Source organism: Streptomyces sp. NPDC055013, from assembly GCF_053608645.1.
The window spans coordinates 115,343-173,013 of the sequence record NZ_JBSGVW010000008.1 but is presented as its reverse complement, the minus strand read 5'-3'; the positions used below and the strand labels follow the sequence as shown (position 1 = coordinate 173,013).

General features: G+C 69.7%; 45 protein-coding genes and 3 pseudogenes (2 of these 48 running past the window's edge). 18 read left to right on the top strand and 30 right to left on the bottom strand.

Features of this window, described 5'->3' with window-relative positions; all coding sequences use genetic code 11:
* Positions 1 to 875 carry the 5' portion of an MFS transporter gene (locus tag ACWGDB_RS13285; protein ID WP_453822512.1) on the bottom strand. Its footprint begins 712 nt before the window's first position, so 875 of the gene's 1,587 nt are visible here — the first part of the coding sequence; its start codon is at positions 873 to 875; its stop codon lies off the left edge, out of view.
* A gap of 193 nt (positions 876 to 1,068) precedes the next feature.
* On the opposite strand from ACWGDB_RS13285, the gene panB reads away from it, so the two are divergent.
* Complete coding sequence (gene panB / locus ACWGDB_RS13280; protein ID WP_383596180.1) at positions 1,069 to 1,944, top strand: 3-methyl-2-oxobutanoate hydroxymethyltransferase; 876 nt, start codon at positions 1,069 to 1,071, stop codon at positions 1,942 to 1,944.
* A 99-nt stretch (positions 1,945 to 2,043) separates the two neighbouring features.
* On the opposite strand, the gene ACWGDB_RS13275 is transcribed toward panB, so the two are convergent.
* The 3 genes from ACWGDB_RS13275 to ACWGDB_RS13265 form a co-directional block, all read right to left on the bottom strand.
* The gene (locus tag ACWGDB_RS13275) at positions 2,044 to 3,987 is read right to left on the bottom strand and encodes a S53 family peptidase (RefSeq protein WP_453822511.1); all 1,944 of its coding nucleotides are present in this window, start codon (positions 3,985 to 3,987) and stop codon (positions 2,044 to 2,046) included.
* Between the two features lie 130 nt (positions 3,988 to 4,117).
* A complete protein-coding gene (locus ACWGDB_RS13270; protein ID WP_453822510.1) occupies positions 4,118 to 4,741 on the bottom strand; it encodes a DUF305 domain-containing protein in 624 nt (207 codons plus the stop codon).
* Positions 4,738 to 5,409, bottom strand: coding sequence for a DUF3105 domain-containing protein (locus tag ACWGDB_RS13265; protein WP_453822509.1), 672 nt, complete (start codon positions 5,407 to 5,409; stop codon positions 4,738 to 4,740). The genes ACWGDB_RS13270 and ACWGDB_RS13265 overlap by 4 nt, the downstream gene beginning before the upstream one ends.
* Before the next feature lie 187 nt (positions 5,410 to 5,596).
* On the opposite strand from ACWGDB_RS13265, the gene ACWGDB_RS13260 reads away from it, so the two are divergent.
* Positions 5,597 to 6,031 carry an Rrf2 family transcriptional regulator gene (locus ACWGDB_RS13260; RefSeq protein WP_453822508.1) on the top strand — a complete coding sequence of 145 codons (435 nt, stop codon included), beginning with the start codon at positions 5,597 to 5,599 and terminating at the stop codon, positions 6,029 to 6,031.
* Positions 6,032 to 6,044: 13 nt separating this feature from the next.
* Here ACWGDB_RS13260 and ACWGDB_RS13255 read toward each other — a convergent pair whose 3' ends face one another.
* On the bottom strand, positions 6,045 to 7,259 hold the full coding sequence (locus tag ACWGDB_RS13255) for a globin domain-containing protein (RefSeq protein ID WP_453822507.1): 1,215 nt from the start codon (positions 7,257 to 7,259) through the stop codon (positions 6,045 to 6,047).
* A 330-nt stretch (positions 7,260 to 7,589) separates the two neighbouring features.
* Here ACWGDB_RS13255 and ACWGDB_RS13250 point away from each other — a divergent pair, with 330 nt between their 5' ends.
* The 3 genes and pseudogenes from ACWGDB_RS13250 to ACWGDB_RS13240 all read left to right on the top strand — a co-directional run.
* Positions 7,590 to 8,951: a glutamine synthetase family protein gene (locus ACWGDB_RS13250; protein ID WP_328428208.1), complete on the top strand. Its 1,362-nt coding sequence runs from the start codon at positions 7,590 to 7,592 to the stop codon at positions 8,949 to 8,951.
* Between the two features lie 521 nt (positions 8,952 to 9,472).
* A pseudogene (locus ACWGDB_RS13245) lies at positions 9,473 to 10,122 on the top strand (transposase); the annotation flags it as partial.
* A gap of 18 nt (positions 10,123 to 10,140) precedes the next feature.
* A pseudogene (locus tag ACWGDB_RS13240) lies at positions 10,141 to 11,511 on the top strand (pentapeptide repeat-containing protein); the annotation flags it as partial.
* A 33-nt stretch (positions 11,512 to 11,544) separates the two neighbouring features.
* Here ACWGDB_RS13240 and ACWGDB_RS13235 read toward each other — a convergent pair.
* From ACWGDB_RS13235 to ACWGDB_RS13215, 5 genes and pseudogenes are all read right to left on the bottom strand, one after another.
* Positions 11,545 to 11,823 (bottom strand): annotated as a pseudogene (locus ACWGDB_RS13235) (site-specific integrase); the annotation flags it as partial.
* Between the two features lie 160 nt (positions 11,824 to 11,983).
* On the bottom strand, positions 11,984 to 12,382 hold the full coding sequence (locus ACWGDB_RS13230; RefSeq protein ID WP_453822611.1) for a CAP domain-containing protein: 399 nt from the start codon (positions 12,380 to 12,382) through the stop codon (positions 11,984 to 11,986).
* Positions 12,383 to 13,383: 1,001 nt separating this feature from the next.
* Entirely contained in the window at positions 13,384 to 13,746 is a 363-nt protein-coding gene (locus ACWGDB_RS13225) for a hypothetical protein (RefSeq protein ID WP_453822506.1), read from the bottom strand.
* Between the two features lie 380 nt (positions 13,747 to 14,126).
* Entirely contained in the window at positions 14,127 to 14,579 is a 453-nt protein-coding gene (locus tag ACWGDB_RS13220) for a VOC family protein (RefSeq protein ID WP_453822505.1), read from the bottom strand.
* Positions 14,558 to 15,103 carry a pyridoxamine 5'-phosphate oxidase family protein gene (locus tag ACWGDB_RS13215; protein ID WP_453822504.1) on the bottom strand — a complete coding sequence of 182 codons (546 nt, stop codon included), beginning with the start codon at positions 15,101 to 15,103 and terminating at the stop codon, positions 14,558 to 14,560. Before ACWGDB_RS13215 ends, ACWGDB_RS13220 begins: the two co-directional genes overlap by 22 nt.
* A gap of 172 nt (positions 15,104 to 15,275) precedes the next feature.
* Between ACWGDB_RS13215 and ACWGDB_RS13210 the strand changes: the two genes are divergently transcribed.
* Entirely contained in the window at positions 15,276 to 18,275 is a 3,000-nt protein-coding gene (locus ACWGDB_RS13210) for a bifunctional [glutamine synthetase] adenylyltransferase/[glutamine synthetase]-adenylyl-L-tyrosine phosphorylase (protein WP_453822503.1), read from the top strand.
* 74 nt (positions 18,276 to 18,349) lie between these two features.
* On the opposite strand, the gene ACWGDB_RS13205 is transcribed toward ACWGDB_RS13210, so the two are convergent.
* Positions 18,350 to 19,321, bottom strand: a complete 972-nt coding sequence (locus ACWGDB_RS13205) for a phosphatase PAP2 family protein (RefSeq protein ID WP_453822502.1) — start codon at positions 19,319 to 19,321, stop codon at positions 18,350 to 18,352.
* A gap of 143 nt (positions 19,322 to 19,464) precedes the next feature.
* Positions 19,465 to 20,499, bottom strand: coding sequence for a LacI family DNA-binding transcriptional regulator (locus tag ACWGDB_RS13200; protein WP_453822501.1), 1,035 nt, complete (start codon positions 20,497 to 20,499; stop codon positions 19,465 to 19,467).
* Between the two features lie 381 nt (positions 20,500 to 20,880).
* Here ACWGDB_RS13200 and ACWGDB_RS13195 point away from each other — a divergent pair, with 381 nt between their 5' ends.
* The 5 genes from ACWGDB_RS13195 (at position 20,881) to ACWGDB_RS13175 (ending at position 27,721) form a co-directional block, all read left to right on the top strand.
* Complete coding sequence (locus ACWGDB_RS13195; protein ID WP_383596213.1) at positions 20,881 to 22,149, top strand: extracellular solute-binding protein; 1,269 nt, start codon at positions 20,881 to 20,883, stop codon at positions 22,147 to 22,149.
* Between the two features lie 110 nt (positions 22,150 to 22,259).
* Positions 22,260 to 23,264 (top strand): carbohydrate ABC transporter permease, encoded by a 1,005-nt coding sequence (locus ACWGDB_RS13190; protein WP_453822500.1) that lies wholly within the window; start codon positions 22,260 to 22,262, stop codon positions 23,262 to 23,264.
* Positions 23,265 to 23,277: 13 nt separating this feature from the next.
* Positions 23,278 to 24,186, top strand: coding sequence for a sugar ABC transporter permease (locus tag ACWGDB_RS13185; protein ID WP_453822499.1), 909 nt, complete (start codon positions 23,278 to 23,280; stop codon positions 24,184 to 24,186).
* 198 nt (positions 24,187 to 24,384) lie between these two features.
* A complete protein-coding gene (locus ACWGDB_RS13180; protein WP_453822498.1) occupies positions 24,385 to 26,064 on the top strand; it encodes a glycoside hydrolase family 13 protein in 1,680 nt (559 codons plus the stop codon).
* 271 nt (positions 26,065 to 26,335) lie between these two features.
* Positions 26,336 to 27,721, top strand: a complete 1,386-nt coding sequence (locus ACWGDB_RS13175; protein ID WP_453822497.1) for an alpha-amylase — start codon at positions 26,336 to 26,338, stop codon at positions 27,719 to 27,721.
* Between the two features lie 30 nt (positions 27,722 to 27,751).
* Here ACWGDB_RS13175 and ACWGDB_RS13170 read toward each other — a convergent pair whose 3' ends face one another.
* Positions 27,752 to 28,075 carry a hypothetical protein gene (locus ACWGDB_RS13170; RefSeq protein WP_453822496.1) on the bottom strand — a complete coding sequence of 108 codons (324 nt, stop codon included), beginning with the start codon at positions 28,073 to 28,075 and terminating at the stop codon, positions 27,752 to 27,754.
* Between the two features lie 212 nt (positions 28,076 to 28,287).
* Here ACWGDB_RS13170 and pulA point away from each other — a divergent pair, with 212 nt between their 5' ends.
* From pulA to ACWGDB_RS13155, 3 genes are all read left to right on the top strand, one after another.
* Positions 28,288 to 33,696, top strand: coding sequence for a pullulanase-type alpha-1,6-glucosidase (gene pulA, locus ACWGDB_RS13165; RefSeq protein ID WP_453822495.1), 5,409 nt, complete (start codon positions 28,288 to 28,290; stop codon positions 33,694 to 33,696).
* Positions 33,697 to 33,769: 73 nt separating this feature from the next.
* Entirely contained in the window at positions 33,770 to 35,899 is a 2,130-nt protein-coding gene (locus ACWGDB_RS13160; RefSeq protein ID WP_453822494.1) for a SpoIIE family protein phosphatase, read from the top strand.
* A 27-nt stretch (positions 35,900 to 35,926) separates the two neighbouring features.
* Positions 35,927 to 36,283, top strand: a complete 357-nt coding sequence (locus ACWGDB_RS13155) for a 5-carboxymethyl-2-hydroxymuconate Delta-isomerase (RefSeq protein WP_369270611.1) — start codon at positions 35,927 to 35,929, stop codon at positions 36,281 to 36,283.
* Between the two features lie 30 nt (positions 36,284 to 36,313).
* Here ACWGDB_RS13155 and ACWGDB_RS13150 read toward each other — a convergent pair whose 3' ends face one another.
* From ACWGDB_RS13150 to ACWGDB_RS13130, 5 genes are all read right to left on the bottom strand, one after another.
* Positions 36,314 to 37,003, bottom strand: coding sequence for a TetR/AcrR family transcriptional regulator (locus ACWGDB_RS13150; protein WP_369270610.1), 690 nt, complete (start codon positions 37,001 to 37,003; stop codon positions 36,314 to 36,316).
* Positions 37,004 to 37,059: 56 nt separating this feature from the next.
* Positions 37,060 to 38,085 (bottom strand): PDR/VanB family oxidoreductase, encoded by a 1,026-nt coding sequence (locus ACWGDB_RS13145; RefSeq protein WP_453822493.1) that lies wholly within the window; start codon positions 38,083 to 38,085, stop codon positions 37,060 to 37,062.
* Positions 38,085 to 38,981, bottom strand: a complete 897-nt coding sequence (locus ACWGDB_RS13140) for a metal-dependent hydrolase (RefSeq protein ID WP_383624020.1) — start codon at positions 38,979 to 38,981, stop codon at positions 38,085 to 38,087. Before ACWGDB_RS13140 ends, ACWGDB_RS13145 begins: the two co-directional genes overlap by 1 nt.
* 105 nt (positions 38,982 to 39,086) lie before the next feature.
* The gene (locus tag ACWGDB_RS13135) at positions 39,087 to 41,012 is read right to left on the bottom strand and encodes a hypothetical protein (RefSeq protein ID WP_453822492.1); all 1,926 of its coding nucleotides are present in this window, start codon (positions 41,010 to 41,012) and stop codon (positions 39,087 to 39,089) included.
* A gap of 71 nt (positions 41,013 to 41,083) precedes the next feature.
* Positions 41,084 to 41,635, bottom strand: coding sequence for a tetratricopeptide repeat protein (locus ACWGDB_RS13130; protein ID WP_453822491.1), 552 nt, complete (start codon positions 41,633 to 41,635; stop codon positions 41,084 to 41,086).
* Positions 41,636 to 41,705: 70 nt separating this feature from the next.
* Between ACWGDB_RS13130 and ACWGDB_RS13125 the strand changes: the two genes are divergently transcribed.
* The gene (locus tag ACWGDB_RS13125) at positions 41,706 to 42,137 is read left to right on the top strand and encodes a hypothetical protein (RefSeq protein ID WP_453822490.1); all 432 of its coding nucleotides are present in this window, start codon (positions 41,706 to 41,708) and stop codon (positions 42,135 to 42,137) included.
* Positions 42,138 to 42,211: 74 nt separating this feature from the next.
* On the opposite strand, the gene ACWGDB_RS13120 is transcribed toward ACWGDB_RS13125, so the two are convergent.
* The 8 genes from ACWGDB_RS13120 to ACWGDB_RS13085 all read right to left on the bottom strand — a co-directional run bounded on the left by ACWGDB_RS13120 (position 42,212) and on the right by ACWGDB_RS13085 (position 50,589).
* On the bottom strand, positions 42,212 to 43,786 hold the full coding sequence (locus ACWGDB_RS13120; protein WP_453822489.1) for a DUF1996 domain-containing protein: 1,575 nt from the start codon (positions 43,784 to 43,786) through the stop codon (positions 42,212 to 42,214).
* A 204-nt stretch (positions 43,787 to 43,990) separates the two neighbouring features.
* Positions 43,991 to 44,644, bottom strand: a complete 654-nt coding sequence (locus ACWGDB_RS13115) for a LuxR C-terminal-related transcriptional regulator (RefSeq protein ID WP_453822488.1) — start codon at positions 44,642 to 44,644, stop codon at positions 43,991 to 43,993.
* On the bottom strand, positions 44,629 to 45,924 hold the full coding sequence (locus ACWGDB_RS13110; RefSeq protein WP_453822487.1) for a sensor histidine kinase: 1,296 nt from the start codon (positions 45,922 to 45,924) through the stop codon (positions 44,629 to 44,631). The genes ACWGDB_RS13115 and ACWGDB_RS13110 overlap by 16 nt, the downstream gene beginning before the upstream one ends.
* Positions 45,925 to 45,975: 51 nt before the next feature.
* On the bottom strand, positions 45,976 to 46,998 hold the full coding sequence (locus ACWGDB_RS13105) for an SDR family oxidoreductase (RefSeq protein ID WP_453822486.1): 1,023 nt from the start codon (positions 46,996 to 46,998) through the stop codon (positions 45,976 to 45,978).
* 83 nt (positions 46,999 to 47,081) lie between these two features.
* Entirely contained in the window at positions 47,082 to 47,627 is a 546-nt protein-coding gene (locus tag ACWGDB_RS13100) for a winged helix-turn-helix domain-containing protein (RefSeq protein WP_453822485.1), read from the bottom strand.
* A gap of 313 nt (positions 47,628 to 47,940) precedes the next feature.
* Positions 47,941 to 48,969 carry a glutamine synthetase gene (gene glnII / locus ACWGDB_RS13095; protein ID WP_453822484.1) on the bottom strand — a complete coding sequence of 343 codons (1,029 nt, stop codon included), beginning with the start codon at positions 48,967 to 48,969 and terminating at the stop codon, positions 47,941 to 47,943.
* 363 nt (positions 48,970 to 49,332) lie between these two features.
* Complete coding sequence (locus tag ACWGDB_RS13090) at positions 49,333 to 50,091, bottom strand: hypothetical protein (protein ID WP_453822483.1); 759 nt, start codon at positions 50,089 to 50,091, stop codon at positions 49,333 to 49,335.
* A 132-nt stretch (positions 50,092 to 50,223) separates the two neighbouring features.
* Positions 50,224 to 50,589 (bottom strand): ArsC/Spx/MgsR family protein, encoded by a 366-nt coding sequence (locus ACWGDB_RS13085; RefSeq protein ID WP_453822482.1) that lies wholly within the window; start codon positions 50,587 to 50,589, stop codon positions 50,224 to 50,226.
* A 218-nt stretch (positions 50,590 to 50,807) separates the two neighbouring features.
* Here ACWGDB_RS13085 and ACWGDB_RS13080 point away from each other — a divergent pair, with 218 nt between their 5' ends.
* Entirely contained in the window at positions 50,808 to 51,116 is a 309-nt protein-coding gene (locus tag ACWGDB_RS13080; protein ID WP_383596274.1) for a hypothetical protein, read from the top strand.
* 67 nt (positions 51,117 to 51,183) lie between these two features.
* Here the strand turns inward: ACWGDB_RS13080 and ACWGDB_RS13075 are convergent, their stop codons facing one another.
* The gene (locus ACWGDB_RS13075; protein ID WP_453822481.1) at positions 51,184 to 52,374 is read right to left on the bottom strand and encodes a winged helix DNA-binding domain-containing protein; all 1,191 of its coding nucleotides are present in this window, start codon (positions 52,372 to 52,374) and stop codon (positions 51,184 to 51,186) included.
* A 346-nt stretch (positions 52,375 to 52,720) separates the two neighbouring features.
* On the opposite strand from ACWGDB_RS13075, the gene ACWGDB_RS13070 reads away from it, so the two are divergent.
* Positions 52,721 to 54,058: a DUF2252 domain-containing protein gene (locus ACWGDB_RS13070; protein WP_453822610.1), complete on the top strand. Its 1,338-nt coding sequence runs from the start codon at positions 52,721 to 52,723 to the stop codon at positions 54,056 to 54,058.
* A gap of 28 nt (positions 54,059 to 54,086) precedes the next feature.
* Here ACWGDB_RS13070 and ACWGDB_RS13065 read toward each other — a convergent pair whose 3' ends face one another.
* Positions 54,087 to 55,724 carry an alpha/beta fold hydrolase gene (locus ACWGDB_RS13065; protein ID WP_453822480.1) on the bottom strand — a complete coding sequence of 546 codons (1,638 nt, stop codon included), beginning with the start codon at positions 55,722 to 55,724 and terminating at the stop codon, positions 54,087 to 54,089.
* Between the two features lie 253 nt (positions 55,725 to 55,977).
* Between ACWGDB_RS13065 and ACWGDB_RS13060 the strand changes: the two genes are divergently transcribed.
* A complete protein-coding gene (locus ACWGDB_RS13060; protein ID WP_427841391.1) occupies positions 55,978 to 56,274 on the top strand; it encodes a hypothetical protein in 297 nt (98 codons plus the stop codon).
* 42 nt (positions 56,275 to 56,316) lie between these two features.
* Here ACWGDB_RS13060 and pspAB read toward each other — a convergent pair whose 3' ends face one another.
* On the bottom strand, positions 56,317 to 56,901 hold the full coding sequence (gene pspAB, locus ACWGDB_RS13055) for a PspA-associated protein PspAB (protein WP_453822479.1): 585 nt from the start codon (positions 56,899 to 56,901) through the stop codon (positions 56,317 to 56,319).
* Between the two features lie 2 nt (positions 56,902 to 56,903).
* On the bottom strand, positions 56,904 to 57,671 hold the 3' portion of the coding sequence (htpX, locus tag ACWGDB_RS13050) for a zinc metalloprotease HtpX (protein ID WP_453822478.1). 150 nt of this gene lie beyond the right edge of the window; 768 of the gene's 918 nt are visible here — the last part of the coding sequence; its start codon lies off the right edge, out of view; its stop codon occupies positions 56,904 to 56,906.

The window sequence follows — 57,671 nt, the reverse complement described above, 5'->3', positions numbered from 1 at the left end:
AAGAAGACCAGCGCGATCACGCCGATCGCGGCCGAGAAGACCTTGTTGCGGAAGTACGTGACGTCGATGGACGGATGGTCGCTGCGCTTCTCGAACACGACGAACGCGGCGAGCACGGCGACGCCGGAGCCGATGGTCGCGAGCACCGTCGGGTTGGTGAAGTCGGCCAGCTGGCCGCCCTTGATGATGCCGTAGACGAGCAGGACGAGGCCGACGACGGAGAGCACGACGCCGACGGGGTCGATACGGCCGGGCTTCGGGTCCCGCGAGTCCGGGACCAGCCACAGCATCAGCGCGAGGGCGAGCAGCACGATCGGCACGTTGATGAGGAAGACGGACCCCCACCAGAAGTGGTCGAGCAGCACCCCGCCCGTGATGGGCCCGATGGCGATGGCGAGCCCGACACCGCCCGCCCAGATGCCGATGGCCTTGGGCTGCTCCTCGCGCTCGAAGACGTTCATCAGGACGGCGAGGGTGGCCGGCATGACGAAGGCGGCGCCGAGGCCCATCACCGCGCGGAATGTGATGAGCTCGCCGGGCGAGCCGGAGAACGCGGCGAGGGCGGAACCGATCCCGAACACGGCCAGCCCGCCGAGCAGGACCTTCTTGCGGCCGAGCCGGTCGCCGAGGATGCCCGCGCTGAACAGCAGACCGGCGAAGACGAGGGTGTAGGCGTTGATCGCCCACTCCAGCTCGCTCTGGGTGGCGCCGAGGCCCGTCGGGGCCGGGGTCGAGATGGTCTTGATGGCGACGTTCAGGATCGAGTTGTCCAGGACGACGATCAGCAGGCTCAGCATCAGCACGGCGAGGATCGCCCAACGGCGCCGGTGCACGGCTTCCGGTATGCGGGGGGCTGTGGCGGCGGGAGAAGTCATGCTGTCGACGCTACCTCCTTTACGATACGGAACCGTCTCGTATCTTAAACTCTTACCGAGTGCTTACGCGGGGCGGAACACCGGGGCGGAACTCACACGGGGAGGTCTGGCCGTCCCTGACACGAGGTGCCACCATGGAGGGGATCCGGGGACGCCGTGAGGGCGCCTCGAGATGACAGAAGGAGCCGTTGCAATGACGCAGCTTTCGGCTGCCCAGACGCCTCAGGCGAAGACCTCCGACGGCAGCAAGGCGCTGTACGGGGGGAAGGGCACACGCCGCATCACCGTTCGCGACATCGGCCTCGCCAAGGAGCGGGGCGAGAAGTGGCCCATGCTCACCGCCTACGACGCGATGACCGCGTCCGTCTTCGACGAGGCCGGCATCCCGGTCATGCTCGTCGGTGACTCCGCGGGCAACTGCCACCTCGGCTACGACACCACGGTGCCGGTGACGCTCGACGAGATGACCATGCTCTCGGCGGCCGTCGTACGCGGCACCTCCCGCGCCCTGATCGTCGGCGACCTCCCCTTCGGCTCGTACCAGGAGGGCCCGGTGCAGGCGCTGCGCTCGGCGACCCGGCTGGTCAAGGAGGCCGGCGTCGGGGCGGTCAAGCTGGAGGGCGGCGAGCGCTCGCACGAGCAGATCCGCCTGCTGGTCGAGTCCGGCATCCCGGTCATGGCCCACATCGGCCTGACCCCGCAGTCCGTCAACGCCATGGGCTACCGCGTCCAGGGCCGCGGCGAGGAGGCCGCCGCGCAACTCCTGCGCGACGCCAAGGCCGTCCAGGACGCGGGCGCGTTCGCGGTCGTCCTGGAGCTGGTGCCGGCCGAACTGGCCGCCGAGGTGACCCGGGTACTCCACATCCCGACCGTCGGCATCGGCGCCGGTGCCGAGACCGACGCCCAGGTCCTGGTCTGGACGGACATGCTCGGCCTGACCGGCGGCCGCGTCCCCAAGTTCGTCAAGCAGTACGCCGACCTCCGCGAGGTCATGGGCAACGCGGCGAAGGCGTTCGCGGACGACGTGGTCGGCGGAACGTTCCCGCTGGAGGAGCACTCGGTCCACTGAGCCCTGCCGGGCCCAGGCCACCCCTGAACCACTGCGGCACCAAAGCGCCCCGCCGATCTTCCCCCGTCGGCGGGGCGCCTCTTTGTGCCCTGCCACCGATCAGCGACGCCGGTACGACTCCACATAGCCGCCCGCAGGCGTCCCCACGCCCGTCACCTCGTCGTAGCCCTTCACGGCCTTCAGGGAGCTGTCCTTGCCGAGGCTGCGTACGGACGTGGTCAGGCCGTCGGTGGCGTCGTAGCCGTTGACGTAGTCGACGCGGGCGAGGGCGAGGCCGGAGCCCGTCGGGTCGTCGGTGACGTCGTGGTACGCCTTCGAGCCGTACCGGGCGTAGATCGCCGGGTTGGCGAAACCGAGCGGCCTGCCGCCGCGGGCCTCCTGCGCGAGGGCCTGGACGGCCGCGATCACCGGCGCCGCGAGCGAGGTGCCGCCGAGGCGGTACTCGTCGTAGGCCTGCGTCGTGCCGTCCGGCATGGTCTGCGTCTGGCCCACCAGGAACCCGGTGTTGGGGTCGGCGATCGCCGCGATGTCCGGCACGACCCGGTTGCCGTCGGCACCGTTGGCCTCGGCGAGCGCGTCCGGCACGACACCCTTCTGGTAGTACGGCTCGGCCACCGTCCGGCTCGTGCCGCCGCCCGCGCCCGAGTTGAACGCGCCCGGGAAGCCGGTCCAGCTCCCGCCGTCCGTCGACAGGAGCGCCTTCTCGGTGCCCCAGCCGGTCTCCCACAGGTACTTGTCGCCCTTGCCGACCGCCAGCGAGGTGCCGCCGACCGCCGTCACCCACGCCGAACTCGCCGGGATGTCCACCTGCTTGGTGCCGCTGCTCGCGACCTCGTCGCCGTCGTCGCCGGAGGAGTAGTAGAAGCCGATGCCCTCGACCGCGCCGAACTGGAAGACCTGGTCGTAGGCGGCCGCGAGGTCCGGGGTCTGCGCGTCCTCGGTCTCGCCCCAGGAGTTGGAGACGAGGTCGGCCAGGTGGTTGTCGACGATCTTGCTGAGCGAGTCCAGGAGGTCCTCGTCGTAGCAGGACGCGGCACCCACGTAGGTGACCTGCGCGCCGGGCGCGACCGCGTGCACGGCCTCGACGTCCAGGGTCTCCTCGCCGTACCAGCCGGCCGCCCCGCACTCCTCGGTCCGCGTGTACCGCGCGGGCAGGACCTGGCGCAACTGGCCGCTCTTCCAGGCCGCGTCCCCGTTGCGCTTCGCGTAGGTGCCCGCGTCGTAGGCGATCGTCGGCGAGGCGTACGCGTCGGTGATGGCGATGCGTACGCCCTTGCCGGTGCGCTTGCCCGCGCCGTACGCGGCGCGCAGCTGTTTGCCGGTGTAGCCCTTGACGGCGTACGGGATCTTCGTGCCGTACGCGTCCGGCAGCGTGGTCGCCGCCTTCGAGCCGTGGTACGTCGAGAACGGCCCGGCGTTGCGGAACACCGTCTCCGGCGGCGGGAGTCGGTCCTGGTGGCCCGCCAGGTGCGGCGCGTCGTCCAGACCGGTGACCGTCAGGACGGCACCCTTGAGGCTGTCCGGCACGGACGCGGTCGCCGTGGGAGCGCGGTAGGTCTTCGCGCCCTCGGTGTAGTTGTGCAGCTGGGTGCCGAACGCCTTCTCCGCGGCGGCCACCTCACCGGTGACGGCCACGTAGTGCTGCGTGACCCCCGTGACCTTCAGGCCGGCGGACGTCAACCAGCTCCGGACGGCGTCCACTTGGGCTTTCGTCGCGCCGAAGCGGGCCTGCGCCTGCCCGGCGCTCAGGTACTTGCCGTAGGACGCCGAGGCCGGGTCCGACACGGCCTTCGCGTACGCGGCGAGGCCGGCCGCGTCGCGGCCCGCGAGGTAGACGCGCGCGGAGACCTGCGCGCTGTCCGAGGTCGCGCCCTTGTCCGCCCGGGCCGTGGCCCAGGCGGGCTTGGTGCCGGCGAGCCGGTCACGGCCCGGGGCGTCGGCGGCGTGCGCCGCCGGTATGCCGAGTGCCAGCGCGCCGGTGAGGAGAGGCAGTGTCGCCGCCAGACTCACTGAGGCGCGCAGCGCGGCACGTCGAGATCTCATGGAACCCCCTGTGCGATTCGTGTGCGAGTGGATCACCCGACGGTGGCCACTTAAGCGACGAACCGTTCACGCCAGGGAAATGCGCGGCTCAAGAAGGTCCCAACCAACGCAATGACAAAGCCAATTCAGGCTAGGGGCGAGGCTTCGCGCCTCGCTCCCGCAGCATGTCCGCCATCAGGTCGATCTCCGACTGCTGCCCGTTCACCATGGTCTGCGCGAGCCGCTTCTCCACGCCGACCGAGCACTTGTCGACACAGCCCTCGGCCATGTGGATGCCGCCCTTGTGATGGGCCGTCATCAACTGCAGGAAGAAGATCTCCGCCTGCTTGCCGCTGAGCTCCTGAAGCTTCTTCATCTCCGTGTTCGTGGCCATGCCCGGCATCAGCGCGCCGTCCTCGCCCGCGGGCATGTCACCCATGCCCATCCAGGTCATCGGCGCGTCCGACGACACCTTCGGCAGCTCCCACAGGTCCAGCCAGCCCAGCAGCATCCCGCGCTGGTTGGCCTGGGTCTGCGCGATGTCGTACGCGAGCCGCCGGATCTCCTCGTCCTTCGTACGGTCGCGCACGATGTACGACATCTCGACGGCCTGCTGGTGGTGCACCGCCATGTCCCGCGCGAACCCGGCGTCCGCCGAGTCGACGCCCGGCGTCCCGCCCGAATCGCCGTCCTCGGCGACCGCGTAGGTGAGCGCGCCGACCGCGACGAGCACGGCCGCCGCGGTCCCGGCGATCCAGCCGACGTGCTCCCTCACTCCGGCAGACCGCCCGTGCACGCCGCGCCCGGCTCGGGCGTCTGCTCGCCCTGGACGTACTTCTCGAAGAACTTGGCGACGTTCGGGTCGCTCGCGCTCGTCACCGTGCGCTGGTGCCCCCACGCGCTGAGCATGATCGGGTCCTGCTGCTTCTCGTCCGGGCTCATCAGCGTGTACGGCGTCTGCTTGACCTTGGCCGTCAGCGCCTCGACGTCGGCCTTGGCGGCCTTGGACGTGTACGTCACCCAGACCGCACCGTGCTCCAGCGAGTGCACGGCGTTCTCCTTGCGGAGTTCCTTGTCGTAGACGTCGCCGTTGCAATTCATCCAGGCCCGGTGGTGGTCGCCGCCGACCGGGGGCTCCATCGGGTACCCGACACTGGTCTCGACGTGGGTGCTCGACAGCTTCTTGTCCCAGGTCTTCACGCCGTCCTTGCCGGTGACGAACTTCCCGGGGGTCTTGTCGGCCGGCCGCTGCGCCTCGTCCTTGTCGGCGTCGGACTGCGACCGGACGAGGATGACACCGGCGGCCACGAGACCCACGACGACCACCACGCTGGCCGTGATCGTCAGGATGCGGTTACGGCGCTCACGGGCACGCTCGGCACGCCGCATCTCCTCTATTCGCGCCTTGCGAGCCGCGTTGCTCTTGTTCTTGGCGGAGCCCATGAGGTGTTGTCCTTCTGGGGAAAGGGACGGTCGGGTCCGCTGATCGTAATGGGGAAGGTGTGACATCTCGTAGAGAGGATGTGGAGAGGACAGAGGAAAGGCCGGATCGGGATGATCCCGCCGGCCGGCCGAAGGTCGCTGCCCGAATATTTTGAACCGTGGATGCGCATTATCTACGCTGCCGTACATGCGGCTGTTGCGCTCCACCGACCTGGCACTACGGCTCCTCATGCGGCTCGCCGTCATGGAGGGCGGCACGCCGACGACCCGCGAGGTCGCGGCGGACATGGAGGTGCCCTACACGCACGCGGCCAAGGTCGTCGCCGAGTTGCAGCACCTGGGCCTGGTGGACGCCCGCCGGGGCCGCGGTGGCGGACTGTCGCTCAGCGACAGGGGCCGTACCGCCTCGGTCGGCGCGGTCGTGCGTGCCTTCGAGGGGGACGGCGACGTCGTCGAGTGCGAGGGCGACAGTCCCTGCCCGCTCCATTCCGGGTGCCGGCTGCGCGGCGCGCTGCGGCGGGCCCAGGAGGCCTTCTTCGCCTCGCTGGACCCGCTGACGCTGGCCGACGTGACCGCGGACCCCACCGGGCCGCTGCTGCTCCAGATCGGCCGCACGCCCTGAGGCCGGCCCGGCTTCAGCTCTCCCGCGCGAGCCAGAGGTCCGGGCCGAACACCTCGTAGTGGATGTCGGCCGGTGCCACGCCCTTCCCGATCAGCTGTGCCCGCACCGCCCGCATGAAGGGCAGCGGACCGCACAGGTACGCGTGCGTGCCCTGCGGTACGGCGATGCCGGTGAGGTCGACCCTCCCGGTGCGGTGGGAGACGCCGGCGCCGTCCTCGTCGCGGTGGGCGGCCTCCTCGTACCAGAAGTGGACCGCCGCGTCCGGCAGCTTCCCGGCGTAGGCCTCATGGTCGGCGCGCAGGGCGTGCTCGGCGGGGGAGCGGTCGCCGTGCGCGACGATCACGGGGCCCTGGTGACCGGTGTCCGCGAGCTGCCCGAGCATGGCGACGATCGGGGTCACGCCGATGCCGGCGGAGGCGAGGAACAGCGGTGCGGCCGTGTCGTTCCCGGCCAGGACGAGATCGCCGTACGGCGCCGACACGCGCAGCCTGTCGCCGACGCGCACGCGCGCGTGGAGGTGGTTCGAGACCTCGCCGTCGGGAGCCGTGCCGCCGCCGCGCACCCGCTTCACGCTGATCTGGCGCAGCGGTGAGCCGGGCGCTGCCGAGAGGCTGTACTGGCGTATCTGCCGTGCCCCGTCCGGCAGCTCGACCTGGACGGAGACGTACTGCCCGGCCCGGAAGTCCGCCGCCGGGCCGCCATCGGCGGGCCGCAGCCGGAAGGTGGCCACGTCGGCGGTCTCCGCCACGCGGGCGACGACCTCCCACTCCCGCCATTCGCTGCCGCCGCGCTCCTCGTACAGCCGCTTCTCGATCGCGATCAGCGCGTTCGCCATCAGCCAGTAGACCTCGTCCCAGGCGGCCGCGACCTCGGGCGTGACGGCCTCGCCGAGCACGTCGGCGATGGCGGCGAACAGGTGCTCGTGCACGAGGGCGTACTGCTCCGCCGTTACGCCCAGGGAGGCGTGCTTGTGGGCGATGCGGGCCAGCATCGCGTCGGGCCGCTCGTCGGGGTGGTCCACGAGGTACGTCGCGAACGCGGCGATCGACCCGGCGAGGGCCTGGCGCTGGGTGCCGGCCGCCTGGTTGCCGCGGTTGAACAGGTCGCGCAGCAGCTCGGGGCGGGCCGCGAACAGCCCGGCGTAGAAGCGTTCGGTGATCTCGCCGATGGCGCCGCCGACGACGGGGAGGGTGGCACGCACGGTGGCGACGGACTGCTCGGACAGCATCGGTTCTCCTCGGGCTCGACCGGGCGGCGCAGGGGCGGCCGCCCGCCCTCATTAAAACTTGCATCCAAGATGCAAATTAAAGCGGGGTGGGTCCTGTGGGGCCCGGCATTACGGATGTCGGTCCGAGCAGGCACTATGGGCTGCAGAGCAGTTCACCGGGCATCGCGGCGGGACACCTGGCGTTTGCCGGGCGTTCGATCGGAGGTCGCTGCGGCGATCAAGGTGCGCAACGCGCCTGAAACGGTGTTGTGGTGTGATGCTCAGGTGCCCGACCGCCTCCCGCTGCACCGGAGACAGGCGGCCTGACCAGCAAGGATGGGGAAGCGCAAGATGGACAAGCAGCAGGAGTTCGTGCTCCGGACGTTGGAGGAGCGCGACATCCGGTTCGTACGCCTGTGGTTCACGGACGTGCTGGGCTTCCTCAAGTCAGTGGCCGTGGCCCCCGCCGAGCTGGAGCAGGCCTTCGACGAGGGCATCGGCTTCGACGGCTCCGCGATCGAGGGTTTCGCCCGTGTGTACGAGTCCGACATGATCGCCAAGCCGGACCCGTCGACCTTCCAGATCCTGCCCTGGCGCGCCGAGGCCCCCGGCACCGCCCGCATGTTCTGCGACATCCTGATGCCGGACGGCTCCCCGTCCTTCGCGGACCCGCGCTACGTCCTCAAGCGCGCCCTTGCCCGCACCTCCGACCTGGGGTTCACCTTCTACACGCACCCCGAGATCGAGTTCTTCCTGCTGAAGCACAAGCCCCTGGACGGCTCCCGGCCCACTCCGGCCGACGAGTCCGGCTACTTCGACCACACCCCGCAGAACATCGGCATGGACTTCCGCCGTCAGGCGATCACCATGCTGGAGTCGATGGGCATCTCCGTGGAGTTCTCCCACCACGAGGGCGCGCCGGGCCAGCAGGAGATCGACCTGCGCTACGCCGACGCGCTGTCCACGGCGGACAACATCATGACGTTCCGCCTGGTCATGAAGCAGGTGGCGCTGGAGCAGGGCGTCCAGGCGACCTTCATGCCGAAGCCGTTCTCCGAGCACCCGGGCAGCGGCATGCACACGCACCTGTCCCTGTTCGAGGGCGACCGCAACGCGTTCTACGAGTCGGGCGCCGAGTACCAGCTCTCCAAGGTCGGCCGCTCCTTCATCGCGGGCCTGCTGCGGCACGCGGCGGAGATCTCCGCGGTCACCAACCAATGGGTGAACTCCTACAAGCGCATCTGGGGCGGCTCCGAGCGCACCGCGGGCGCCGGCGGCGAGGCCCCGTCGTACATCTGCTGGGGCCACAACAACCGCTCGGCCCTGGTCCGCGTCCCGATGTACAAGCCCGGCAAGACGGGCTCGGCGCGGGTCGAGGTCCGCTCCCTGGACTCCGGCGCCAACCCGTACCTGGCGTACGCCCTCCTGCTGGCCGCCGGCCTCAAGGGCATCGAGGAGGGCTACGAACTCCCGCCCGGCGCCGAGGACGACGTCTGGGCCCTCTCCAACGCCGAGCGCCGCGCCATGGGCATCGAGCCCCTGCCCCAGAACCTGGGCGAGGCCCTGTCCCTCATGGAACGCAGCGACCTCGTCGCCGAGACGCTGGGGGAGCACGTCTTCGACTTCTTCCTGCGCAACAAGCGGCAGGAGTGGGAGGAGTACCGGTCCGAGGTGACGGCGTTCGAGCTGCGGAAGAATCTGCCGGTGCTGTAGGGGCAGGTCAGAGCTAGTTTTCCTTCGACGTAACCAGTGGGGTTGACGGTGACTGGCCGTCAGCCCCATTGCGCTTTGTGGGGTTTGGGCCGTCTGTGGGCCGTCGGAAGGGTCCTCAATGGCCTGTGCGACTCACTGCGCACGCCCGCAGTGAACTTTCGCTGCATCGATCAAGGCCCGCGCACGGCGCGGGCGCGCGCCGCCTCTGCGGCACAGCCTGCCTCCTGTCTGCGCCCCGGCTGGCCGCGCCAAGCGGCGCGCTCGGCGGCTGCGGGCATTCGGTGGGAGACACCCTCTGTGGCTGGGGCGGTCGGCTCCAGGGCTTTAGGCAGCCACTTTGGCGCGAGCCTCGAAGATCATGGTCCCAACGTCGTGCTTTACCGGGCAGGTCCACAGACTGCCCGACGCGCCGGAAGCTTACGGGGCCATGATCACTTGCCCCAAAGCAGCTCCCGGCCAAAGTCGCTCCGTAAGTTGTTTGGCGGTCCGGAAGAGTGGGGTGTGGCTCTAAAGTCGCTTGCCCCCGGTGGCTCCGGTGGAGTGGCCAGACCCGCCTGACACGCTGGCTCACCGCCCGAGGCGTACGCCACCCCGAAACAGTCGCCGCCACCGCACTGACAGCCGCACACGCCCAGCACATCCAACTGCCCGGCCAGGACACCGCCGCAGGCATCACCGCAGACCTCGCCGCACAGATACTGGCCCTGGACGAACGCCTCAAGCAGCTCGACCAACAGATCAGCGACGCCTTCCACACCCACCCACAGGCCGACATCATCGAGTCGATGCCCGGCATCGGCCCCATCCTGGGCGCCGAATTCCTCGTCGCTGCAGGCGACCTGGTCGCCTACCCCGACGCCGGCCACCTCGTCTCAGCGGCAGGCCTTGTCCCCGTCGCCAAAGACTCCGGACGCCGCACCGGCAACCTCCACCGGCCCCAGCGCTACAACCGCCGCCTGCGATGCGTCTTCTACCTCTCCGCGCAGACCAGCATCATCCGCGACGGCCCCAACCGCACCTACTACCTCAAGAACGAGCCCAGGGCCACAAACACATCCCCGCCGTCATCGCCCTCGCCCGCCGTCGCGTCGACGTCCTGTGGGCCCTCCTACGCGACAACCGCCCCTTCACCACCGCGCCACCACCAGCAGGTGCAGCCACAGCAGCCTGACTCGGTCAAGACGACCAGATGGGCCACCTACCTGTCATCAGTGCTCAAGGCCGTGCTTGTGGAGTGCCGCACTCGCCCGGAAGCGGATGCGCCCGCAGCGATCGTGCTCTTCCTCGGACGCGTCCGGAGGACAGCAGCAATGGCTGGACAGCCACCGAAGGTCGTCAGGATCGAGCCAGAGGGGTACGCGCCCCTTCTCCTGTTCACTCTTCGAGTCAGTCGGTTCGACGGCAGTCATACAGGGAGCTTAGCCGGGCCTTCGCGGGCCCATTCGGGCGAAGACGAGTGCCGTCCGACCCGCAGAGCGGGCTTGACTCGGCCATTAAGACTCCGCCGACCTTCGTACACCCTGCTGGCTGCCTTGGGTTCCTTGTACCTCAATTGTTCCTCAGGGTTGCACAGTCGAGCGGTTGGGTCCTCGCTCGTCGAGGCATGCTGCGAGGCATGAGGGCATGGGTGAAACCTGTGGGTATCGGTCTCGCGGCTGCCGCGGTCGTGCTGGGATATGGGCTCCTCCTTTGGAAGGGGCCCTGGTGGTTTGATAGCAGCCACCTGCGGCAGAAGGATCTACAGCCCGCAGACGGTGTTGTCATCACAGGTTTCCGAACGACCCTCGTAGCACTGGGCGCAGGGATGATCGCTGGACTCGGGCTTTACTACACCCACCGCAGCCATAAGCACACAGAGAGACTCTTTGAACAGTCGGAGAAACTGTTCGAGCACACGCGAAAGAAGGATCGAGAGCAAGCACAGCTCACCCGCGAGGGTCAAGTAACTGACAGGTACGTAGAGGCGATCAAGCTCCTGTCTTCGGAGAATATGACGGTGAGAATTGGTGGGATTTTCTCGCTCGAACGCATCGCAAGGGACTCGAAGGACGATAAGCCTACGGTTGTGGAGCTGCTAACGGCCCATATCCGCGAGAACACCAGAGACGCTCCACGTTCCCCTAAAGATGTCCATGTGACCGCAGACGTTCAGGCTGCCCTCACCGTGCTTGGAAGGCGGTCGGTCGATCTAGACGACTCCAAGCTGGACTTCTATCACTGTGGATTGACTGATGCTCGTCTGCATGGTGACTACCGGGGGGCCATGTTCGACTACAGCAACTTGACCGGGACCGGATTCTCAGGCGCACTGCTCGACGGTGCGGACCTGTCTTTCTGCAAGGCAGAAAGAGCGGCTTTCACCCGCTGCACCGCCCGTGGCGCCCACTTCGTGAATGCGGTTTATCGAAACGGCTGGTTCCTTGCAGCCAATCTAACGAATGGCGACTTTTACGGCTGCGACCTGAGTGGATCCGATTTCGGGCGAAGGTATGCAGAAGACGGGAACCCTCCACTACCCCCCGCAGTTCTGAAAAATGCGAGGTTCACTCGCGCAAAACTCAGCGGAACTAACCTCCGCGGCGTCGACTTGCACGCGCGCCACGCGGTCCGGCAAAGGCACGTCGCGGACCTTGTTCCGCTTCGGTGGGGCGAATACGAGCCCTTCCTTCGTCACCTTCACCTGGTTCACAATGTGCAGCCATCCGGAGTCGAAGGCGATCTCATCGACCGGAAGCCCGAAGATCTCCCCTTGCCGGAGTCCGCATCCGCCTCCGAGGTCGACGGTCGCGCGACAGCGCTCCGGCAGCGCTGCCCGTACGGCGAAGACCCGCTCTGCACTCCACGGCACAACGCGACCAGTTCCCGCCTTTGGCGCAAGACTCAGTGGACGCCACGCTGGAGCGGATCATCGCATCAGCCACCGAGATGGTCGACGGCTGCGACGCGGCCGGCATCCTCGTCCTGCACGACAGCAAGGTGGAAACATGATCTGCACCAGGCCGCGAGCGCCACGAAAACGATGAGGCACGTAGTCAAGGCTGGAAGACCTGCGTGAAGTAGTAGAAAGTCTTGCCGTCGGGCTGTGTGGGAGCCACCGCTATACCCACGCCCGTGTAGCGGTGAGCACAGTTTTTCATCTGCGCGTCATGGTCAGCGCTCTTCCGCCATGCATCGAAAGCCTGCTGTGGGCTTGGTGGTGGGTGGTTACCACTGATCCAGGCGCGGTAGACGTTCTCGACGCCGGTGGACCCCGTAGCCCTCGTGATTCGATCTCCATAAAGGCTACCGTCGGACCCGTAATGACCCGGATAGCCATCCGGGGATTTCTTGTCCCATAAAGTGGGATTATCGCGCAAGTCCACGCTATGGGCACGGGCTACGGCCACGAGTCGCGGATCGACCTCCACGCGAGGGCAGCCCCCCGCCCTCATTGAGTATTCCCTGACTAGCTCCCAGGTTTGGCGCTCCTGAGTATCCATCGAATCCCAAGGGCCGGGAACCTGATAGTCCACCTTGTAATCCCAGCTGCCCGTTGCGTCGTGCTCACCACCGACTGGACATCGGACCTTGGTCGGAAAGCCGTTGAAGAACAGTGCGTAACATTTTCTACAGAAACGCCAATCGGCCTGATCTCCATACTGGCGACCACCTGGCCTCAAGGTCCGATTAGGGCCATGATTTAGGCCGTAATCCCAGCTGCCCGTTCCGTCGTGTCCACCGCCAGCTGCGCACCGGCTGTTCAGAAAGCCGTTGAAGAACAATGCGTAACATTTTCTGCAGAAGCGCCAGTTCACTTGGATCGATCCTGACCCGGGTGCTGCAACGAGGAGATTATAGTTGTAGCTACCGTATACTTTGTGCGACCCGCCCGCTGCACATGGGGCTCGGTTTATAAACCCGTCGAATACTAGCGACTGACACTTTGCGCAGTAGCGCCAATCGAGCTGTCCCATGACTGACCGGTATCCCTTCAGTGCGCCGGAAAATTTGTGCCCGCGAGGTAGTTGTCACGGCTGTCCCCTTCCTCGGTGCCCAACATGGCGAGGCTCGCTCCGGTGGACAGCGGGAGACAGGAATACCGGACACAGATCTCCAGTATCACCCCTCCGTATGGAGCGTGCACCCGCAGCCGGATTGCTAGCGAGGAGCACCCAGAACCTTGAGGTCGCACGTGCACGGGCAGCGCCGCTCGGCGTCACGGAACTGCTCCACTGGCGCCGCGACTTTGCATTAGACGCCAGCACCGTTGGTCCGACGGTCATAAGTGGAGCACTATTCGACTATGGCCACTGCCGGCGGCACGGATGCCCACGGGTGAAGAGCGGGTATGCGGATGGAGGCCCAGACCCCTGGCTGCCCGTTTCGCCGCTAAGAGCTCGTAACACGATCTTGTTTGCACGGCGGTCTAGGCAATCCATCCGTTGGTGGGGAGTCAACGCGGAGGGCTCGGACGTCGCCCGTAGTAGGGCCTGACGGTGCCGGCAAGCTTGCGCTGGATTGACCGCAGCGTCCTGATCGTGGCTTCGTCGGTGAACCCGGTGGTCGTTGACCAATCGACGCCCGAGCCAGCAGGATCGCTGGCAAAGACGATCTCTGTTGCCAGGAGAGTTCGTGCCCAGTCAACTGCCTTGAGTGGTGCATCTTCACCGAGTGCAAGATTCAGCACACGGCACTGGTCGAGCAGATCTGGAGCATCTGCGAACCCCATGCCGATGGCGAGGGGATCACTGCACCGAGCTGGCCCGCCCCATTCAAGAAGGGAACGCCGAAGCAGTTCGACCTCGTGCTCGGTCAAGAGTTCGCTTGCTCGCACCATATGTTCCGGCAACAGCTCCGCCCTCCCGTCTGAGCCGAAGAATTATCACGCTACCTGTTCTTGAGGCGCCTCCAGCAGATGAGGCCGCAGGGCTTGGGCCGTCTCTGGGCCGTCGAAGGCCGGCCCAGGGCAACCGATGACGACCAACGACGACTCCTCGGGCGCCCGCCAGGGCTGCGCGGACGTCGACCACGGGAGGTCGCTTCTGGGCCCCGTCACTTCCTGCCAAACCCGCGGCTGGTGGGGGAGGATTCCGGGTCCGTGGTGCCGGCGTGCGCGCGGCGGAATACTCTGCCGGTGCTCTTGGGCTGCCCCCGGGGCGGGGGGTGTTGTACACCCCCCCGCGCCCTCTCACGGCGTTACTGCCCGCGCAAGTTCACCTGTTCCGTCAGCAGCTGATGCAACGGCTTCGTAGCCCTCTGGCGGTACTCCTGGATGGACCAGCCGTTGCCGTCGGGGTCCTTGAAGTACATGAAGGTGGCGCCGTCGTCGGGGGTGTACTGGACCGGCTCGGAGACCTCGAGGCCGCGTTCGACCAGTTCCGCGTGGGCGGCCTTGATGTCGGCCACGCAGAGCTGGAGGCCCTGGTAGGAGCCGGGCTCGGGTACGGTCTCGCCCTTGGTCATGTCCCAGATGCTGTCGCCAAGCGCGATCGAACAGCCGGAGCCCGGAGGCGTCAGTTGGACGATGCGCATGCCCGGCATGACCTCCTGGTCGATGTCGACGTGGAAGCCGACCTTGTCCCGGTAGAAGTCGCGGGCCCGGTCGATGTCGCTGACAGGCAGCGGGATCACTTCGAGCGTGAAGTCCATTGCTGTTCCTCCTGGGTGAAACGCCAACGAGTCTGGCTGAACGGCTCACCCTTACCGAAGCCGAAAACCGTGCTCGGCGCCACCGAGTAGACGTAGGCGTGTCCCGCGCCGTGCCGGAAGCAGCCGTCCGCGACGTCGAAGTGCCAGAAGGTGTCGTACTTCGTCTCCCACGCCGCGGCCAGCTCGCGGAGCCGGGCCTCGTCGGTGATCCGTACCGCCTCGCCCTCGACCACCAGGTCGTAGCCCTTGTCCCAGATGTTCGTGCCGGTCGTCAGGACGAGGTGCGGGTTGGCCGCCAGATTCCGCGCCTTGCGCTCCTCCGGGCCCGTGCAGAAGTGCAGCGCCCCCTGGGACCAGACCGCCGGCAGCGGGGTCACATGCGGCCGCCCGTCCGGCCGTACCGTGGAGATCCAGAACAGCTCGGCCTCGGCCAGCAGCTTCTCCGCCTCGGGCCACGGGACCGCCGTGGCCGTCTCGTCGCTGTAGCGCGCATCCAGCCGGGTCTGCGGTTGTTTCTCGGTCATCGGACGGCCTCCAGATGTGTCGCCGGAATATGTCGCCGGACGTGTCCCTCGACAAGGAAGACCCCACGGACCCCCCGAACTCATCGGCGCCACCGTCGGACTCTCCGGCTAGGCTCGACCGGGTACGACCTTGATCGGGCGCGCACGACCCCGATCGGACGGGAGGGCGAGCATGACGGCGCCGGGGCGCAGGAGCAGTACCTTCACGCGGCTGCTGCGGCACGGTTTCACCGACCCGTCCGCCGCCGAGCGCCTCCTGGACAGCGACCAGCTCGCGCCGGTCAGGAACGACCCGGTCCTGCTGGAGGCCCTCGGCGCCACCGCCGACCCCGACCTCGCCCTGCACGGCCTCGTCCGGCTGCTCGAGGCACAGCCCGGCCCCACCGCCCAGCGGGAGCTGGTGGACACGCTGATAGCGGCCAAGCCCCTGCGCGACCGGCTGCTCGGCGTGCTCGGCGCCTCCGCCGCGCTGGCCGATCACCTCGCCAAGCACGCCGGTGACTGGCAGGAACTCGCCATGTACGAGCCGCGGGATCTCCACCCCGGCGTGGAGGAGTTCGAGCGCGGGCTCGCCGGGGCCACCGACCCGGTGTCCCTGCGCGTCGCCTACCGGCGCTGTCTGCTGTCCATCGCCGCCCGTGACGTGTGCGGCACCACCGACCTGGCCCAGACGGCCGCCGAGCTCGCCGACCTCGCCACCGCGACCCTGCGCGCCGCGCTCGCCATCGCCCGCACCGCCGCACCGGAGGACGCCGCTCTGTGCCGGCTCGCGGTGATCGCGATGGGCAAGTGCGGGGGCCACGAGCTGAACTACGTCTCCGACGTCGACGTCATCTTCGTCGGCGAGATCGCGGACGGCGCCGACGAGGCCAAGGCCCTGCGCTCGGCCACCAAGATCGCCTCGCACATGATGCGCATCTGCTCGGAGACCACCGTCGAGGGCTCCATCTGGCCGGTCGACGCCAATCTGCGCCCCGAGGGCAGGAACGGCCCCCTGGTACGCACCCTCAGCAGCCATCTCGCCTACTACCAGCGCTGGGCCAAGACCTGGGAGTTCCAGGCGCTGCTCAAGGCCCGCCCGGTGGCGGGCGACATCGAGCTCGGTGAGGCGTACGTCGCCGCGCTGGAGCCCCTGGTCTGGAAGGTCGCCGAGCGGGAGAACTTCGTCGTCGACGTGCAGAAGATGCGGCGCCGGGTCGTGGAGAACATCCCCGTCGCCGAGCTCGACCGGCAGCTCAAGCTGGGGCCGGGAGGCCTGCGGGACGTCGAGTTCGCCGTGCAGCTGCTGCAGTTGGTGCACGGACGCGACGACGCGTCGCTGCGCAGCGGCACCACGCTCGACGCCTTGCAGGCCCTCGCCGCGGGCGGTTACGTCGGCCGTGCCGACGCCGCACAGCTCGACGCCGCCTACCGCTTCCTGCGCTCCATGGAGCACCGCATCCAGCTCTACCGGCTGCGCCGGACGCACCTGGTGCCCGAGGACGACGCCGACCTGCGCCGCATCGGCCGCTCCCTCGGCCTGCGCGCCGACCCGGTCGCCGAGCTGAACCGCGAGTGGAAACGGCACGCGAGCGTCGTACGGCGTCTGCACGAGAAGCTCTTCTACCGGCCGCTCCTCGACGCGGTCGCCCAACTCGCCCCCGGCGAGGCCCGGTTGAGTGCCGGGGCCGCGCGCGAGCGGCTGGTCGCGCTCGGGTACGCCGATCCGGCGTCCGCCCTGCGCCATCTGGAGGCGCTGGCCTCCGGCGTCAGCCGCAAGGCGGCGATCCAACGCACCCTGCTGCCCGTCCTGTTGGGCTGGTTCGCCGACTCGGCCGATCCGGACGCGGGCCTGCTGAACTTCCGCAAGGTGTCGGACGCGCTCGGCAAGACGCCTTGGTATCTCCGGCTGTTGAGGGACGAGGGCGCCGCCGCCGAGAACCTCGCCCGGGTACTGTCGGCCGGCCGGCTCGCCCCCGATCTGCTGCTGCGGGCGCCCGAGGCCGTCGCGCTGCTCGGGAACGGGGACGGCGGCAGCGGGCTGGAGCCCCGCTCGCGTGGGCATCTGGAGCAGGAGATCATCGCCGCGGTGAGGCGTGCCGACGGTGACGCCCAGGCGGTCACGGCGGCCCGTGGGGTGCGCCGCCGGGAGCTGTTCCGTACGGCCGCCGCGGACATCGTCGACTCCTACGGCACCGAGACGAAGCCGGCCGAGGCCGACCAGGGGGCCCTTGTGGACCGGGTCGGGGCGGCGGTGTCGAGCCTCACGGCAGCGACGCTGGCCGGGACGCTGCGGGCGGTGGTGCGGGCCGGTTGGGGCGACACCCTGCCCACCCGGTTCGCGATCATCGGGATGGGGCGCTTCGGCGGGCAGGAGCTGGGTTACGGCAGTGACGCGGACGTCCTGTTCGTGCACGAGCCGCAGGACGGCGTCGACGAGCACGAGGCCGCGGTCGCCGCGAACCGGGTCGTCGAGGAGATGCGGCGACTGCTGCAGATCCCGAGTGCGGACCCGCCGCTGCTGATCGACGCCGATCTGCGGCCCGAGGGCAAGTCCGGGCCACTGGTCCGGACGCTGAAGTCGTACGGGGCGTACTACCGCCGGTGGTCGCTGGTGTGGGAGTCGCAGGCGCTGCTGCGGGCCGAGGCGATGGCGGGGGACGTGGATCTGGGGCGCCGGTTCATCGAGATGATCGATCCGCTGCGGTATCCCGCGGGCGGGCTCGGTGAGGACGCCGTGCGGGAGATCCGGCGGCTGAAGGCGCGCATGGAGTCCGAGCGGCTGCCTCGCGGTGCCGACCCCAAGCTGCACACCAAGCTCGGGCCGGGTGGGCTCTCCGACGTCGAGTGGACGGTTCAGCTTCTTCAGATGCAGCACGGCTCGGCCGTGCCGGGGCTGCGGACGACCCGGACCCGCGAGGCTCTCGCCGCCGCTCGTGCCGCCGGGCTCATCTCGGACGAGGACGCGGCGACCCTGGATGAGGCCTGGGTGCTGGCGACCCGGGTGCGCAATGCCGTGATGCTGGTGCGGGGGCGGGCCGGCGACACGTTTCCGTCGGACGCGCGGGAGCTGGCCGCTGTGGGGCGCTACCTGGGGTACGAGCTCGGTCACGTGGGGGACATGCTCGACGCCTACCGGCGTACGGCCCGGCGGGCTCGGGGTGTGGTGGACGAGCTGTTCTACGGGGGGTGACGGGTTCCTCCGGCGGTTGGGCCGGAGGGTGCCTGCGGCGGCCTGCGCGGCTCCGGTGAGGGTGCGCGTGGCGCCTAACGGTGTGATGGGGGTCGGGGCCGTGCCGGGGGGTGTCCGTCCTCGGTCGGGCGGCTCGGTTCCTCGGAAGGCTGCTCGGCGTTGACGCCCGCCGCTGCGGGCGGACACCCCCCGGCACGGCCCCTCGCCGCCGTACGCGGGTGCGAATGCGTCACTCGCCTGGGAAGCGCGTGCGGCAGCTTTCCGTACCAGAGGCGGGCCACCGTGTAGCCGAACGCCAGGCAGACGAGGCCTCCTACCGCGTCCAGCCAGAAGTGGTTGGCCGTGGCGACGATCACCAGCAGGGTTGCCGTGGGGTAGAGGAGGCCCAGGACGCGGACCCAGGGGATGCGCGCCAGGGCGAAGATCGTCAGTCCGCTCCAGACGGACCAGCCGATGTGCATGGACGGCATGGCGGCGTACTGGTTCGACATGTTCTTCAGGTCGCCCGAGGCCATCGAACCCCAGGTGTCGTGGACCAGCACCGTGTCGATGAAGCCGGTGTCGGTCATCAACCGTGGGGGAGCGAGCGGATACAGGTAGTAACCGACCAGGGCCACGCCTGTGGTGGCGAACAGGACCAGGCGGGTGGCCGCGTAGCGGCCGGGGTGGCTGCGGTAGAGCCAGATCAGGACGCCGAGGGTGATGATGAAGTGCAGCGTCGCGTAGTAGTAGTTCATGCCGACGATGAGCCAAGTCACCGAGTTCACGGCGTGGTTGATCGACTCCTCGACCGCGATGCCGAGTTGGTGCTCCAGCTTCCAGAGCCAGTCGGCGTTGTGCAGGGCCTCGGTCCGCTGTTCCGGGACCGCGTTGCGGATCAGTGAGTACGTCCAGTAGCTCACCGCGATCAGCAGGATCTCGAACCAGAGGCGTGGGCGGCGCGGAGTGCGCAGGCGGCGCAGGGGCCCCCGCCCCGTCTCTTCCGCGACGGGGGGCAGAACGGCCGCTTCCCGGCCTTCCAGTGTCGTCACGGTGGTGTCACCCATGGGCACAGAGTCTGCCAGAAAAGAGTTCCCCGACCGATCATCCCCTGGTTGGGTTGAGGACGCACGTTCTACGGCCGGCGTACAGCTCCATACTCCTACCAACGCAGGGGAGGGATGGGTCTATTCTCCGCCTCGCGGACGACTTACGGACGAACCCTGTCACCGGGTGCCGAAGCCGTCGAACCCCGCACCACCAGCTCCGGCATGAACACGAACTCGCTGTGGGGGGCGGGAGTCCCGCCGATCTCCTCGAGGAGCGTGCGTACCGCGGCCTGGCCCATCGCCGGGACCGGCTTGCGGACCGTGGTGAGGGGCGGGTCGGTGAAGGCGATCAGGGGGGAGTCGTCGAAGCCGACGACCGAGATGTCCTTGGGGACGTCGAGGCCGAGTTGCCGGGCCGCCCGTATCGCGCCCAGCGCCATCATGTCGCTGGCGCAGACGATCGCGGTGCAGGCGCGGTCGATCAGCGCCGTGGCGGCGGCCTGGCCGCCCTCCAGGGTGTAGAGGGAGTGCTGGATCAGCTCGGTCTCGATGACGGCCGTCGGCAGGTTCAGCTGGTCCTGCATCGTGCGGACGAAGCCCTCGATCTTGCGCTGGACCGGCACGAAGCGCTTGGGGCCCAGGGCCAGGCCGATGCGGGTGTGGCCCAGCGAGGCGAGGTGGGTGACTGCCAGGTTCATCGCCGCGCGGTCGTCGGGGGAGATGAAAGGTGCCTGGACCTTCGGGGAGAAGCCGTCGACCAGGACGAAGGGGACACCCTGCGCGCGCAGGGTCTCGTAGCGCTGCATGTCGGCGGTGGTGTCGGCGTGGAGGCCGGAGACGTAGATGATGCCCGCCACTCCGCGGTCGACGAGCATCTCCGTCAGCTCGTCCTCCGTCGAGCCGCCCGGCGTCTGTGTGGCCAGCACCGGGGTGTAGCCCTGCCTGGTGAGGGCTTGGCCGATGACCTGGGCCAGGGCCGGGAATATCGGGTTCTCCAGCTCCGGGGTGATCAGGCCCACCAGGCCCTCGCTGCGCTGGCGCAGGCGTACGGGGCGTTCGTAGCCGAGCACGTCGAGTGCGGCCAGCACGGACTGGCGGGTGGTCGAAGCGACGCCCGGCTTCCCGTTGAGGACGCGGCTGACGGTCGCTTCGCTGACCCCCGCCTGAGCAGCGATGTCGGCAAGCCGTGTGGTCACGGCACTGGACTGTACCGGCCGTATGTCGCCTTGCACACCAATCGGACGCCGTGGGCGACCGGTTGGCCGTCGCGGCCCGCGCTGCTGCGTCATCGCGCTCCCTCGTGAAAGTGATGGCAAGAGCTTGCAGAGTCTTGCACAACCCGCCTCCGTGCCGCTCCACCGTTGAAAAGAAGCGTCTCATGGTGGTCGCCGAGCGGTCACGCCCGGATAACTTCGACGCTCCCTTGCACTTTTTTTCTGCAAGGTCTTTCGTAAGTCTTTCAACGCTGTTACGTTCACGTCGCCCGGCGGCCGCAACGGCGCAGTCGGCAAGACAGCAGAGGCAGGCAGACGGGGCCGCCTCCGCATCACACGGGCTTTCACCCTCAAGGAGATCTCATGCGGCGTGGCATAGCGGCCACCGCGCTGGTGGCGTCCCTCGCCCTCGCGGCGACGGCCTGCGGCGGAAGTGACAGCGGCGACAGCGCCGACGGGCCGGTCACCATCACCTGGTGGGACACCTCCAACGCCACCAACGAGGCACCGACGTACCAGGCCTTGGTCAAGGAGTTCGAGGCCGCCAACAAGGACGTCAAGGTCAAGTACGTCAACGTGCCGTTCGACCAGGCGCAGAACAAGTTCGACACCGCCGCCGGCTCCAAGGGCGCCCCGGACATCCTGCGCTCCGAGGTCGGCTGGACCCCCGCCTTCGCCAAGAAGGGCTTCTTCCTGCCGCTGGACGGCACCGAGGCCCTCGCCGACCAGGCCAAGTTCCAGCCCAGCCTGATCGAGCAGGCCAAGTACGAGGACAAGGTCTACGGCGTTCCGTTCACCACGGACACCCTCGCCTTCGTCTACAACAAGGACCTGTTCAAGAAGGCCGGCGTCGAGGCCCCCAAGACCTGGGACGACCTGAAGAAGGCCGCCGCCAAGATCAAGGACAAGACCGGCGTCGACGGCTACTGGGGCTCCACCCAGGCCTACTACGCCCAGACGTTCCTCTACGGCGAGGGCACCGACACCGTCGACGCCGACGCCAAGAAGATCACCGTCGCGGGCGCCGAGGCCAAGAAGGGCTACGGCACCTGGCTGAGCCTCTTCGACGGCAAGGGCCTGCACAAGGCCGACACCACCGCTGACGCCTACGCCCACATCCAGGAGGCGTTCGTCAACGGCAAGGTCGCCGCGATCATGCAGGGCCCCTGGGAGATCACCAACTTCTACAAGGGCTCCGCGTTCAAGGACAAGAGCAACCTCGGCATCGCCACCGTCCCGGCCGGCTCGTCCGGCAAGGCGGGCGCGCCGACCGGTGGCCACAACCTCTCCGTGTACGCCGGCTCCGACGAGGCCCACCAGAAGGCCGCGCTGAAGTTCGTGAACTTCATGACGTCGCAGAAGGCGCAGGAGACGATCGCGCTCAAGAACTCCACGCTGCCGGTCCGTGACGACGCCTACACCGCCGAGGTCAAGGCCGACCCGGGCATCGCCGGCTACCAGACCGTCCTCGCCTCCGCCCAGCCGCGTCCCGCGCTGCCCGAGTACAGCTCCCTGTGGGGTCCGCTGGACACCGAGCTGCTGAAGGTCGCCGGTGGCAAGGAGTCCCTCGACAAGGGTCTGAGCACCGCCGAGACCTCCATCGCCAAGCTGGTCCCGGACTTCAGCAAGTGACCCCGAGTGGCCGCCGGAACTTCCTGACCATGGGGGGAGAGTTCCGGCGGCCACCGGCCTGTGTGCCGTACACCCCCTGATCTGCCGAACTTCGAGAAGGTTGTCGAACCATGACAGTCGCCATCGACCGCGCGACCGGCAAGCGCCGCGGTGACCGCGCGCCGCGGCCCGGGCTGGGCCAGCGCCTGAAGCACGGCTACCAGAAGCACTGGTATGCCTACGCGATGATCGCCCCGGTGGTGATCGTCCTCGGCGTTCTCGTGCTGTATCCGCTGGTGTACGGCTTCTACCTCACGCTCACCGACGCCAACAGTCTCAACTCGGCCCGCACGATCGGCGCCAACGAGATCGCGGCCACCTACAAGTTCATCGGCTTCGACAACTACGCCGACATCCTGTGGGGCGAGACGGCCTACGACCGCTTCTGGTCGCACTTCATCTGGACGATCTTCTGGACGGCGGCCTGCGTCACCCTGCACTACACCATCGGCCTGGGCCTCGCCCTGCTGCTCAATCAGAAGCTGCGCGGCCGCACCCTGTACCGGCTGATCCTGATCCTGCCGTGGGCCGTGCCGACCTTCGTCACCGTCTTCGGCTGGCGGTTCATGCTCGCCGACGGCGGCATCATCAACTCGTTCCTGGAGACGCTCCACCTGCCGACGCCGCTGTGGCTGGAGGACACCTTCTGGCAGCGGTTCGCCGCGATCATGGTGAACACCTGGTGCGGTGTGCCGTTCATGATGCTCTCGCTGCTCGGCGGACTGCAGTCCATCGACTCCTCGCTCTACGAGGCCGCCGAGATGGACGGCGCGAGCAGGTGGCAGCAGTTCCGGTACGTCACCGTGCCGGGCCTGAGGTCCGTCAGCTCCACCGTCGTACTCCTCGGCATCATCTGGACCTTCAACCAGTTCGCCATCATCTTCCTGCTGTTCGGCGACACCGCCCCGGACGCGCAGATCCTCGTCACCTGGGCCTACTACCTCGGCTTCGGACAGCAGCCGCGCGACTTCGCGCAGTCGGCCGCCTACGGCATCCTGCTACTGGCCATCCTGATCGTCTTCACCTCCTTCTACCGCCGCTGGCTGAACCGCAATGACCCGCAGCTCGCGATCTGAGGCAGGAGTCCCCATGAGCACCACGACCGTCAAGACCACTGCTCCGGCGGACCAGCCCCCCAAGTCGCCGGCCGCACCGCGCGGGGTCCGCCGGGGCGAGAACAGCCGCAGGACGTCCGTCGTCTCCCACGGCATCCTGATCGTGGCGAGCCTGATCGCGCTGTTCCCCGTCGTCTGGCTGGTCTTCCTGTCCCTCGGCCCGGACAAGGACGACTACCTCCACCCCGGTGGCATCTGGGGGAAGATGACGCTGGACAACTACACGTTCGTCCTGCAGGAGACCAAGTTCTTCGACTGGCTGACAAGCACCCTGATCGTCACGCTGGGCACCACGCTCATCGGCGTGGTCATCGCCGCCACCACCGGCTACGCGGTCTCGCGGATGCGCTTCCCGGGCTACAAGAAGTTCATGTGGGTGCTGCTCGTGACCCAGATGTTCCCGGTGGCCGTCCTGATGGTGCCGATGTACCAGATCCTGTCCGGGCTCCAGCTCGTCGACAGCTACCTCGGTCTCATCCTCGTCTACTGCACGACGACGGTGCCGTACTGTGCCTGGCTGATGAAGGGCTACTTCGACACGATCCCGTTCGAGATCGACGAGGCCGGACGCGTCGACGGGTTGACCCCCTTCGGCACGTTCGCGCGGCTGATCCTTCCGCTCGCCAAGCCGGGCCTGGCGGTCGCCGCGTTCTACAGCTTCCTCACGGCCTTCGGCGAGGTCGCGTTCGCGTCGACGTTCATGCTGTCCGACACGAAGTACACGTTCGCGGTCGGGTTGCAGACCTTCGTCAGTGAGCACGACGCGCAGCGGAACCTCATGGCCGCGACGGCCGTGCTCATCGCCATACCTGTCTCGGCGTTCTTCTACTTCGTGCAGAAGAACCTGGTCACCGGGCTTACCGCGGGCGGCACCAAGGGGTGAGCCGTGCCGACAGTGCCCCGGCGGGCAGTCGGTTGTGTGCCGCGCCGTCGTGGCTGGTCGCGCAGTTCCCCGCACCCCTGAGGTCGAGCCCCCTGAAACCCGAGGCGGCCGCTGTGGCCATCCGACCCCGCTGTCATTGCGGCCGCCTCGTACCCATTCACCCCCATGACCCGAACCTCATTACGCAACAAGGACGCCATGAGCCAGCACCCCACCGCACCGGCCGAAAACTCCGCCGTCGTCACCGTCGCCAAGCGCCGCGACTGGTGGCGGGACGCGGTGATCTACCAGGTCTATCCGCGCAGCTTCGCCGACAGCAACGGTGACGGCATGGGCGACCTGGAAGGCGTACGCTCCCGACTCCCGTACCTGCGTGACCTCGGCGTGGACGCCGTGTGGCTGAGCCCCTTCTACGCCTCGCCGCAGGCCGACGCAGGCTACGACGTGGCCGACTACCGGGCCGTCGACCCGATGTTCGGCAACCTCCTCGACGCCGACGCGCTGATCCGGGACGCCCATGAGCTGGGTCTGCGGATCATCGTCGACCTGGTCCCCAACCACTCCTCCGACCAGCACGAGTGGTTCAAGCGTGCCGTCGCGGAGGGGCCGGGCTCCCCGCTGCGGGACCGCTACCACTTCCGCCCCGGCAAGGGCGCGGACGGCGCACTCCCGCCCAACGACTGGGAGTCGATCTTCGGCGGCCCGGCCTGGACCCGGGTCACCGAGCCGGACGGCACGCCCGGCGAGTGGTACCTGCACCTCTTCGCCCCCGAGCAGCCCGACTTCAACTGGGAGCACCCGGCGGTCGGGGACGAGTTCCGCTCCATCCTGCGCTTCTGGCTCGACATGGGCGTCGACGGTTTCCGTATCGACGTGGCCCACGGCCTGGTGAAGGCAGAGGGGCTGCCCGACCTCGGAAACCACGACCAGCTCAAGCTGCTGGGCAACGATGTCATGCCGTTCTTCGACCAGGACGGTGTGCATGCCGTCTACCGCCAGTGGCGCACGATCCTCGACGAGTACGCCGGCGAGCGTATTTTCGTGGCCGAGGCCTGGACCCCGACCGTCGAGCGCACCGCCAACTACGTGCGCCCGGACGAGCTCCACCAGGCCTTCAACTTCCAGTACCTGTCGACGGAGTGGGATGCCAAGGAGCTCCGCGAGGTCGTCGACCGCACCCTGGACGCGATGCGCCCGGTGGGCGCCCCGGCGACCTGGGTGCTGTCCAACCACGACGTCACCCGCCACGCCACCCGCTTCGCCAACCCGCCCGGCCTCGGCACCCAGATCCGCACGGCGGGCGACCGCGAACTGGGGTTGCGGCGAGCGCGGGCGGCCAGCCTGCTGATGCTCGCGCTGCCCGGTTCGGCATACGTCTACCAGGGCGAGGAGCTGGGCCTGCCGGACGTCGTCGACCTGCCTGACGAGGTGCGCCAGGACCCGGCGTACTTCCGTGGCGAGGGCCAGGACGGCTTCCGTGACGGCTGCCGGGTGCCGATCCCGTGGACGCGTAAGGGATCGTCGTACGGCTTCGGCACGGGTGGCAGCTGGCTGCCGCAGCCGAAGGGGTGGGGCGAGCTGAGCATCGAGGCGCAGACCGGTGACCCCGACTCCACCCTGGAGCTGTACCGCTCGGCGCTGGCTGTGCGCCGCGTGCAGCCCGACCTGGGCGCGGGGGACGCGGTGGAGTGGCTGAAGGCCCCCGAGGGGGTTCTCGCCTTCCGGCGCGGGGAGTTCGTCTGCGTCGCCAACACCGGCGAGGAGTCGGTGACGACCCCGGCGTACGGGCGCGTGCTGCTCGCGAGCGGCGAGATCAGCGAGACGGACGGCGAGGCGAAGGTGCCGGGCGACACGACGGTGTGGTGGACGACGGCCTGACGTCTCTCAAGTAGCAAGGGCCCGCTGCCGTTTCAGGCAGCGGGCCCTCTGCGTTTCCTCGGATGACGTCAGAAGCCGTCGCGCGGCGCAGGAGCGGGTGGGGGTGCCTCAACACCTGTTGAGCGTGAGGGAGTTGAGAAGGGCGCGTCAAGGTTGCGGATGAAAGTACTTGCTATGACTTTCAACTCTCTTGCTGTAAACCTTTCGTGGCGGTACGTTCACGCCGGCGCCCGGCAAAGACGCCTGGCCGTCATCGCAAGGAGTTACGCCTGTGATATCGAGATGGTCCGTCACCGCGACCGCGACCGTGCTCGCCGCCACTTCGGCGGCCCTGATGGCCCCCGTGACCCCCGCGTCCGCCTCCCCGCCCGGCTCCAAGGACGTCACCGCGGTGATGTTCGAGTGGAACTTCGCCTCGGTCGCCAAGGAGTGCACCAGCACCCTCGGCCCCGCCGGCTACGGCTACGTCCAGGTCTCCCCGCCCGCCGAGCACATCCAGGGCTCGCAGTGGTGGACGTCGTACCAGCCCGTCAGTTACAAGATCGCCGGCCGGCTCGGGGACCGGACCGCCTTCCAGAACATGGTGAACACCTGCCACTCGGCCGGGGTGAAGGTCGTCGCCGACACCGTCATCAACCACATGTCCGCGGGCAGCGGCACCGGCACCGGCGGGTCGTCGTACACGAAGTACAACTACCCCGGTCTGTACTCCTCCTTCGACTTCGACGACTGCACCGCGCAGATCACCAACTACGCGGACCGCGTGAACGTCCAGAACTGTGAACTCGTCGGCCTCGCCGACCTCGACACCGGCGAGTCCTACGTCCGTGGCGCCATCGCCGGGTACATGAACGACCTGCTCTCCCTTGGCGTCGACGGCTTCCGCATCGACGCGGCCAAGCACATCCCGGCCGGCGACCTCGCCAACATCAAGTCGCGCCTGAGCAACCCGTCGGTCTACTGGAAGCAGGAGGTCATCTACGGCAGCGGGGAGGCCGTCCAGCCCACCGAGTACACGGGCAACGGCGACGTCCAGGAGTTCCGCTACGCCTACGACCTCAAGCGCGTCTTCAACAACGAGAACCTCGCCTACCTGAAGAACTACGGCGAGGGCTGGGGCTACATGAACAGCGGTGTCTCCGGTGTCTTCGTCGACAACCACGACACCGAGCGCAACGGCTCCACGCTCTCCTACAAGGACGGCGCCAACTACACGCTGGCCAGCGTGTTCATGCTGGCCTACCCGTACGGCGCCCCCGACATCAACTCCGGCTACGAGTTCACCGACCATGACGCGGGCCCGCCCAACGGCGGTGCGGTCAACGCCTGCTGGCAGAACGGCTGGAAGTGCCAGCACGCCTGGCCGGAGATCAAGTCGATGGTCGCCTTCCGCAACGCCACGCGCGGTGAGTCGGTCACCAACTGGTGGGACAACGGCGGCGACGCCATCGCCTTCGGGCGGGGCGGCAAGGGCTACGTCGCCATCAACCACGAGTCGAGCAGCCTGACCCGCACCTATCAGACGTCCCTCGCGGCAGGCACCTACTGCAACGTGCAGAACAACACGAGCGTGACGGTGAACTCCAGCGGGCAGTTCACGGCCACCCTCGGCTCCAACACCGCCCTGGCGATCTACGCCGGCAGGACGAGCTGCTGAGCCGTCCCGTCCTCCGCACGGCCACCCCTGTCATGCCTGTACACGCCGGCGCAGGGGTGGCCGGTTGAGTATCTCGATGTACATGATCCGGCCGTTCACGACGTCGAGAATCAGATCGCCCGACGAGGGCAACAGCGGCACGCACCGATGACCCGGGCCGTACGGCTGTCCGCTCGGGTGATCCGACGTCCGGATGCTCTGGCAGAAGTCGTCCCCGCAGCCGCACTCGCCGACCATGCGGACGTCCCGCACGCATATGGCCAGCTCGCGTTCGCCCTCCTCCTCCAGGAGTCGGACCAGCTCGTCGACGAGCTCCGGGAAGACCTCGCGGACGAAGGGCGGTTCCTGTTCCATGCGGGGACGGTAGGCACAAGCCTGCGGGCGTGGCGAGCGATTATGCGCCCTGCCCCGGTGGCTCGGACTGCGGACGCAGGGCAACTCGCCCTGCCGAGAGCCTTGGTGAAAGTTCTTACCGATGCTTTCAAGCCTCTTGCTGTAAGCCTTGCCGCGGCGATACGGTCGCGCGGGGTCGGACCCACTGAGCCGTAATCGCAAGGAGCCCATCTGTGATAGCGAGATGGCCGACGCCGTCGAGGCGCCGAACCACCCATGCCGGACGGGTCGCCGCGGTCACCGTGACCGCGCTGGCCGCCGCACTCGTCCAGCCCCTCGCGGCGCGGGCGCAGACCCCGCCGCCGCCCCCGTCCGACGCCAGGCTCGCGGCCGAGCCCGCCCGGCACGAGGCCACCCGCGACCAGTTCTACTTCGTCCTGCCGGACCGTTTCGCCAACGGCGACGCGAGCAACGACAAGGGCGGCCTGACCGGTTCCCGCCTCTCCACCGGCTACGACCCCACCGACAAGGGCTTCTACCAGGGCGGCGACCTCAAGGGGCTGACCAAGCGCCTCGACTACATCAAGGGTCTCGGCACCACCGCCATCTGGATGGCGCCGATCTTCAAGAACCAGCCCGTGCAGGGCACCGGCGCCAACGCCTCGGCCGCGTACCACGGCTACTGGATCACCGACTTCACCCAGGTCGACCCGCACTTCGGCACCAACAAGGACCTTCAGACCCTCATCTCCAAGGCCCACGCCAAGGGCATGAAGGTCTTCTTCGACGTCATCACCAACCACACGGCCGATGTCGTCGACTATGAGGAGAAGTCCTACGACTACCTCTCCAAGGGCGCCTTCCCGTACCTGACGAAGGACGGCAAGCCCTTCGACGACGCCGACTACGCGGACGGGAAGTCCGGGTTCCCTGCGGTCGGCACCGGCTCCTTCCCGCGCACGCCGACCGTCGCCGCCGCGAAGAAGAACGTCAAGGTTCCTTCGTGGCTCAACGACCCGACGATGTACCACAACCGCGGTGACTCCACCTTCGCCGGTGAGAGCTCCACCCACGGCGACTTCGGCGGCCTCGACGACCTGTGGACCGAGCGTCCCGAGGTCGTCAGCGGCATGGAGAAGATCTACCAGCGCTGGGTCAGGGACTTCGACATCGACGGCTTCCGGATCGACACCGTGAAGCACGTCAACATGGAGTTCTGGACCCAGTGGGCCACGGCGCTGGACTCCTACGCCGCCAAGCAGGGCCGCGACGACTTCTTCATGTTCGGCGAGGTGTACTCCGCCGACACGTCGGTCACGTCGCCGTACGTCACCGAGGGCCGCCTCGACTCCACACTCGACTTCCCCTTCCAGGAGGCGGCCCGGCAGTACACCTCCCAGGGCGGCACCGCGCAGAAGCTGGCGTCCGTCTTCGGCGACGACTACAAGTACACGACCGACAAGGCCAACGCGTACGAGCAGGTCACCTTCCTCGGCAACCACGACATGGGCCGCATCGGGTACTTCCTGAACCAGGACAACCCGAAGGCGACCGACGCCGAGCTGCTGAAGAAGGACAAGCTCGCCAACGAGCTGATGTTCCTCAGCCGCGGCAACCCGGTCGTCTACTACGGCGACGAGCAGGGCTTCACCGGCGCCGGCGGCGACAAGGACGCCCGCCAGACCCTGTTCGCCTCGAAGACCGCCGACTACCTCGACGACGACCAGCTCGGCACCGACCGCACGCACGCGAGCGACGCCTACGACACGAGTGCGCCGCTGTACCGGCACATCGCCGAGCTCTCCGCGCTGCGCAAGGCCAACCCCGCCCTCGCCGACGGAATCCAGACCGAGCGGTACGCGGCCGACGGCGCCGGGATCTACGCCTTCTCGCGCACTGCCGCCAAGTCGGGCACGGAGTACGTCGTCGCGTTCAACAACGCGGGCGAGGCGAAGACGGCGACGTTTGCGACCGGTTCGGCCGGCATGACCTTCAAGGGGATCCACGGCACGCGCGACTCGGTCAGGAGCGACGCCGACAAGAAGGTCACCGTCACCGTCCCGGCCGGCTCGGCGATCGTCCTCAAGGCGGCCGGCAGGCCCGCGAAGCCCGCCACCGCGCCGACCTTGACCCTCAAGGCCCCCGCCGACGGCGCCACCGGCACGGTGGAGATCGGCGCGGACGTCGACGGCGGACAGCTGAACCGCGTGGTGTTCGCGGCCCAGGTCGGCAACGGCAAGTGGCGGACCCTCGGCTCCGCCGACCACGCCCCGTACAAGGTCACGCAGGCCATCGGGAAGGACGTACCCGCCGGAACGGCCCTGCGCTACAAGGCCGTCGTCATCGACTCGGCCGGCCGTACCGCCAGTGCCACGGCGACCTCCACCACGGGCACCCCGCCCGCCCCCGAGGTCCCCAGCGCCGCCTCCCGCGACTACGCGGTCGTCCACTACAAGCGCCCCGACGGCGACTACGCGAACTGGGGCCTGTACGCCTGGGGCGACCTCGCCGACGGCGAGTCCACCGAATGGCCGGACAGCCACCCCTTCGTCGGCCGGGACGCGTACGGCGCCTTCGCCTACGTCAAGCTGAAGCCGGGCGCGACGAACGTCGGCTTCCTCGTCATCGACAAGGACGGCAACAAGGACGTCTCCACCGACCGCACGATCGACCTCGGCAAGTCCGGGGAGATCTGGATCGAGCAGGGCAAGGAGGCCGTTCGCACCGAGAAGCCCGCGGCGGACTATCCGGCGCCGGACAAGTCCAAGGCCGTCCTGCACTACCAGCGCGCCGACGGGAACTACGACGGCTGGGGACTGCACACCTGGACGGGTGCCGCGAACCCCACCGAGTGGTCGAACCCCCTGAAGCCGGTCGAGACTGATGCCTATGGTGCGGTCTTCGAGGTACCGCTCACCGACGGTGCCACCAGCCTCAGCTACATCCTCCACAAGGGCGACGAGAAGGATCTGCCCGCCGACCAGTCGCTCGACCTCACGGCGAACGGCCATGAGGTGTGGCTGTTGAGCGGCCAGGAGAAGTACCTGCTCCCGCAGCCCGCGGGGTCCGCGGCGGCGCTCGACCTGAGCACCTCCAAGGCGGTCTGGATCGACCGGAACACGGTCGCCTGGAAGGGCTCCGAGGCCGCCGCCTCCACCCAGCTGCTCTACAGCCGGGACGGCGGGATCGCGGTCAAGGACGGCACCGTGACCGGTGCCGCCCAGTGGCTGCGGCTGTCCAAGGGTTCCCTCACGGACGCCCAGAAGGCGAAGTTCCCGCACCTCAAGGACGACACCGCCTGGGCCGTCGACCCGCGCGACCGCGACCGGGTCCGCGAGGCCCTCGCCGGCCAGGTCGTCGCCTCGCAGCGGGCCGCGAACGGCGCCGTGCTCGCGGCGACCGGCGTCCAGATCGCCGGTGTCCTCGACGACCTGTACGCCGGGGCGACGAAGGCCGACCTCGGGCCGACCTTCGACAAGGGCCGTCCGACGCTCTCCGTCTGGGCGCCCACGGCACAGTCGGTCAAGCTGGAGATCGGCGACTCGACCGTCGCCATGAAGCGGAACGCCGGCACGGGCGTCTGGTCCGTCACCGGCCCGGCTTCCTGGAAGGGCAAGCCCTACCGGTACGTCGTCAAGGTCTGGGCGCCCGGTGTCCGCAAGGTCGTCACCAACAAGGTCACCGACCCCTACTCGGTCGCCCTGACCACCGACTCCGAGCGCAGCCTCGTCGTCGACCTGCGCGACAGGACCCTGGCGCCGAGCGGCTGGTCCTCCTACACAAAGCCCAAGGCCGTACCGCTGAAGGACGCCCAGATCCAGGAGCTGCACGTCCGGGACTTCTCCGTCGAGGACAGCACGGCGAAGAACCGGGGCACCTACCTCGCCTTCACGGACAAGGACAGCGACGGCTCCAAGCACCTGCGTGAGCTGGCGAAGGCGGGCACGTCGTACGTCCACCTGCTGCCGGCCTTCGACATCGCCACGATCCCCGAACGCCGCCAGGACCAGGCGACCGTCGGCTGCGACCTCGCCGCCTTCCCGGCCGACTCCGACAAGCAGCAGGAGTGCGTGTCGAAGATCGCCGCGAAGGACGCCTACAACTGGGGCTACGACCCGTACCACTACACGGTCCCCGAAGGCTCGTACGCCACCGACCCCGACGGCACCGGCCGCACGGTCGAGTTCCGCAAGATGGTCAAGGCACTGAACGACGACGGCCTGCGGGTCGTCATGGACGTCGTCTACAACCACACGGCGGCCAGCGGTCAGGCGGACACCTCCGTCCTCGACCGGATCGTCCCCGGCTACTACCAGCGCCTGCTCGCCGACGGCTCGGTCGCCAACAGCACCTGCTGCGCCAACACGGCCACCGAGAACGCCATGATGGGCAAGCTGGTCGTCGACTCGATCGTCACCTGGGCCAAGGAGTACAAGGTCGACGGCTTCCGCTTCGACCTGATGGGCCACCACCCGAAGGCCAACATCCTGGCCGTGCGCAAGGCCCTCGACACCCTGACCCTCGCCAAGGACGGCGTCGACGGCAAGAAGATCATCCTGTACGGCGAGGGCTGGAACTTCGGCGAGGTCGCCGACGACGCCCGCTTCACGCAGGCCACCCAGAAGAACATGGCCGGCACCGGCATCGCGACCTTCTCCGACCGGGCGCGGGACGCCGTACGCGGCGGCGGGCCCTTCGACGAGGACCCCGGCGTCCAGGGCTTCGCGTCCGGGCTGTTCACCGACCCCAACTCGTCCGAGGGCAACGGCACTTCCGCGGAGCAGAAGGCCCGGCTGCTGCACTACCAGGACCTGATCAAGGTCGGCCTGTCCGGCAACCTCGCCGGGTACCGGTTCACCGACACCGCCGGCAAGGAGGTCACCGGCGCCGAGGTCGACTACAACGGCCAGCCCGCCGGGTACGCGGACGCCCCCGGTGACGCCCTCGCCTACGCGGACGCGCACGACAACGAGTCGCTGTTCGACGCGCTCGCCTTCAAGCTGCCGAAGGACACGTCGGCCGCGGACCGGGCCCGCATGCAGGTCCTCGCCATGGCCACGGCCACCCTGTCGCAGGGGCCGGCCCTGTCCCAGGCCGGCACCGACCTGCTGCGCTCCAAGTCGCTGGACCGCAACTCCTACGACAGCGGCGACTGGTTCAACGCCATCCACTGGAACTGCGCCGACGGCAACGGCTTCGGGCGGGGGCTGCCGCCGGCCGCCGACAACGAGTCCAAGTGGCCGTACGCCAAGCCCCTGCTGAGCACCGTGAAGGTGGGATGCGAGCAGATCGAGGGGGCCTCGGCAGCGTACCGGGACCTGCTGAGCATCCGTTCGACGGAGAGTGCCTTCTCCCTCGGTACGACGGGTCAGGTGCAGTCGAAGCTGTCCTTCCCGCTGTCCGGGAAGGACGAGACGCCCGGCGTGATCACCATGCGGCTCGGTGACCTCGTCGTCGTCTTCAACGCGACGCCCGAGCAGCAGGAGCAGCGGATCGCCTCGCTGGCCGGCGAGGGTTATCGACTGCATTCGGTGCAGGCCTCGGGCGCGGACCCTATCGTCAAGTCCTCGTCCTACGAGCGGGAATCCGGCACGTTCGCCGTTCCGGGTCGTACTGTCGCCGTCTTCTCACGGGCCCTTTGATACGGCACTAAGTTGAGTGGGGCGGACCCGGTCACGGGCCGCCCCACTCGCGCGTATCCGAGGGCTCCCGACGATGGACGGTTTCGGCAAGCAGGCGGACACGACCGTGATGGTCGTCGACGACGTCTCGACCAACCGCTTCGCCATGGGCGCCGTGCTGCGCCGCGCGGGCCATGACGTCGTACCGGTCGCGAGCGCGGGGGAGGCGCTGAGCGAGCTCGACATACGGCTGCGCGCGGGCGCCCTGCCCGACGTGGCCCTCGTCGACGTGGGGTTGCCCGACATGAGCGGCTTCGAACTGTGCCGCCTGGTCAAGGCCCGGCCGTCCATGGCGGCGCTGCCCGTCGTCCACTTCTCCGCCATGGCCGTGGACCCGGGGGACCGGTGCCGGGGTCTCGACGCGGGCGCCGACGCCTACCTGACCGTGCCGGCCGAGCCGAGCGAGATCGAGGCCGTCGTACGGGCCGCGGTGCGCGGGGCGCGCCGGCGCAGCGCGGCCGAGGTGCTCGCGCACCGGCTGACGCTGCTGTCGGAGGCGATCGTCACCGTCCAGACCGCGCGCTGTCTGGGGGAGCTGGCCGACGCCGCCGCCGCGGGCACGGCCCGGCTCACCGGTACGCCCGCCGTCGTCTTCGTGATCGGCCCGGGCGGCGAGCCGCACTGGGGCAGTTCCCTGCGCCTGCCCCGGGGCGACGGCTTCGCCCGTCCGGCGGGCACCCCCACCGCACTGCCCGACACCGCCCCGCAGGTCGCCGCGGCACGCCTGATCACGCGGATCGCGGAGGGCCGGACCGGGCGGACCGGGGTGCACAGCACGACCGTGCCCGCCTCGCTGTGGCCAGCCGGCTTCTTCCGGCCCGGCGTGCGGGAGGACGCCCGCCTGGTCCTGGCGTTCACCGACGAGGGCCGTACGTCGGTGTGCGTCGCCATGCCGGTACCGCCGGCCGCCGTCCCGGCCCGGCCGTCAGCCCGGAGCTCGCGGACCCCGGCACGCACCGAAGCGACTCCGCTGTTCGACCGCCTCGGGCCGCAGGGCCCGCACCCCGGGATGCTCGCCGAACCGCCTCCGGCGTACGACCGCCTCGCGCCCCGGGCCCCGCACCCCGGGGTGCTCGCCGAGCCGATTCCGGTGTACGTCCCCTTCGCGCACCATCGCCCGCAGCCCGGACTGCCGGCCGAGCCGTTGTCGGCGTGCGACCCGCTTGCGCCCCCGGCCCCGCACCCCGGGGTGCTTGCCGAGCCCATTCCGGTGTACGTCCCCTTCGCGACCCATCGCCCACGGCCCGACCTGCTCGCCGAGCCGATTCCCGGGCACGACCCCCTCGCGCACCGGCGCCCGCACAACGGGGTGCCCGCCGCACCCATGCCGTCATACGCCCCCCTGGCCGCCCGGTGCCCGCCGACCGCACCGGCCCCCGGCCCGGACCCGGCCGACGGCGACCTCCTCGCCCGGCTCGCCCAGGCCACCGCGCTCGCCGCCGAGCCGCTGCTGATGTACCAGGCGGAGCGGCAGATCGCGCTCACCCTGCAGCACAGCTTCCTGCCCCAGCCGTACCGGCTGCCCGCGCTGCCCGGCGTGAAGGTCGTCGTCCGGTATGTCCCCGCGTCCCGGCAGGCCGAGATCGGCGGGGACTTCTACGCCGCCCTGCGCACCCGGGAGGGGGTGCTCACCGCGGTCGGGGACGTCGTCGGGCACTCGCTGGACGCGGCCACCGTCATGGTCGAGATCCGGCACGCGCTGCGCGCCTACTGCGTCGAGGAGAGCGACCCGGGCGCGCTGGCCGAACGGCTCGACCGGATGCTCGTGCACTACCACCCCGACGTCACCGCCACGGTCTGCCTGACCCTGGTCGACCCCGGCACCGGACGCGGCCGTATCGCCAACGCGGGCCACATCCCGCCGCTGGTCGTGCGGGACGGGGACGGCGCCGAGTACGTCCCCGTGGACGGTCCGCTGCTCGGCCTCGGCCTTCGGCGGCCGGCGCCCACCGAGCTGGTGCTGACCCCGGCCGACCGTCTGCTCATGGTCACCGACGGCCTGATCGAGAGCCGCGGCACCGACCTGGACGTCTCCCTGAAGCAGCTCCGCACGGCCGCCGCCGACGCCCCGCCCGGCGTGGACGCGCTGTGCGACACCCTCCTGGACCAGTTCGGACGGGACCAGGAGGACGACATCGCCATGCTGGCGCTGCGGTTAGGGTGAGCGCTGCCACCCAGAACAGGAGTGCTCATGCCGCAGATCACCGTCGACTACTCGGAACAGCTGGCGGACGACTTCGACCGGCCCGGCTTCGCCCGGGCGCTGCACACCGCCGTGGTCGAGATCGCGGCCGCCAAGCCGCCCGCGTGCAAGACGCAGTTCCGCAGGACCGAGAACACCACCGTCGGCGACGACACCGACGGACACGGCGTCGTGCACGTCACCATGGGCCTGCTGGCCGGTCGTACGGACGAGACGAAGGCCCGGCTCACCGAGACGGTCCTGGAGTTGGTGCGGCAGCACCTGAAGCCGGCCGACGGGCTCGCGCTGCACGTGTCCGCCGAGGTGCGCGACCTCGACCCCTCCTACCGCAAGTTCGAGAGCTGAGCCGTCGCTCGGGGTCCGCTCACGAGCAGCTCAGGACGCCAGGGCGATCAGCCGGGTCACCAGGTCGCCGAACGGCCCGTCGCCCGGCTCGTCCTTGAGCATGCTGCGCAGCAGTCCGCTCATCTCCTCGTCGTACGCCGCGCTCACCGCCGCGAGCGCGGCGAAGTCGTGCACGAGCTGGACCTCCAGCTCGCCGCGCGGGATGCGGCGGCCGTCCAGCCAGATCAGCGCCGTCGACTCGGCGAGCGAGATCCAGGAGCGGATCACGAGTTCCAGGCGCGCGGGCGGATTCTCCACGCGCAGATGCGAAAGGATTTGGACATACGCGGCCTGCCGCACGGAGTCGATGAGCGCGTTCGTCGCCGTCGAGCCGACGGCCGGACCGCCCCGCATCAGCGCCGAGAAACCCGGGCCGTGCTCGTCGACGAAGTCGAAGAAGCGGCGCATCACCCGCAGCAGCCGCGCCCCCAGGGGCCCGTCCGGCGGCTCGACGAAACGGCCCGCCAGTTCGTCCGAGGCACGCTTCAACGCGGCCTCGTACAGGCTGAGTTTGCCGGGGAAGTAGTGATAGACCAGCGGTCGCGAAATGCCTGCGGCCGACGCTATCTCGTCGATGGAGACGTCGTCGGGCGAGCGCTGGCTGAACAGTTCGAGGGCGACGCCGATCAACTGCTGCCGTCGCTCCTCGACTCCCATTCTTCGGCGTACCCCGGTAGTCATGCGAACACCTTACCGATCGAATCAGGCCCGGAACGGCCCGGACCGATCGTCGGCGTTCACAGATCCAGTACGAGCCGATCACCACGCGCCCGCGACACACAGATCAGCATGGAGTCGGACCGCTCCGCGTCGGTCAGCAGCTCGTCCCGGTGGTCCACCTCACCCTCCAGCACCCGCTGTTGGCAGGTCCCGCAGAAGCCCTGTTCGCAGGAGTAGGCGGTGTCGGGCAACTGCGCGCGTACGGCGGCCAGCACGGTCGAGTCGGCAGGGACGGTCAACGTCCGCTTGCTGCGCCGGAGTTCGACTTCGAAGGCACCGCCCGCCGAGGAGCGGGGCGCGAACCGCTCCAGGTGGACACCCGGGTACCGCTCCTCCACGGCGGCCATCAGCCCCTCCGGACCACAGCAGTAGACGGCGGCCCCGTCGGGCAGGTCCGCGAGGAGCGCGCCGAGATCCGGGATGCCCTCCACGACGGTCACCCCGTCACCGCCGCCCAGCTTCTCGACCTCCTCCAGGAACGGCATCGAGGCACGGTCGCGTCCGCAGTACAGCAGCCGCCACTCGACACCGTCGGGCAGCGTCCGCAGCATCGGCAGGATCGGCGTGATCCCGATGCCGCCCGCGACGAACACATACGACGGGGCCGTCACCAGCGGGAACCGGTTCCGCGGCCCCCGCACCTCCAGCTCCGTCCCCTCCCGCACCTGCTCGTGCACCTCGCGCGAGCCGCCCCGCCCGCCCGGGACCAGCCTGGTCGCCACCGTGTACGACGAGGTGTCCTCGGGGTCGCCGCACAGCGAGTACTGCCGCACGAGCCCCGACGGCAGCACGACGTCGAGATGCGCGCCGGGCTCCCAGCGCGGCAAGTCGTGCCCCTCCAGACGTAGTTGCACGACCCCGTCGGCGACCTCTTCGTGCGAGGTCACCAGCAGGCGCAGCGCCCGCGACCGGGGCCGCCCGGAGGTCGGCTCCTCCAGGGCGGGCATCGGCCACAGCGGCGAGACCTGGATCCGGCGCCGCATCGCCCGCCGGGCCAGCAGGGCGGCACCGGCGACGGCGGCGAGGGTACGGAGCTTCGGCATCAGGCGGCACCCTTCGCGGACTTCTCGGCGGTCTCGGCGGCCAATGCGGCGGGGGAGGAGGCCAGATAGGCGACGGCCTGCTCGGTGGAGCCCTCCTGGGAGGGGTGGTAGGTCCGGCTCAGATAGCGGGGGATGGACCTGAGCATGTCCCCGGTCGAGGGGAGCGTGCCCCGCCTGCCCCGGACGTAGAAGTCCTTGAAGCTCGCGCGGCCGTCCATCAGCGTCGGGTCGTTCTCCATGAAGAAGCGCGACCCGCGCTGCCACAGGAAGACGAGCGCGGTGAACGCCGTCGCCCAGGTCCGCACCCGCCGCCGGTAGCCCCCGTCGACGTGCATGAACAGGTCGAACGCCACCGACCGGTGCTCGACCTCCTCGGCACCGTGCCAGCGCAGCAGGTCCAGCATGGTCGGGTCGGCGCCCCTGCGGTCCAGCTCCTCGGCGTTGAGCACCCAGTCGCCGAGGAACGCGGTGTAGTGCTCGATGGCCGCGATGATCGCCACCCGCTCCATCAGCCACCAGCGGCGCGCACGGCCCGGCGGCAGCGTGCGGTCGCCGAGCAGCTTCTCGAAGAACCAGTCGACCTGCGCGGTGTACGGCGTCGGGTCGAGCCCCTGCTCCCGCAGATGCGGCAGCACCTCGTCATGGGCCTGCGAGTGCATGGCCTCCTGCCCGATGAACCCGATGACGTCCTCGCGAAGCCGCTCGTCCCGGATGTACGGCAGCACCTGCTTGTAGACGTGCACGAACCACCGCTCGCCGGCGGGCAGGAGCAGATGCAGCACGTTGATGGTGTGCGTGGTGAACGGATCGCCGGGCACCCAGTGCAGCGGGGTGGCGTCCCAGGAGAAGGACACCTTGCGGGCTTTGAGGGGTATCCGGTCCTGCGTGTTAGACATGGCGTCAATGTACTGACGGGTAGGGCCGTGGTGAACCCTTGTGCAAGGCCCTATTTACATTTCTGTCAGCAAGGCGGATCTCGCCGGGGTCGTCTCACCGGGATCTCACTGAAGCCCGTTGATCGAGCGCCCGCTCTCCAGCGTGCCCTTCAACTCGGCCTGCGCGCCCTGCTTGGTCCGCACGGCCAGTTGGCTGCCCTCGGCGTTGCCGCGGACCCCGCCGGTGGCCCGGATCGACTCCGTGTCCCGGGTACCGGCCGCCAGCAGATACCAGCTGCCCGCCTGCGCCTTCCACAACACACCGGCCAGCACATGCGGGTCGCGCTGTCCGCACGCCGGCACGTTCTGGGCCTTCGCCACCACGGCCGCCTGCGGCGTGCCCGGCGTCCGGAACTGGGCCAGCACCCGCTCCCCGCCGCCCCGCCAGGTCTCGGCGCGCGTGCACACCCAGTCCGCCGTGCCGGTTCCGTCGGGAAGCGTCTGCTGCGCGAACGACCAGGCGTTGACCGTCCGCACCCCCGCGGAGCGCAGCGCGCCCAGCCAGCAGGAGTACGGCGCCCAGGTGTGCAGGGCCTGCGCGCCGGTCACGTCCTTGGACTCCCCGGGGCGGCCGGTGGTCAGACGGGCCGGGACCAGTTCTGCGAGGTCGGTCAGCAGCCGGGTGCCGGCGCTGTCGGTCACCTGCAGGGCGTTCCACGAGGAGCACGTGCCGGTCTGCTGGGTGGTGGGGCTCGCCATCGGCGAGGTGACCCCCTCGGTCACGGTGAGGTCCATCGCTCCCGCCCCCGGCTTCAGCAGGTCCCGCTCGGCCGCGCGCTTCACCCAGGGCGCCATCAGATAGCGGACGTTGCCGTCGGCCCGGCTCAGCACCACCGCGCTCGTCTCCGCCCTGGTCGCGTTGTCGACGCGGGAGAAGTCCAGGGCGGCACCGGCCGTGCCGTCCGTCGGCTCGGCGTAGCGGGCGATGCGCAGACCGTCGTAGAGGATCACCACGCGCGCGGTGTCGACGGTCCCCGCGTACAGCAGCTGCGGTGCCCCGGCCGGGCCGCCCGACGGGGTGCCGGGCGTCGCGGAGACCGTGACCTTCTCACCGGGGCGGGCCCAGACGGCGAGGGCGCGGCGCAGCAGGGCCGAGTCGCCGGTGAGGTCACCGCGCGCGGGCCACACCGAGAAGTCGGTGCGGGCGGCGGACTGCCAGGCCAGCGGCGGGACCTTCGTCAGCTGGGCCGGGTCGAGGGCGGCCTCGGCCGCCGGGTTCTGCGCGTACGACGGGGCGGCGGGGCCGTCGGGGCCCCAGCCCTCGCCGGGCAGGCCGAGCAGCGCCCCGCACACGAGGAGGGCGGCCCCGGCGGCGAGCGCGGCCTTAGTGTGCTGCCTGCGCCGCATCAGGTCGGTGGGCCGGGCCTGGAGGGAGCAGGGGTCGAACTCGGGGGATTCGAGCAGCGCGGCCTGCGCCGGGACGGTGTCGGCCTCCTCCAGTGCGTCGTCCACGTCCTCGACGCCGGCCGCCGTCAGGACGTCGCGCACCTCGCCGTCCGCGAGTTTCTCCAGCCCGCGCAGGACGTAGGCGGCCCGCGCCGGGCCGGACAGCGCCGACAGCTGCTGGTCCAGGGCGAGCTCGTCGGCGCCGCCCGACCGGGGGAAGAGGCGCAGGCCCCAGACCTGGGGCAGCAGGGGTGGCAGCTGGGAGCGCTTGGGCCAGGCCGGGCGCCGCAGCGGCAGGCCCGCCTCCAGCGCCGTACGCAGGACCCGGAGCCGCAGGAAGGCGTATCCGGGGTCGCTGTCGCGGCCCGTCGACTGGGCCGGGATCGCGGGCGTCGCCGCCGTCCGGCCGCGGGGCAGCGCGCGCTGGGTGAGGGAGTGCGCGGTCACCACGCGCCGGTTGCGGCCGAGGCTGGGCGGCAGCACCAGGTAGGCGAGTCGGACGAGCCTCGGATAGTGCTCGACGAGCGCGGCCTCGGCCCGCTCGACGTCGACGACCGGCTCGGCCGGGGCGGGTGCGGGGCGCGGGGCGACATCCTGTGACTGCACGTTCAGCAGAACGAGCGAATCGGCGGTTGGTCACCGCCGCGCGACCCCGCCCGGCGCGATGCCGTGCCGGCTCAGTCGTCGGACTCCAGCAGGGCGCGGGCGTAGTTCCCCATCGAGCGCTGGTAGCGCGGCAGATGGGGGGCGAGGGCGCCCAGTACGAGGGACAGGCCCTCGCGATCACGTCCGAGGCTCGACAGGCACAGCGCCAGCGTCGCCCGTACCGCGTCGTCCAGTTCGTCGGACGGGGCGTCCAGCTCGGGCGTCAGCAGCTTGACGCCCTCCTCGGCCTGTCCGACGTTCCGCAGCGAGCTGGACAGCTGGATCTTGGCGCGCCGGCCCTTGTAGCCGCTCAGCCCGGCCGCGAGAGCCTCCCGGTACAGCGGCACCGCCTTGTCCGAGTGACCCGTCGAGTCCCAGGCGCACGCCTGCTCGAAGGGGCCCAGCGGGCTGTCGTCGGGCAACTCGGTGACGAGGGCGTCGATGACGGCGCGGAAGCCGGCCGCCTCCTCCTCGGGGTAGCTGTCGAAGGTCGCCCATGCGGCGGTCACGCGGTCTTCCCAGTCCTTGTCCACTGAGTCACACTCGCACACCCGTGCCCGTGAGAGCCTCTGATTTGAGCGCATCGCACACCACAGCCGTATGGGAGACGAGGGCCCCCGTCGGGGCTCTGTGCGGCATGGACCGGAGGAACCGATGACATTGACCCGACCGATGCTCGCGCTGACCGGCGCGGTGGCGGTGCTCGCGCTGGCCGGCTGTGGCTCCGGCGGCGACAAGGAGGCCGAGGTGCCGAAGACGGCGACCGGCAGCCTGGAGCATCTGGCGGCCATGGCGAAGTGCGACCCGAACATGCAGACCGACGCGGACGAGCTCCGCCAGGCCATCTGCAAGAGCGGCAAGGAGAAGTACATCCTCGCCACCTTCGCCACGGACCGCGGCCAGGCCGAGTGGCTGAGCGGCGCGAAGGACTACGGCGGCTACTACCTCGTCGGCCGCAAGTGGGTCGCCGTGGGCCAGGAGAACACGGTCACGACGCTGCAGAGCAAGCTGGGCGGGACCATGGAGGAGGGTTCCGCGCACATGAACCCCGGTGGCAGTCACAACAAGGGCGGCCACCACAGCTGACCGCGCGGACCCGGACGGACGAAAGCCGGCGGTGGGAATTCCCACCGCCGGCTTTCGCTACCGGTTCAGGACTGCTACTGGCAGTTCTGGCCGCTGTTGATGCAGTCGACCATCTCGTTCATCGTGTTCTCGTCGAAGAAGTTGATGAAGTCGTTGTGGTCGGTGATCGCCTTGTGCAGCTGGTCCGGGAAGGAGTCCACCGCGAAGGCGTTCTGGACCTGTCCGTTCTGGATCTGCGGGGCCTGAACGTCGTAGACCAGGCGGACCTGGAGCTGGGGGATCGCCTGGAAACCGTTGGCGCAGGTGCCGTCGCCCTGGACGAACGCCACGTGCGTGCGGTGGTTGGCGCTGTCGATGTTCTGACCGTCCCAGCAGCTCTGGAAGTTGGACGTCCGCACCACGGAGCTGCCCTCGGGGCAGATCGGGAGCTTGTCTTCCAGCTGGACCTGGTCCTCGAAGCCGGTGCAGCTCCAGTTCGCGTTGGCGTTGGCGTTGCCGTTCACGAAGGACTTGGCGTCACCGGTGATGATGCGCAGGGCCTGCGGCATTCCGACGACATCGCTCGTCTTGTTGCCGACGAACTTCAGCTGTGCCTCGCTGGGCTCGACGATCGTGCCGACGTTGCCGTCCTGACCGCCACCGGGGGCGTCCGCGTCGATGTCGTCCTGACCGTCCTGAATACGCAGCACCGGCCAGAAGTACGACGACTTGTCACCCTGGTTCTGGCAGGTGGTGTCGCCGTTCGCCAGGTCCTGGTCGCTCGCGAAAGCGTTGTTGGCCTGGTTGCCGACGTAGTCGTGCTGGTGCTGCGCACCGTTGCTGACACCGGGAGCGACGATCACGTTGTCCGAGTTGCGGTTCTCGTTCTCGTTGGTGCCGCAGTTCGTGGTGAAGCTGCCGGTCGAACCGCTGTCCCCGTTCGCGGGGAGGCCGTTCGCGCCGACGCCCAGCTGGGCGTTGCCCTGAACCTGCGTGATGTCGACGAAGTCGTCCGCCGACGGGCCGTTGCCGGCCTGACCGCCGTTGCCGCCCTGGTCCTGTCCGCCGCCGTCCTGGCCGCCCTGGTCCTGGCCGTCGTTGTTCTGACCGTCCTGGTTCTGGTCCTGACCGTCGTTGTTCTGGTCCTGACCGTCCTGGTTCTGGTCCCCGCCCTGCTGGCCGTCGTTGGTCTCGGGCTGTTCGGCCGGGACGCCCTGGCACTGAGCGAACTGGCCCAGGTTCTGCGGTCGCTTGCCGCCGGCCCGGTTGATGTTGATACCGATCCGGTCGAGCGTGGCCACGCGCTTGGACTTCAGCGGGCCGAGGATGGCGTTGTTGACGTAGTTGGCGTCCCCCGCCTGGGCCTGCCGCGTCTCGGCGAGACGCTTGTAGGCATCCGTGACCTGCCTGTCCAGCAGCGCCAGCTCCTTGGCGACGCCCCTGCGCGCGCTCCGCGGCACCTTTGTCAGCTTCTGGCCGACATCAGGGCAGTTGATCGTCGCGACCCGGGCGTTCGAGGACTTCGTCTGGTTCCACCCAGAGTTGTCCTCATGCGCCGAAGCGTAGAAATTGGCCCATACAAGCCCGCCCCCACCGAGCGCTAGGGCTGCCGATGCGGCAATGGCCTTGGTGGCCAGCGGCGTACGGCGTTTTCTTGTGTTGCGTCCCATGGAACTCCTCTGACTTCCTTTTTCGGGGGCATCGAGGGCGCCCGACAGGAGTGAAGCGGCTCCCTTTGATACGGAGGTCGTCCCAGGGGTGTTCAGCCGTCCCGGAAATTGTTGAGAGATTCGTGAGAACGCTGTGTGCTCAACCGCCTCTGAAATACCAGGAGTTGTTGATCCCGTACGGCGGGTGAATGGGCGAGTCCGTTTTCACCGGCCGTGGTCGAGATACGCGAGAACCGCCAGCACGCGACGGTTGTCGTCGTCCGACACCTCCAGGCCCAGTTTGGCGAAGATATTGGCGGTGTGCTTGGCGATCGCCCGTTCCGTGACGACCAGCCGCTCGGCGATCCCCGCGTTCGTCCGCCCCTGAGCCATCAGCTCCAGCACCTCCGTCTCCCGGGGTGTGAGCCGCGCCAGCGGCTGGTCGTCGGCCGCCCGCCGGGACAGCAGCTGCTGGATCACCTGCGGGTCCATCGCCGTGCCGCCCGCCGCGACCCGCCGTACGGCGTCCACGAACTGGTCCGCGTCGAAGACCCGGTCCTTCAGCAGATACCCCACCCCGCCGCTGCCGTCGGCGAGCAACTCCCGCGCGTACAGCTGCTCCACATGCTGCGAGAGAACCAGCACCGGCAGGCCGGGCTTCCTCCGGCGGGCCTCCAGCGCGCACTGCAGCCCCTCGTCGGTGTTCGTCGGCGGCAGGCGGACGTCGACGACGGCGACGTCCGGCTCCAGCTCGGCCAGCGCGCGGGCCAGCTCGGGCCCCGTCTCCACAGCTGCCGCTATCTCGAAGTCGTAGGCCTCCAGAAGCCGGACCAGGCCGTCGCGCAGCAGGAACAGGTCTTCGGCTAGGACAACGCGCAAGGGATCTCCATGGTGACCATGGTGGGACCGCCCGCGGGGCTGCTGACGGCCAGGACGCCGTCGAATGTACCCAGTCGCCGCTCGATTCCGGCGAGCCCGGAACCGGTCCCGATCACCGCGCCGCCCTTGCCGTTGTCGGTGACGGTGATGCGCAGCATGCCGTCGGTGTGGTGCAGGTCGATCCAGATCCGGTCGGCGTCCGCGTGCTTGACGGCGTTGGTGAGCACCTCGCTGACCGCGAAGTAGGCCGCCGACTCCACCGGCGCCTCCGCCCGCCCGGACAGCTCCACGTTCACCTCGGAGGCGACCGGCAGCCGCAGCGCCAACGCCCGTACGGCGTCGCCCAGTCCGCGCTCGGCGAGCACGGGCGGGTGGATGCCGCGCACGAGGTCGCGCAGCTCGTCGAGCGCGTCGACGGAGGACCGGCGGGCCTGCGCGACGAGCTGCTTGGCCTTCTCCGGGTCCTTGTCGACCAGCATCTCGATGGTCCCGAGGTCCATACCCATGGCCACCAGCCGCGCCTGCGCCCCGTCGTGCAGATCCCGTTCGATACGGCGCAGCTCGGCGGCGGAGGTGTCCACGGCGTCCTGCCGGGTTTCGGTCAACACCCTTACGCGCTCGGCAAGTTGGCCCTGATTGGAGGCGAGGACGGCATGGGTGAGGCGGAAGTGGAGCTGGAATGCGGGCACGGCGTACCGGTGGGCGACGACGAGCAGGACTGCACCCAGGGCGCCCGCACCCAGCGCGGACGTCTGGTCGCTGACCGGGACGAAGCCGTACCAGTACGGCCCGTACTCGCCGTACGGCCCGCCCGTCATGGTCCGCCACAGCCCGGCCGCCAGCGCGAAGCCCTCCAGCGGGTAGAGCACCAGCACGGCCGGCAGCAGCGCGGTCACGAATCCGGCCGTCATGTCCACCGGCAGCCAGCGCAAGTCCCGCCAGGTCGCCGGGTCGCCCAGCATCCCGAAGGTGCGGGCCCACGGGTTGGCGTCCTTCGCCAGCGGCCGGTACGCCGGCGCAATCCGCACCCCGCCCCACTCGGCCGCGAGGACCCGCCGCCAGTCGGCGAACGCCCGTACCCCCGTCAGCACCCAGGGTGTCGTGACGATGCCGACGCCGATGGGGATGAGCGCGATGGACACGAGGGACAGGACGAAGCACACGACGGCGCCCGGCAGCGAGACCAAGGCCAGCGCCAGCCCCCGTACGGCCGCGAGTCCCATGCCCCGCGCCCGTGTTCGCCGGTCGCCGTCGGTGCCGCTCTTCGTGTCGTAGGTCATGGCGTCAGTCTCACCCAGCCGGCGGCGCGGGTCACTGGGCCGGGGTCCCGGTCAGGGGGTGGTGCCAGATACACCCCCGCCCGCGAGGACCTTGGCCTCCACCTCCGGGTCGAGCCCTTTCGCCGTCCGGTCCGTCCGCCGGGGTGCCGTGCCGCCGATGTCCTGGAGCCAGGCCCAGGTGTCGGCGACGGTCTCCTCGACCGGCCGGCACCGCAGTCCCGTCGCGACCGCCCGGGACACGTCGGCGGCGTGCAGCGCGTCGTGCATGTCCGTGCCCGGCGGCACCCACACCGGCAACTCCGTCCACGGCTCGATGCCCGCGTCGAGGATCACCTCGGGCTCGGTCCACCGCAGCTCCGCCGTCCCGCCCACCACAGCCGCACACGCGTCGAGGAACGTGCCCATGGTGGCGTGCCCCTGCGGGCTCATCAGGTTGTACGGTCCGCTCAACTCCTGTTCCGCCGCCCCCAGGATCCAGTCCGCGAGATCACGGACGTCGGCATACTGGAGCGGCAGGTCGCGCGGCCCCGGCGCCAGTACGGGCCCGCCACGGGCCATCCGGGTCAGCCACCACGGCAGCCTGCCGACGTTCTCGTACGGGCCGATGAGCAGCCCAGCCCGTACCAGCACCGAACGGTCCGCGCCGAACTCCTCGACGACGGCCAGCTCCCCGCCCCGCTTGTCCCGCAGGTAGTCGGTGTGTTCGGCACCGGCCTCGGCACCCTCGACCAGCGGCGCGTCCTCGCCGTAGCCCGCGGGCGGGGCCCACGCGTACACCGAGCAGCTCGACACGTACACATACCGCCCGGCGCGGCCCCGCAGCAGCCGCGCCGTGTCCCGCACGGCACGCGGCGCGGCCGACCAGGTGTCCACGACGACGTCCCACTCGCCCTCCGCATCGGCGAGGGCGGCGAGCCCGTCGGGCGCGGTGCGGTCACCGTGCAGCGACCGCACCCCGGTCGGCGGCTCGTGCCGCCCCCGGTGGAAGACGGTCACGTCCCAGCCGCGCCCCACGGCCGCCTCCACGACGGCCCGCCCCGCGAACTCCGTACCACCCAGCATCAGAAGCCTCATACGGCCGACTCTGCACGGTACGGGCGCGGGACGGAACAGGACTCTGCCGTCAGCAGAAGATCAGGGGAGGCGGCCGCGACGGCTCAGCGCCCGACCGGCGGGGTGTACTTGTACCCCACCCGCCGCACCGTGCGGATGGTGTCCCGGTGCTCGGCGCCCAGCTTGCGGCGCAGCCGGGCGATGTGGACGTCGACGGTACGGCCGTCGCCCACGTGCCCGTATCCCCACACCGTGGTGACCAGCTGGTCGCGGGTGTGCACCCGGTGGGGGTTGGCCACCAGATGGGCGAGCAGCTCGAACTCCAGGTAGGTGAGGTCGAGTTCCTGCCCGTCGACCGCGGCGGTACGCCGTACGGCGTCGACGGTGACGAGCGGGTCCCCGCCGGTGTCGGGGACGGGCGCGACCGGCGGCTGCTGGTCGGCCGGGACGAGCACCAGGTAGCCGATCATCGGCGGCTGGCCCGGAAGCGTGGGCAGGGAGTGCGGGGGAGCGGGCAGCCAGGTGGCGCCCGGCGGCAGCAGGTCCGCGACGTCGATCACCTCGTCCCGGTCCACGGCACGCAGATGATGCCGCGAACCGTTCGGGGAGGCGAGGGTGGCGGCGTTGGACAGAGAACGAGTGGTCGCCATGAGAGGTCAGCTCTTTCGCGCGAGAGGTCCGCTGGGAAGACGTACGTCGTTTCGCGCTGGCCGAAGGCCGGAAGGTTACGGCTTTACAGGGCCCGCGCGTTCACCGCGCGGCAACACACCCGGTCGAAGTCGTGGTGCTGACGGGAAGGCCAGAAGGGCTCGAGGTCATGGCGACCCGTCGCGGAGTACTTCTGGAAGCTGGCCATGGCCCCATTGAAGCAGACACTCGCCCCCGGCGGGACCCTCGTCTCATCAGACGCGAAGGGGCGCCCACCGTCCCGGCGGGCGCCCCTTCGGGAACTACTGGGCACGATCAGACCTGTCCGGCCTTCTCCAGCGCGGCACAGCAGGTGTCGACGAGCAGACGGGTCACGACGTACGGGTCGACGTTGGCGTTGGGACGCCGGTCCTCGATGTACCCCTTGCCGTCCTTCTCGACCTGCCACGGGATACGAACCGAGGCGCCGCGGTTCGACACACCGTAGGAGTACTCGTTCCACGGGGCGGTCTCGTGCAGACCGGTCAGGCGGTCGTCGATGCCGGCGCCGTAGTTCTTGACGTGGTCGAGCGGCTTGGAGCCCTCACCGAGCGACTCGCACGCGGTGATGATCGCGTCGTAGCCCTCGCGCATCGCCTTGGTGGAGAAGTTGGTGTGCGCACCGGCACCGTTCCAGTCGCCCTTCACCGGCTTCGGGTCCAGCGTCGCGGCGACACCGAAGTCCTCGGCGGTGCGGTAGAGCAGCCAGCGGGCCACCCACAGCTGGTCCGACACCACGAGCGGGGCCAGCGGGCCGACCTGGAACTCCCACTGGCCGGGCATGACCTCGGCGTTGATGCCGGAGATGCCCAGGCCCGCGGCGAGGCAGTTCTCCAGGTGCGCCTCGACGACGTCACGGCCGAAGATCTCGTCGGCGCCGACACCGCAGTAGTAGCCGCCCTGCGGGGCCGGGAAGCCACCCTTGGGAAAGCCGAGCGGGTAGCCGTCCTGGAAGAACGTGTACTCCTGCTCGATGCCGAAGATCGGCTCCTGGGCGGCGAACTTCTCGGCGACCTCGACGAGCGCGGCACGCGTGTTGCTGGCGTGCGGCGTCATGTCGATGTTCAGGACCTCGCACAGGACGAGGACGTCGTCACCGCCGCGGATCGGGTCCGGGCAGGTGAAGACCGGCTTGAGCACGCAGTCCGAGGCGTGCCCCTCGGCCTGGTTCGTGGAGGACCCGTCGAAGCCCCAGATCGGCAGCTCGGCACCCTTGGCGTCGTCGGCCAGGATCTTGGTCTTCGAACGGAGCTTGGCCGTCGGCTCGGTGCCGTCGATCCAGATGTACTCAGCCTTGAAGGTCACGGGCCACATCCTTCGGGGGTGGGTCTAGGCGCGTATTGCGGGCGCTGCGGCGCTGCGGCACTGAGGCGCCGCGCTACAGGAGCTTGTCAACAGGCGATTTCCCGGCCATTGCTCGAATGTGAACCCCGTGTTACCTGGTGTTGGTGTGGCCCGTTTCACGCTGTGAGCGCCCATCCGCGGCATCCGGCGCAGCCTGGACGGAGCACACGGCCGACTCGTATGCGATGGGAGTGAACGAAGCACCTGCAGGCACACGCACGAGGGCCCTGCCGCTCGTGGCCGCGAGCAGCAGGACCCTCCCCCACTCTCGAAATGCGCTCGAGCGGGGGGACCCCCGTCACCTACGAGGTGACTACCGAGGCTTCACCCCACCTTCTCGATCAGCGCTCGGCGAATGAGGAACTTGCCGGGCTCACGCACCTGCTCGAAGGCCGCGTTGTTGAGCAGCGCACAGCTGCCGGAGACCGAGGTGACCTCCACCGTCGTGGACTTGTTGTTGTCCAGGTTGGTGACCTTCAGCTTCGTACCGGCCGGGAACTGGCTGCTGGACGCGGCCGGCGCCCCGCCCTCGCCGGAGAGCGTGACGGTCGACCCGTTGCAGACCTGCTGCCCCGAGGCCGCGGCACCGCCGCCGTCCCCCGCGTTGCCGGCCTCGCCGGCACCCGCGTTCCCGGCATCCCCGGCACCTGCGTCGCCGGCACCTGCGTCACCCGCACCTGCGTCACCGGCACCTGCGTCACCGGCACCTGCTTCACCGGCACCCTCCGCGGGAGCGCTCGGCGCCGGCTGCGAAGCCTGGGAGTCCTGAGCCGACTCCCCAACCCCACACCCGGACGCCTCCTGCTGGACCTTGATCTGCGCGATGACCGCCTCACGGTTGGCGATCCGCGCCTCGGACTGCGCGTCCGGATTGGCCCGTTGTCCCTCGATGAACCGCTCGTTGTTGCCGAGCGCGGTGGCGAGCCCCTGACAGACGGTCGACTCCGCGGCGGACTTGACGGTCGGCGTCTGCGAGGCGTTCGAGGTGCTCGCCATGACGAAGGCGCCGCCTCCCGCCACCGTTGCCGCACTCACCAACAGCGCGAGCTTCTTCTTCGTATTGAGAGTTCTCCTACGCGACATGCGCGCCTCCTGAAGAGCTAGGGGAGCGTACGTCGCTATGTACGAGATGCCGAACGAAGTTACTCAGTGGTCACGGGAGTTGGCCCAAGTAACCTACGTCACACCTCGCCTGATGGCCCGTCAGTTCACCCGTCAGCCCTCCCGGGACAGCGCGTCCCGCACGGCGTCATCGGTGCGCGCGACAACGGCCGTACCGTCCTCCGCGGTGATGATCGGCCGCTGGATCAGCTTCGGATGCTCGGCCAGGGCCTTGACCCACCGCTCCCGGGAGTCGGCGTCCCGCGCCCACTCCTTGACCCCGAGCTCCTTGGCGACGGCCTCCTGGGTCCGCGTGATGTCCCACGGCTCCAGTCCCAGCCGATCGAGCACCTCCCGGATCTCGTCCTCGCCGGGCACGTCCTCCAGATAGCGGCGGACGGTGTAGTCGGCCCCCTCGGCGTCGAGCAACGTGAGGGCGCTACGGCACTTTGAACAGGCCGGATTGATCCAGATCTCCATGCCGCTCACCGTATCCCGAGTCATCCGTGTTCGAATTTTCCGGCGTCTCACGCACACCTCCCGAACCCGGCGTGACATGACGCCAATTTCATTGCTGACCAGGGGATTTCATGGACGTCTGGCACCCCCTGATTGTCAGTGCCAGGTACTAAACTGGAGTCAGTGTTCGAGAGCGTCGCCGGGAACCGCCGGCGCTCCACCGCGACAGGAGGATGCCTGTGCCCGCTGCCGCACTGAAGGCGAAGCCCACCCAGTCCACCGCCAAGCACCCGGTCCTGCTGGACCTGCCGTACGCGCCCTTGGAGAAGCGGCCGCTGCCGCCGGGCCGTCCGCGCGAGTGGTACGTCACCCACAACCGCCGCCTCAAGGCCCTGCGCCTGGCGATCGCCCTGCTCGACTCGGGCGTCCTCATGCCGAACCAGGCCCGCAACGAGACGATCCGAAGCACCGCGCAGACGATCGGCGTCCACCCCCCGTCGGACACGACGTGCCACATGGTGCGGGCGCTCATGAGGTACTCGCGGTAGTCGGCGCAGCCGGGTGCCCTCGACGTCGAGGGCACCCGGAGAGCCCGGAACGATCCGGCACCATCCCTTACGCGGACAACTCCCGCTCCAGCGGCGTCCGAAACCGAGGCGTCACGCGGGCCGCCCCCACCCATCCCCGCAACGCCTCCGCCTCCATGGCGACCGCGGCCTCCACCGCCTGCCGCTCGGCACCCCCCGGATCCTCCAGCAACCGCCAGACGATCTCCCCGTCCCGGCGCTGGGCCCACCCGCCCACCACCCGTCCGTTCCACCACACCGTCGGCCCCACATTGCCGCTCCGGTCGAACAGCGACGGCCACAGCTCCGGCGCCAGATACCACTCCCGCCGCTGCCACCCCATCGCCGTGGGGTCGAGCCCCGGCAGCAACGCCGCCCACGGCTCCGCGGGCCCGGCCACCGGACCGTCGTCGCCGTCGAGGACGTACCCCGTCCCCTCGTCCAGGGCCACGGCCTGCGCCCCGATCGCCGCGAGCGCCCGGCGCACCTCGGTGACCCGCCACCCTGTCCACCACTTCAGGTCGGCCTCCGTCGCGGGTCCGCACGCCGCCAGCCAGCGCCGGACCAGCTCCGCCTGTGCGCCGGCCACGTCCAGCTCGGGATGCTCGGGTGCCAGTGCCCACCGGAACTGCGAGGACGTCCAGGAGCCCAGCGGCCGCCCCCGCACGACCTTCCCCTCGACGCCCAGCACCCGCAGCAGCCGCGTCGAAACGGTGTGCACGCCCTCGTAGCTCTTCCCGGCCCCGTACACGAACTGCTCGCGCAACCGCGGCTCGTCCTGGGCGAGTTCGGCCGCCGTCGCCTGCCCGCGCCGGGCCAGCGCGGCGAGCGCCGACTCCTCGACCTCCGCGAGCCAGGCCGCGTCCGGCGCCCCCGCCGCGGCCATGTGCTTGACCAGCGTGGCCCGCTCCCGGGCGGCCACCGCGAGGCCGGTCGAGGCGTGCACGACGGCCGTCAGTCCGGTGGGGAACACGAACACGGTGTGCCGCATGCCGTGCATCCGGACCAGCGCCCGCTCCTCGTACAGCGCCCGCTCGGTCTCCGCGACGGTCTTCCCGGGCTCCGCCAGCCGTGCCCCCACGGCCAGGTACACGGTCGCCGGATCGGTGCCGTGCAGCGCGACCAGGGACTCGGCGACGTCCTCCGGGCGCCCGGCCCGGGCCGCCCCGGCCAGCCGATGCCGCAACCCCAGCCGGGCCCGCCGCTCCGCCACCCCGATGTACCGCAGCCCGTCACCCATCCCGGCCTCCACCCGTCATGCCGTCACACAGCCAGTGACTGCATCTTCCCGGACCCCACTGACAACGGCCCTCGCACCGGTCATGCCCCCGGGCCCGCCCGACCGCCCGGGATGCGCCCGCGTCACCCGATTGCCGTACCCGGCATGCACACACCCCCGCCCCCGCCTTCACTGCGATCAGGAGGGTGACGAACCGGGTGACCGGCTGAAGAGCCGGGGGACGGACCGGGTGGCGGACTTCGCCCGAGTGTGCGGCGGCAGCGGGAGGTGCGATGGGCAGGCGTGGCATACGGCGGCCGGTGCACGGGACGGCCGTGGACAGAAACGCGTCCTCGTGACGACCCCCATGACGCCGGCCGAGCGGGCCCGCCGCGGCAAGGCCGCCCGAAAGCACCTGTCCCGCTCCGCCCACGCCTCCTGGGTCCCCTCCGTCGACCGGCCCGACCCCGTCGCCGTACTGGAACGCCAGGGCCGCGACCGGCTGCCGGAGCTGCTGCCGATCAGGTACGGCCGGATGACGGCCTCGCCGTTCGCCTTCCTGCGCGGCGCCGCCGCCGTGATGGCGGCCGACCTCGCCGCCGCCCCGCACACCGGCCTCACCGTGCAGCTGTGCGGCGACGCCCACCTGCTCAACTTCGGCCTGTACGCCTCACCGGAACGCTCCCTGCTGTTCGACCTGAACGACTTCGACGAGACGTTCTGCGGCCCGTTCGAGTGGGACGTGAAACGGCTCGCCACCTCGGTCGCCGTGGCCGCCCGCGAGATCGGCCACCCGGACGCCAAGGCCGGCCGCGCGGCCCTGGAGGCCGTGACCGCGTACCGCACCACGATCCGGCGGCTGGCCCAGCTCGGCGAGCTCGCCGTCTGGCACACACGCATCGACGGCCGGCAGCTCCTGCCCCTGGTCCGCTCCACCCGCGACCGCCGCCGAGTCGAGGCCAGCCTCGGCCGCGCCCGCCGCCGCACCAGCATGCGCGGCTTCGACAGGCTGACCGAGATCGTCGACGGACGTCGGCGCATCATCGACGACCCGCCGCTCCTCGAACGCGCGGGCACTTCCGACATGGCCGCACTGCGCAAGATCTTCAGCGACTACCGCTCGACCCTCTCCGAGGAGCGCCGCCTGCTCCTCGACCGCTACCGCTTCATGGACGCGGCCCGCAAGGTCGTCGGCGTCGGCAGCGTCGGACTGCGCTGCTTCATCGTGCTGCTCGCCGGCCGGGACACCGACGACCCGCTGTTCCTCCAGATCAAGGAGGCGCGGCCGTCCGTCCTGGAGGAACATCTGCCCAGCGGGCCCTACGTCCACCCCGGCCATCGCGTCGTCGCTGGCCAGCGTCTGATGCAGGCGGCCGGCGACGTCTTCCTCGGCTGGATGTCGGGGCCGCAGGGCCGTGCCTTCTACTGGCGCCAGCTACGCGACATGAAGGGCTCCACGGACGTCGCCGGCATGAGCCCGGAGGACCTGCTCGCCTACGCCCGCCTGTGCGGCACCACCCTCGCCCGCGCCCACGCCCGCTCCGGCGACCGCATCGCCATCGCCGGCTACCTCGGCAGCGCCGGCACCTTCGACCGCGCGATCACCGACTTCGCCCTGGCCTACGCGAACCAGACACTCAGGGACCACACGGCCCTGGGCGCCGCCGTCGGCGCCGGGGTAGTCAGGGCGGCGCCCGGGGTCTGAGCACCGCCGTACGGCTCGGGCGGCGCCGTCAGCCGTACGACTCCAGAACCCCTTCCACGTACGCCGTCAGCCGCTCACCCAGCACCTCCGGCGTCAGCTCGGTCCGCCCCAGCTCACGCCAGGGGCCGGCGAGTTTCGCCGCGTCGGGGGCGTAGGCGAGGGCGTCGATCAGCCGCCAGTACAGGTGGTCCTCCCCGTCGGCGAGCCGTCGTCCGCCGTGCGCCTCGTAGCGGTCCCGGAAGCCGAGGCCGTGCTCCGGTCCGTGGAGCAGCGCGAGCGCGGTCGAGCAGTGGGCGACGTCGAGGTCGGCGGGCCCCCACGAGGTCTCCACCCAGTCGACGACCCCGCTGATCCGGCAGTCCTCACCCGTACCCCGGAAGAGCACGTTCCCCGGGTGGAAGTCCCGGTGCAGGAAGCACCCTTCATACGCCGGAGGCTCCTGCCGGATCACCTCCACGGCCCGCTCCCACAGCCCTCCCGACGGCGTCCGCACCCGCTCCGCCGATGTCCACGCCTGGTACGGCCGCGGGCGCTCGTCCGGTACGACCTGGTGGATCGCGGCGAGTTGGGCCGCCAGCAGGTCCAGGCGCCGGTCCAGGTCCTCGTCGTCCACCCGCACCCGGCCCGGCAGGTGCGACATCAGCAGCGAGGGGTGGTCGCAGTGCTCGGCCGTGGCGTCGACCGCGATCAACTCGGGTGCGGGGACGCCATCCTGAGCGGCGAGCAGGGTCAGGACCGACGCCTCACGGGTCAGCAGCCCCGGCGCGTGCCTGCGGAAGAAGGGCTTCACGAACGCACGCAGCGCGAGCGCGGAGCCGTCGTCGAGGGTGAGCCGTCGCATCTGCGAGCTCCAGCCGCCCTTCGCGAAGGAGGTGTCGGCGACCGTCCGCCCCTGCGGCACCTGCTTGGCCAGCCACGACCGGGTGGCCGTCCACCCCCGGTCGCCCAGGCCGGTCACCACCGCCGTCACGAACTCCCGCCGGTCCTCTGCATGTTCCTGGAACCACATCCCCAGCATGTGTTCCGAGCCCGGCACCTCGAACCGTGTGAACTGGGCGTGCGCGGCCAGCGCGTCCTGGACGGCCTCCGTCACCTCCGGCGGGATGATCGCGTCCGTCCCCGGCACCGCGAGCACCGCCCGGCCCTCGTACGCCCGCAGAACATCGAGTGCGGGCGCCCCGCGCCAGCCGTCCGGCCGACGGATGATCTCGCTGAACCGTCCGTTCCCCTCGCCGAACGGCACATCCCAGGCCTCCTGGGCGTACACGGCGGGCGCGCACAGCCCGATCGCCGCCACGCGCTTCCCGTAGTGCGCGACGAGGTCTGTCACCGTCTGTCCGCTCATGCTGAACCCGACGAGGATCAGCGGACCGTCCGCCGGGACACGCGCGTCGATCACGGAGACCGCTTGCTCGAAACGCCTTCGCAGGCTCAACTCCCTCAGTTCACCGCTGCTTTCACCGTGCCCCGAGAAGTCGAGGGCGAGCCCGTGGCAGCCGCGGGACACGAACTCGGCGAGCAGCGGGAGCAGCCGTTCCTTGTTGCCGATGCCCGCGCCGTGCAGCAGGACGGCGGTGGCCGCTTCCGCACCGCCGGCGGCACCGCCGTACACGCCGCTGAGCAGTTCGCCGTCGTGGGTGTGTGTGAAGGAGAGGAGCTCGGTCATGTGCCCCATTCACTCACAGTGGCCACCGGCCGAACTCGGGCCCCTAGAAAAGGAGATGCACGCCGCGTGACCGCCTCCCTACCCTGGACATGCGTAACGGAGCAGTTCACGCCGCTTTTCGCAGGGCGGGCGTCACCCTGCGGACTCGGGGCTACTCTCTACGCACCGACGGACGGTCGCCATCCCCCAGCGACGCCCCGCCGGGGACATTCACGCACCGCTCAGTACCGACCCACGTTCACGGAGGCCCGTGATGGGCACCATCGTCATGTCCGGGACCGTCGTCCTGGTGATCCTTGGATTCGGAAACCACGTCTACTGGCTGGCCGCGGTCGCTGTGCTCTTCCTCTACCTCCAGTACGGCCGGAGCCTCTCCGCGCCGAGCGGCAGGCCCGGGGGAGGGGCCGGCGGAGGGCCCTCTGGGGGCTCCATGCCCGCGGACTACCGCTCCTACCGCGACCGGCGCGACATGCAGGCCAAGTGGGAGCGCCGCTACCGCCGCGAGCGCCCCCTGGAGTCCCGCCGTCAGGAGCGCGAGAAGAGCAAGTGAGACCACCTGTGGTGGTGACCCGAGGTCGAGGGTGCTCCCCGGTCACAGGCCGGGGGCACCCCACACCGGGAACCAGCGGTTCAGGTCCTGCTCGATCCGCAGGTCGCCCGCCAGCGCGGCCTTGACCCTCAGCTCCAGCGGGTTGTCGCGCCGCTCCGCCGCGCCGGGCAGCGGCGCGAAGGGGTAGAAGGTGCCGCGCTTGTAGAGATAGACGAGCGCGAGCCTGCGGCCCTTGTCGTCCTCGAACCCCGCCAGCGAGCACAGCAGCTGCGGGCCGAAGCCGTTGACCTCCATCGCGCTGTTCACCGCGTGCAGGTCGTTGACCAGCTCCGGCAGCTGCTCGGGAGCACGCCGGGAGACCAGCCACGAGTAGCCGTAGCCGTCCCGCGTCAGCTGCACCGGCCGGCCCTCGCGCTCGGCGTCCGCGTCCAGCAGCGCCTGCACCTCGCGGTGCGTCTGCTCGAAGACCGCGCCCTCGACCGTGGCGAAGCACACCGCCCCGCTCCCGGTCGGCCGGAACCCGGCCGCCGCCTCCAGTGTGATCGCCGCCGACGGCAGCCCGAAGAGCTGGTCGAGATCGGGCTCGACCGGCTTCGTACGGCCCAGCAGAATGTCCAGCAGCCCCATGCTCACGCCCCTCCGGGAGCCGCCGCCTCACCCAGCTCTGCGGAGATCCGCCCCAGCTGGTCGAGCCGCTGCTCCAGGCTCGGGTGGGTCGAGAACAGGCGGGCGATGCCGGGCTCGCGGCCCAGGGCCGGCGTGAAGTAGAAGGCGTTGAAGGCCTGTGCCGTCCGCAGGTCCTTGGTCGGGATGCGGGCGATGTCGCCGGAGACCTTGGTGAGCGCGGAGGCCAGCGCCGAGGGCCGCCCGGTGAGCAGCGCCGCGGCCCGGTCGGCGGCCAGCTCCCGGTACCGGGACAGGGCCCGGATCAGCACGAAGCTGAGCGCGTACACGGCCGCGGACACGCCCATCACGGCGGCGAAGATCACGGCGGTGTTCTGATCCCGGCGCCCGCCGTCGAACAACTGCGAGTAGAAGGCGAACCGTACGATCAGCCCCGCGATCACGCCCAGGAACGAGGCGACCGTGATCACGGCGACGTCCTTGTGCGCCACGTGCGACAGCTCGTGCGCGAGCACACCTTCCAGCTCGTCCGGCTCCAGCCGCCGCAGCAGGCCCGTGGTCACACAGACCACGGCATGATCGGCATTTCGCCCGGTGGCGAACGCGTTCGGCATGTCCATCTCCGACACGGCGACCACGGGCTTGGGCATGTCGGCGATGGCGCACAGCCGGTCGACGACCCCGTGCAGCTCGGGATACTCCTCCCGCTCCACGACCCGCCCCCGCATCGCGAACAGCGCGACCCGGTCGGAGAACCAGTACTGCGCCCCCAG

Coding starts and splice junctions, on each gene's coding strand:
- panB (WP_383596180.1), top strand. CDS start 1,069: ATGACGCAGCTTTCGGCTGCCCAGACGCCTCAGGCGAAGACCTCCGAC.
- ACWGDB_RS13275 (WP_453822511.1), bottom strand. CDS start 3,987: ATGAGATCTCGACGTGCCGCGCTGCGCGCCTCAGTGAGTCTGGCGGCG.
- ACWGDB_RS13265 (WP_453822509.1), bottom strand. CDS start 5,409: ATGGGCTCCGCCAAGAACAAGAGCAACGCGGCTCGCAAGGCGCGAATA.
- ACWGDB_RS13260 (WP_453822508.1), top strand. CDS start 5,597: ATGCGGCTGTTGCGCTCCACCGACCTGGCACTACGGCTCCTCATGCGG.
- ACWGDB_RS13255 (WP_453822507.1), bottom strand. CDS start 7,259: ATGCTGTCCGAGCAGTCCGTCGCCACCGTGCGTGCCACCCTCCCCGTC.
- ACWGDB_RS13250 (WP_328428208.1), top strand. CDS start 7,590: ATGGACAAGCAGCAGGAGTTCGTGCTCCGGACGTTGGAGGAGCGCGAC.
- ACWGDB_RS13230 (WP_453822611.1), bottom strand. CDS start 12,382: ATGAGGGCGGGGGGCTGCCCTCGCGTGGAGGTCGATCCGCGACTCGTG.
- ACWGDB_RS13220 (WP_453822505.1), bottom strand. CDS start 14,579: ATGGACTTCACGCTCGAAGTGATCCCGCTGCCTGTCAGCGACATCGAC.
- ACWGDB_RS13215 (WP_453822504.1), bottom strand. CDS start 15,103: ATGACCGAGAAACAACCGCAGACCCGGCTGGATGCGCGCTACAGCGAC.
- ACWGDB_RS13210 (WP_453822503.1), top strand. CDS start 15,276: ATGACGGCGCCGGGGCGCAGGAGCAGTACCTTCACGCGGCTGCTGCGG.
- ACWGDB_RS13205 (WP_453822502.1), bottom strand. CDS start 19,321: ATGGGTGACACCACCGTGACGACACTGGAAGGCCGGGAAGCGGCCGTT.
- ACWGDB_RS13195 (WP_383596213.1), top strand. CDS start 20,881: ATGCGGCGTGGCATAGCGGCCACCGCGCTGGTGGCGTCCCTCGCCCTC.
- ACWGDB_RS13190 (WP_453822500.1), top strand. CDS start 22,260: ATGACAGTCGCCATCGACCGCGCGACCGGCAAGCGCCGCGGTGACCGC.
- ACWGDB_RS13185 (WP_453822499.1), top strand. CDS start 23,278: ATGAGCACCACGACCGTCAAGACCACTGCTCCGGCGGACCAGCCCCCC.
- ACWGDB_RS13180 (WP_453822498.1), top strand. CDS start 24,385: ATGAGCCAGCACCCCACCGCACCGGCCGAAAACTCCGCCGTCGTCACC.
- ACWGDB_RS13170 (WP_453822496.1), bottom strand. CDS start 28,075: ATGGAACAGGAACCGCCCTTCGTCCGCGAGGTCTTCCCGGAGCTCGTC.
- ACWGDB_RS13160 (WP_453822494.1), top strand. CDS start 33,770: ATGGACGGTTTCGGCAAGCAGGCGGACACGACCGTGATGGTCGTCGAC.
- ACWGDB_RS13155 (WP_369270611.1), top strand. CDS start 35,927: ATGCCGCAGATCACCGTCGACTACTCGGAACAGCTGGCGGACGACTTC.
- ACWGDB_RS13150 (WP_369270610.1), bottom strand. CDS start 37,003: ATGACTACCGGGGTACGCCGAAGAATGGGAGTCGAGGAGCGACGGCAG.
- ACWGDB_RS13145 (WP_453822493.1), bottom strand. CDS start 38,085: ATGCCGAAGCTCCGTACCCTCGCCGCCGTCGCCGGTGCCGCCCTGCTG.
- ACWGDB_RS13140 (WP_383624020.1), bottom strand. CDS start 38,981: ATGTCTAACACGCAGGACCGGATACCCCTCAAAGCCCGCAAGGTGTCC.
- ACWGDB_RS13130 (WP_453822491.1), bottom strand. CDS start 41,635: ATGCGCTCAAATCAGAGGCTCTCACGGGCACGGGTGTGCGAGTGTGAC.
- ACWGDB_RS13125 (WP_453822490.1), top strand. CDS start 41,706: ATGACATTGACCCGACCGATGCTCGCGCTGACCGGCGCGGTGGCGGTG.
- ACWGDB_RS13120 (WP_453822489.1), bottom strand. CDS start 43,786: ATGGGACGCAACACAAGAAAACGCCGTACGCCGCTGGCCACCAAGGCC.
- ACWGDB_RS13110 (WP_453822487.1), bottom strand. CDS start 45,924: ATGACCTACGACACGAAGAGCGGCACCGACGGCGACCGGCGAACACGG.
- ACWGDB_RS13105 (WP_453822486.1), bottom strand. CDS start 46,998: ATGAGGCTTCTGATGCTGGGTGGTACGGAGTTCGCGGGGCGGGCCGTC.
- ACWGDB_RS13100 (WP_453822485.1), bottom strand. CDS start 47,627: ATGGCGACCACTCGTTCTCTGTCCAACGCCGCCACCCTCGCCTCCCCG.
- ACWGDB_RS13090 (WP_453822483.1), bottom strand. CDS start 50,091: ATGTCGCGTAGGAGAACTCTCAATACGAAGAAGAAGCTCGCGCTGTTG.
- ACWGDB_RS13085 (WP_453822482.1), bottom strand. CDS start 50,589: ATGGAGATCTGGATCAATCCGGCCTGTTCAAAGTGCCGTAGCGCCCTC.
- ACWGDB_RS13075 (WP_453822481.1), bottom strand. CDS start 52,374: ATGGGTGACGGGCTGCGGTACATCGGGGTGGCGGAGCGGCGGGCCCGG.
- ACWGDB_RS13070 (WP_453822610.1), top strand. CDS start 52,721: ATGACGCCGGCCGAGCGGGCCCGCCGCGGCAAGGCCGCCCGAAAGCAC.
- ACWGDB_RS13065 (WP_453822480.1), bottom strand. CDS start 55,724: ATGACCGAGCTCCTCTCCTTCACACACACCCACGACGGCGAACTGCTC.
- ACWGDB_RS13060 (WP_427841391.1), top strand. CDS start 55,978: ATGGGCACCATCGTCATGTCCGGGACCGTCGTCCTGGTGATCCTTGGA.
- pspAB (WP_453822479.1), bottom strand. CDS start 56,901: ATGGGGCTGCTGGACATTCTGCTGGGCCGTACGAAGCCGGTCGAGCCC.